The following is a 55,028-nucleotide window of genomic DNA, read 5'->3' as shown; positions in this document are numbered from 1 at the left end:
TACATGATGTCGATCGACACCCCGGCTTCTAAGAAGTTCGCTGCCGACTTCAAGGCCACCTATGGCGCTGATCGGATGGTCGCTGACCCTCAGGAATCGGCTTACAACATGGTCTACCTGTGGAAAGCCGCCGTCGAAAAGGCCAACAGCTTTGAAGACGACAAGGTGCGTGAAGCTCTGATTGGCATCGAGTTTGATGCTCCTCAAGGTCCTGTGAAGGTGATGCCGAACCATCACCTCTCCCAGACCGTGCGGATCGGTCAGATCACCAAGGACGGTCAGTTCGCCATCCTCGAGGAGACCGATGGCCCCGTGTCACCGCAAGCCTGGAACCAGATCCACCCTGATTCCACCGGTTATGCCTGTGATTGGACCGATTCCTCCAAGGGCGGTAAGTACAAGCTCTGATTCGGCTTCATCTCTGTTTGATTGCTGAATTGTTTGTGGAGGAGTCCCTTTAGGGACTCCTCTTTTTGTCGTTCCACTGACTGCTTCAGTCCCGACTTCCGTGCAACTGCTTTTTGAAAGCCTGTTCAACGGTGTCGCCATCGGCTCGGTCTTGCTGATGGCTGCACTTGGACTGGCGATCGTGTTTGGCCTGATGGGTGTGATCAACCTCGCCCATGGCGAGCTCATCATGCTCGGTGCCTACACCACCTATGTGGTGCAGCTGATCTTCAAGCTGCCTGCGCTGCAACCCCTTTACAACTGCTATGTGCTCGTCGCCATTCCGCTGGCCTTTGTCGTCAGTGGTGTGGTCGGCATCCTTTTGGAACGCACCGTGATCCGTCGCCTTTATGGCAGTCCGCTGGAGACGCTGCTGGCGACCTGGGGCGTCAGTTTGATCTTGCAGCAGTTCGTGCGCAGCGTGCCGATGGCCTATGCCGCCGGTCTGATCCTGGCGCTTGTGTCTGGATTTGGTTTGCCCCTTTTGCTTCCTTCCGGCTGGTTCGCGGGAGCGCGTGCGCGGTTGATCCGATTGGGCTCCTGGGCCTTCTCCGCCTTTTTGGGTGTCTGCCTTGCTGGAGGTTTGGCCTCACAGATCGACCGGATTGCCCGTGCAGATGCTCGCAATGTTGATGTCACGGCACCGCAGTGGATGCGAGGTGGTCTGGAGATGGCCGACATGACCTTCCCAGTTCCCCGGCTGGTGATCATCGTGATGACGGTGATGGCGGTCGTTGGAGTCAGTTGGTTTTTGAATCGCAGTGTCTGGGGCATGCGCATCCGTGCCGTCACCCAGAACAGATCGATGAGCGATTGCCTCGGCATCCCAACCGAAACAGTTGATGTGCTCACATTCGGCATTGGCTCCGGTCTGGCCGGTGTGGCCGGTGTGGCGGTCTCGTTGCTCGGTTCTGTGGGCCCGAACGTCGGTGGTTCCTACATCGTCGGCTGCTTCATGGTTGTGGTTCTTGGCGGTGTGGGCAATTTGTATGGCACCGTTCTGGCGTCCTTTGCCATTGGTGTTCTCACGGACCTGATTGGTGCAGGTCGGCTGCTGTCTGTTTGGCCTGATATGCCGGCACCCTTGGCGAGTGCGGTCGAGTTCTTTGCCACGACGAGCATGGCTCAGGTGATGGTCTTTGCCCTGATCGTCGTCTTTCTGCAGTTCCGTCCCGCGGGTCTCTTCCCACAGAAGGGCCGCATGGTGGAGGCCTGAGCAATGTTCCAATCCTTACAACAACGACGCTGGCTTCTGGTCTGCCTCTGGGTGCTGATCGTTGCCGCAATCGTTGCTGCGCCAGCGATTCTTCCGGTGTTCAGGCTCAACCTTCTGGGTCGTTTTCTTTCCCTGGCGATCGTGGCCCTCGGAATCGATCTGATCTGGGGATTTACTGGTCTGCTCAGCCTCGGACAGGGCATCTTTTTCGCCCTTGGCGGCTATGCCGCGGCGATGTACCTGCAGCTCAGTAATGCCGGTGATCTGCCCAACGGCATCCCTGAGTTTTTTGGTCTTTATGGCGTCAAAGAGCTGCCGTTCTTTTGGCATCCCTTCGCGTCGCCTTGGTTCACTCTTGTGGCGATCTGGCTGATCCCCGGGGTTCTGGCTGGCGTCCTGGGTGGACTCGTGTTCCGCAATCGGATCAAAGGGGTCTACTTTTCGATCCTGACCCAGGCCGCATTGCTGGTTTTTTACAACTTCTTCAATGGGCAGCAGAAGCTGATTAACGGCACCAACGGTCTGCAGACCCCTGCGACCAAATTGTTTGGTCAGTACGTCGGCTCCGACTTGATGCAGCGTTGGTTCTTTTGGGTCACCGCTGTAGTGGTGATCCTGATCTGGGCGCTGTTGCGTTGGGTGGTGCGCGGTCGTTTCGGCGATGTCTTGATCGCGATCCGCGACGATGAGCCGCGACTGCGTTTCGCCGGCTACAACCCCACGTTGTTCAAGACGCTTGTGTTTGGACTGGCTGGGGCACTGGCCGGGATCGGCGGTGCCCTCTACACCGTTCAATCGGGAAGTGCTTCGCCCCAGTTCATGGAAGTACCCATGTCGATTGACATGGTCATTTGGGTTGCGGTTGGCGGTCGTGGAACCCTGGTCGGGGCGATTCTCGGAGCTGTGGTGATCAACTTCGCCAAGAGTCTCGTGAGTGAGGCACTGCCGGAGAGCTGGCTGTTCATTCAGGGTGGTTTGTTCATCCTTGTGGTGACGGCGCTGCCTGAAGGCGTGATTGGTTGGTTCCGCGGCGAAGGCCCTGGCAACTGGCTCAACCGTCTGGGTTATTGCCTCAACATTCTGGGGAACTGGTTGATCCGTTGGGGCAATGCGTTGATCCGTCAAAGCACTGCGTTTCCATGGCTCAACTCTCTAGGAATCAACACTCTGGGGAACTGGCTGATCGGTTGGGGTCATGCGCTCAACAGTGTTGGGATCGTGCGCCGCATTGGTACCTATCCCCGTCTCGAACTTGAAGGTCAGGTGGAGGTGCAGCCATGAGGTCAGCCCTGTTGGAATTGCGTCAGATCACCGTCAGCTTTGACGGCTTTTTGGCGCTTCGAGATCTCAACCTCAGCTTGCAGCCCGGTGAACTCCGTGCAGTGATCGGGCCGAACGGAGCCGGTAAGACCACGTTTCTTGACGTGATTACTGGCAAGACCGCGCCAACGGACGGCGACGTGGTGTTCAAAGGACGCTCACTGTTGGGACGTCCGGAGCACCGCATCGCCCGTCTGGGCATTGGTCGCAAGTTCCAGAGCCCAAGGGTGTTCGAGAAGCTGAGTGTGCAGGAGAATCTGGCCCTGGCGGTGAGTCGTCCGAAGCAGCCCTGGTCGCTGCTGTTCCAACGTCTCACAGCAGGGCAGCGGGATCAGGTGCATCACCTCATGAGCATCGTCAATTTGCAGAACCGGGCCGATTGGGCTGCGGGTTCCTTGTCCCATGGCCAGAAGCAGTGGTTGGAGATCGCGATGCTGGTCGGTCAGGATCCTGATCTGTTGCTGGTGGATGAACCGGTGGCGGGTCTCACCGATGAGGAAACGGATCTCACTGCCGATCTGCTCAAGTCGTTGGCCGGTGATCACACCGTGCTGGTGATTGAGCACGACATGGAGTTCATCCGTCGGCTTGAGAGTCCGGTGACGGTGCTGCACCAGGGCCATGTGCTCTGCGAGGGAACGATGGATCAGGTGCAGGCTGATCCACGTGTGATTGAGGTTTATCTCGGCACGTCCGAGGAGGAGAACGGATGACGACGCTTCTAGAGATCCGTGGCTTGAACACCTACTACGGCGAAAGCCACATCCTCCGGGATGTGGACCTCACTGTGAAAGCGGGTGAAATGGTCTGCCTGATCGGGCGCAACGGTGTGGGTAAAACCACATTGCTGAAGTCATTAATCGGTTTGCTGCGGCCCCGCCGTGGCGAGCTTGTCTTCAACGGCGCTGGGCTGGATCGGCAACCACCCCATTCCCGGGCACGGGCGGGAATTGGCTATGTACCCCAGGGTCGCGAGATCATCCCGCAGCTCACGGTCGAGGAGAACCTGAAGCTGGGGATGGAAGCTTTGCCTGGGGGATTGGCTCGCCATCGCCGCATCGATCCCTTCGTGTATGAACTCTTCCCGATCCTGCAAGAGTTTTTGCCTCGCAAGGGTGGGGATCTCAGCGGTGGTCAGCAGCAGCAGCTAGCCATCGCTCGGGCACTCCTGGGTCGACCAAAATTGCTGCTTCTTGATGAGCCCACGGAAGGCATTCAGCCCAACATCGTGCAGGACATTGAGGCGGCGGTGCGACGGATCATTTCTGAGACCGGGATTGGTGTGCTGCTCGTGGAGCAGCATCTCCATTTCGTGCGTCAGGCCGACCGCTATTACGCGATGCAGCGGGGGGGCATTGTCGCCAGCGGACCTACCAGTGAGTTGAGCCAGGCTGTGGTGGATCAGTTCCTGACCGTTTAAGGCTGGGCTGCTTCGCTGTAGCTTCCGCTTCCTCTTGAGTTCCCCTCCAGGTAGGTCAGAGCCTGGGGGACACCATCGCTAGGGCTGTGTGGATGGCACTTGGCAGGAGCAAGAGTGACAAACCTGCTAAGACCAACAGCTCCATCTGGCCCGAGCCGATCGTGCCTGTGACCACGGCCCGGTGAGGCTGTAGAGCCCGAGATCTCTGCGGAGTTCTAGTTCTATCGCTGCGGCGGTTTGCCTTGCCGAAAGACTGGCAAGGGTCGTCTGAATGGACCGCTGCACTAAAAACGTCGTCTGGGTCTTTCTTGCTCGTCAGCAATCGGAGTGGAGCTGCGCTTTCCAGAGCGCTGCAGCATTGACGTTGGTGTTGAGGGGCTGATCGTCCACTGCACTCACCACGCGGCAGTCGAGGCTGTTGATCAGCAGCCAGCAGTCATTCGCTTCCGGATGCGGGTCCAGGCGTTGTTCGTGGGCAAGGCCGTTCTTCAGCAGCTCTTCGCGCATCACGCCCGGCAGGCAGCCGCTGCTTAGGGGCGGTGTCAGCCACTGGCCTTGGCGTTGAACCAGCAGGTTGGCAGTGCTGGCGCAGCAGAGCTCGCCGGTGGTGCTGAGTAGTAAGCCTTCATCGGCCCCTGCGCGGATCGCTTCGCGGCGGGCCTGGATGGCCTGGCCGTAGGCGAAGGTTTTGCAATGGCTCAGGCGACTGTTGGCGTTACGCCGTTCATGGCGACTGATCCAGGTGCGCACGGTGTTGAAGGTTGGTGTATGTGGGCTGAGGCTGAACCAGAAGTGGTGCTCGCTGGGATCTGGCTCGCCAGGTGGTAGTTGGATTCCTCGTGCTCCGGCACCATCGAGGCTCCAGTTCAGACGCAGCGCGCCATCGCTGCAGCTGCGTTGAACCGCTTCTGCAATGAGAGGTCGAAGCACTTCCAGGGTTGGCGGTAGGGCCATCCCCAGGACTGTTGCTCCATCGCACCAGCGCCGGTGGTGCGCTTGGAGAAGTTGGGGCTGTCCGTTGCGTACCAATACGGTTTCAAAAACGCCATCGCCCAGCTGTAGGCCACGGTCGCTGAGAGGAAGGCTCAGTTCCGTGGGCTGCCCCCAGCGGTCATTGATCCAGGCGATGGTTTCGGTCATCCCAGAGCCTCCAGCAACGGCAGCAGTTTCCAGTCGAGCTCGTCAGCTTCCGCTTCAGGGTCAGAGTCAGCGACGATGCCGCAGCCGGCGTGCACCCGCAGCTGGTCGTCTTTGCGAAGGACGGTGCGGATGAGGATGTTGCTGTCGAAGCGGCCGTCCCAGTCGATTCGTAGCAAGGATCCGCAGTAGGGCCCTCGGCCACTGCGTTCCAGCTCGGCGATGCGTTGGCAGGCACGCAGTTTGGGTGCACCACTGATCGAGCCTCCGGGCCAGCTCGCCTCCAGCAGATCCACCCAGGTTTTGCCCTGGCGCAGTTGCCCGGTCACCACCGAGGTGAGGTGATGCACACGGGCATAGCTCTCCAGGCCGACCAGCTGGGGCACTTGCACCGAACCAGGGATGCAAACACGGCCCAGGTCGTTGCGGAGCAGGTCCACGATCATCACGTTCTCGGCTCGGTCTTTGCTGCTGCAGATCAGTTCAGCGGCATTGGCGGTATCTTTCTCCGGATTGCTATCGCGGGGGCGCGTGCCTTTGATCGGCCGGGTTTCCACCTGCCCATTAGGTAGCACCTCGAGGAAGCGTTCGGGCGAGGTGGAGAGCAAGGTTTCGCCGTTGGCGTCGCCGTCAGCCACCACGAGGCCGGCGAAGGGAGCGGGGCAGCGGGAGCGCAGTCTCTGGAAGAGATCCAGATTGGTAATTTCGGCAGTGATCGGACTGCAGGCGCAGGCTGTGAGGTTCGCTTGGAAGAGATCACCACTCGCAATTAGCTCGCGGATTCGCTCGACTCCTTTGGCGTAGTCGTTGCGGCTCGTCTCTCGCGTCCAACGGGTATTGAGTGGGGTTTGGCTTCCTTGGGCATCGGCGTTCGCTGCTGCTGTTGTGATCGTCTCACTTGTCGTCGACATGGTGACGACCAGCGCGTTCCACCATTGCTGCATCGCCTTGAGGCGTTGCGGGTTGACCCCCTCCAGCGAGACCTGTTGTTGCTGTAGATCAAAGCGCAGCACTGGGTCATGGCGTGCGATCCAGAGGCTGGCCATGGCATCGCCGCGCCAAGGCTTGGTGGCTTCGCTCCAGGCGGCGGCGTCGTAGCTGAGCCAACCGGTCCAGTGCCCCGGTGAGAGTTGGCGCAGCACATCAAAGGGATTGGAAGAGCTGTTTTCACCGGGTAGTCCCCGGCAGCAGTGCTGCTCCACCGGATCGGCACCAAGGGTGACCCAGCGGCCGCGGGAGCTGCCGTCGCCATCGAGCCAGATGAAGCCTGCTTCTCCCCACTGAGCTGTCATGGCATTGGCCACCTGGTTCGGCTCCAGCCACGGCAACGTTTGACGCGTCGCCGGTGCACCGGATTGCGACTCAGCACCTTGAGAGGCGGGATACGTCAACGGCCTGCACTGCAGAGATCGGGGCGGCCTGCAGCACGCAGGGCTTGATCGCGGATCCGGCAGCTGTCGCATACGCCGCAGGGTTGCTCGCCACCGCTGTAGCAACTCCAAGTCTGTTCAATCGGCACGTTGAGACGGAGGGCCTCCTCCACGATCCGCTGTTTGCTCCAGGTGACCAGAGGGGCCCATAGTTGAGGGCCATGGCCTTCGCGGCCCACCTTGCTGCTCAGATTGGCGAGAGTCTGAAAGGCAGCCAGGTAGTCGGGCCGGCAGTCGGGATAGCCGGAATAGTCAACGGCGTTGACACCCAGAACGATGCGATCGGCGCCGCGTGCTTCCGCCAGGCTGAGGCCGATGCTGATAAACACCGTGTTGCGACCCGGGACATAGGTGCTTGGGATCACCCCTTCCTCCACGCCTTCGGTGGGGATGGTTTGTTGTGCGTCGGTGAGGGAGGAGCCTCCCCAGCTGGCGAGGTTCACCTCAATGATGTGGTGCTCCGCTAGGCCGAGGGTGGTGACTAAGGCTGCTGCTGCCTTCAGTTCGCGTCGATGGCGTTGTCCGTAATCAAAGGAGAGGCCAATCACTCGATGGCCGGCTTCACCGGCGAGGGCCGCGGCGGTGGCGGAATCAAGGCCACCGGAGAGCAGGGCAATCACGGTTGAATCGGTCATGCTTGGCATTCTGTTGCCGCATGGGTCATGGCCAAGGGTCTGTTCAACCTGTTTTCGGCTGTTGGTGGATTGAGGTCTGGTCGATGGTCTGCAGTGCTGACGATGCTCTGTCTGGGTGCAGCAGGACCGGCGACTGCTATTCCCAGACTTGATTTGAGTGGTTACCCCGCACCTGCAGCAGGGCTTCAGCGCTGGGTGATCCAACCCTCTGGTCTTTTACCTCAGAGTTCGGATCCGTTGATTTCAGCTCACCCGATCGATTGGCGGGTGCAATTGATCATCGGCAAAGAGGTGGAGGTGGGCTGTAACAACACCTGGTTGTCTGGGCAGGCTTTGACGATGAAGCGTCTGCCCCAGGCTGCGGGTAAAGCGCTATTTGTTTTGAATGGACCTCTGGTGGTGATGAGTACCCGAAAGTTGTGTTCACCCGAGACTCCCCGCAAGCGCAGTTTCCTTACTCTGGGTAAGCAGCCTTATTTAGTGCCATTTAACGCTTCGTGGCCGATTGTGGTCGATATTCCACATGGTGCACAGCTGCGCTGGAGGGTGTGGAAGGCACATGCAATACAGTTTCAAGGGATATTGCTAGACTAGAGAGCGTTAGCGATTAATCAAAGTTCTTGCAGATAATTTAGGTCCTCAGGTGAATTTGTTAATTGATGAAATTTTCCCATCTTGATTGAAGTCAATTCCGAAGTCGGATTCAGCTTTGAGGTAGTCGGCTGAGTTGTAGTTGATAAAGGAGGCACCAGTGAATTCCCAATTGGAATTGAGTTGCCATCGGGAGAGATCACCATCGCTATTTTGATTGATGACTTGATTAGTGCCGTTGATGGAGTCGGCAGCGGCTAGAGCCCATCCTTGCCAGGTGCTTGTGGTGACTTGCCTATTGCCGATGATGATGTCGTCGAGAGCACCTGAGGCGGCATTTTTAGCGTAGAGATTTCCAGAGGAGTCTTTAACGAGATGGATGGAGCCAGCCGATTCGATGGCAGTGGTGGCGATGGTACCTGTTAGACCATCTTGATTGAAGTCAATTCCGAAGTCGGATTCAGCTTTGAGGTAGTCGGCTGAGTTGTAGTTGATAAAGGAGGCACCAGTGAATTCCCAATTGGAATTGAGTTGCCATCGGGAGAGATCACCATCGCTATTTTGATTGATGACTTGATTAGTGCCGTTGATGGAGTCGGCAGCGGCTAGAGCCCATCCTTGCCAGGTGCTTGTGGTGACTTGCCTATTGCCGATGATGATGTCGTCGAGAGCACCTGAGGCGGCATTTTTAGCGTAGAGATTTCCAGAGGAGTCTTTAACGAGATGGATGGAGCCAGAAGATTCAATTGTAATTACAGAAACATCTGCAACTTCTTGGTAATTAAAAAAGTCTTTGTGTCGATTTTTTGTCGATGTGAGCCATCCGCTTTCCGATCCAAGTCCATGGAGGCCAGGATTGACCTTATAAGGGCGAATGTTGAACTGTGACTCAGAATCGTGATAGCTAATTATTTTTATGCCATCAGCGATAGAGCCTGTTCTTCTTTTGTAATAGTCTAATTTATAGAATCCATTTAGTCCTAACTCGTTGAGGTTGGAGGTGAATGAGTCTTTTGTGTCTGTCCCTGCATAGATTTTTAGATTCGTTCTTAAGTTTCCATCAGTGTGCTCGTCGTTAATAAAGCCAGTAAAGCTGTAATAGTCGCCATTTCCATAAAAATACTTACCACTAACCTCCCAATAGTAAGATGGTAAATCTGCTTCGTAGTAGTTGTTGATAAGATCATCAGCTTGTGTTTTGCGTGAAGTCAAATATGCACTCTCAGATCCTAATCCTTTTGTTCCAGCCGTGTTGGCGTATGGAATGATAGTGGCCTTGGTCTCTGAGTCGTAATAGTCTCCGATTGAAATAGAGTCATTAGTATTGCCGGTCTTGTTATTAGAAGAGGTGATCAGGTAATAGCCTTGATTGCCGGTTTCATTGTTGGCTTGGCCAAAAGCATCGTCATCGTTGTCGCCGGCATGAATTTTCTGTCCTGCTGAAAAGGCTCCGCCGCCATACTGGCTACTAATTGTGCCCGAGAAGAAGTAGTAATCGCCGTTTCCGTAAAAGTATTTGCCTGCTACTTCTGAATAGGTGGGTAAGGCAGTGTCCTTGATGTTGATATTGTCAATGGCCCACTGATCCCAGTTGCTATTTGAATGGGTTTTCTGACGCCAGCGCAGTTGGATGCTGTCAGTAGTCAAATTTGCTGCAAGGTTTGCGGTGTGGCTGCCCCAGCTACGTGTGCTATCGCTAATGGCGTAAGTTTTTAGTTCTTTCCAGCTGCTGCCATCACTGGAATACTCCAGCACGATCTCTTCTCCAGCATCGACTTCTTCCCCGCCGTTGTAATCAGTGCCATAAACCAGATCAAAACTGATCGTGGCACCTTGATCGAGATCAATAGCCTTCGTGGTTGCGGAACGGGTCCCTGTACCCGAGAAAAACAACGAATTAGTGCGCCCTGTGAAGTTGCTGTTGACTGAGCCAAGGCTGATTGACGACCAGAAGCTTTCGGTCTTGCCTCCGTTAAAATCGTCGTTTAACCCTCCCGAAGGAGGCTTGATAGGAGTCGGTGGTGGTGAAGGTGGATTAGATGGGGGCTGACCATTGGAGGCCAAGGCAAAAGGATCGCTCTGGCCTGCCCAATTGGCCTTGACCATGTCTCCTTCTTTGACTCCACCCATCAACAGCAAACCCGCTACATGGGGGGCTGCCATCGATGTTCCACTAAGATAGGAAAGGTTTCCACCGCGGTAATACGACAGCACGCTGACGCCAGGCGCTGCCACATCCACATCGTCCCCACCGCTGGCGTCATCCCAGTTGGACCATGACGACATCTGATATTGGTTGTCAACAGCTGAGACTGTGTACACATTGGCGTGGTCACCAGCGCTAGCAGGTGAATAACCATCTGCATCCGCACCACTATTTCCTGCGGCAATCGCGAATTTGATTCCCTGATTGGCAGCATTTTTGACGGCGGAATCAAGGCCCGAACTGAAGCCTCCGCCGAGGCTCATGTTGATGACTGTCTTGGTTTTGTCGAGGCCGTTATTATTAATGATGTCGACGGCATGATTGATCGCGCTAATGATCGTGGTGTAGCTGGCACCGCCACCGCTGCTATTGAACACCTTCAGTGAGATCACCTCAGCGCCCGGGGCGACGCCGACGACACCCGTGCCGTTGGCGAGTGCTGCAATCGTTCCGGCAACATGGGTGCCATGGCCGTTGCCATCGGTGAAAGCACTCTCACCACTAATCCAGCTTTTCGACCAACTGGTATTGATATTCAGATCGCCGGTGGTATTCAGCACACCGGAATCGATCACGAAGGCATAGGTGCCATTGCCGGCATTGCCTCTTTTGGAGATGTCTTGGCCACCCCAGACGGCCTTCACCCCATAGGGGAGGACTTCACCCGTGCTGGCCGTGCCGTTGCCATATACCGGCAAAGCGGAGATGGAGCTTGTTTGTTCTTGTCTTGCTTGCTCTTCGCTCTGCTCAACTTTGTTCTCGACCCAAAAACGCTCCAGGCTCAGTTCTAGTGGCCTGTTGGTGTCAAACGTTTCTCTAGAGGGCTTTTGGACTGCAGGCAAAGAATTCTGGAAGCCTCTTGGCTCAGCTGGACTCACCTCCACGGGTGGCATCAGCGGCATCGGACGGTCAGCTTCGACACTGCCGATGCCAGGGCTTTGGCGAAGTGTTTCGGCCTGGAGCGGCGTCAGCTGAATGCTGAAGCCATTGATGGCATCAAAGTGCTGCGTTGGCCTTGCTTCGATCCCTGCTGAGTTCAGTGCGGCTGCAGAGCGTTCGCTCAGGCTGCTGCTGTCAGCTTGATCAAAGAAAACGAAGTGCTCATGCGAAGAGCCACCCTTGTTCGTTGGGCTGATCAGGTCTCCAGGAGGCTTCAGCTGCGACTGATCAAGGACGTGCTGACTTTTCTGCCGATGCCAGCGCTGGCTGAGGAGATCAAACAGGTTGTCCATGGAAGCTGCCTGGGTGGTTGTCCGGTCAGCGCTTTCTCAGCACTACCAAGTTTAGCCGTTGTTTTGGAGAGGATTCCTATGGATGCTGAAGGAATCTTGTGTATTCCTTTCCCATATGCACTTTTGGGATTTGAAGTGACATTTTGACTCGTTTAAATTTGGCTGAATGTGAAGTGAGCTCATTCATGATTCATTGTTGATTCATGTCTAACTCATAGTTTTCACTACACAGCCGGCGCAAACCTGAGTGGGTTGCGTGCATTGCCTGAGAATTGCCTGAGGGCGCTCTGAAGTTGCTTGCTCTCAGATGCTTCGCTCATCTTTCTGCCTAAGCATGCTTCTCAGCGCACTTGCAGCCACTTGTGGCTCTGAAGGCTGAGGCGCCAGTGCGCATGGCTCTGGGCATAGTGGATCGCCAATTGCTGTCCTTCCGTGCTTTGCCAGCCCGGTTGCACCAACCAGCTGGCTTGGGGTGCCTGGGCGGCGGCCACATCGGCAAAGAGCAGATCGTTGGCTTCATGCACCACCACCTTCAGTTCATGGCAGGCCGCGAGCAGTTCGGCACGAGGCGGTTGATGCCGTTTGGGGGAGAGGGTGATCCAGTCGGGTGAGCCACTGATCGGATCCACGCCGCTGGTTTCGATGTGCACAGGCAGGGTGCAGGCGGCTCTTATCGATTGGGTGAGGGCATCGAGGTTGTGGTGCAGGGGCTCACCTCCGGTGATCACCACGAAGGCAGCACCGGCTTGTGCAGCCGCGGCAGCTTCCGCAGCCAGTGTTGTCACGCTCTGCTTGGGGTGCGACTCCATCGGCCAGGAGTGTTTGGTATCGCACCAGCTGCAGCCCACAGAGCAGCCGGCGAGGCGAATAAAGAAGGCGCTTCTGCCGGCATGCATCCCTTCCCCCTGGAGCGAGTGGAAAGTTTCCACCACCGGTAGGTGGTGGCTCATGGACCGACGTTGAGCTGAGCTTGGCTTTTCTGTTGCTGACGAATTGCTTCGCTAGGGCTGCTGGGCAGGCGTTGTTGGGCTGCTTCGATCAGGCCGCGGAAGAGGGGATGGGGCCTGCCTGGTCTGGAAAGGAATTCCGGGTGGTATTGGCAGGCTGTGAAGAAGGGATGGCCTGGTAGTTCGATCAGCTCAACAAGCCGTCCATCTGGTGAGGTGCCGCTGATGCGGTAGCCCGATTCGATGAAGAGGTTGCGGTAGGCGTTGTTGAACTCGTAGCGATGGCGGTGGCGTTCATACACCACTTCATCGGCATAGAGGCGTTCCGCCATCGACCCTTCGGCGATTCGGCAGGGGTAGACACCCAGGCGCATGGTGCCACCGAGGTCCACCACGTCTTGCTGTTCGGGTAGGAGGTGGATCACTGGATGTGGACTCTCCGCATCGAGCTCGGCACTGGAGGCACCAGAGAGGCCGGCCTGATTGCGAGCCCACTCGATCACAGCTGTCTGCATGCCCAAGCAAAGGCCCAGGAAGGGCACCCTCTGCTCGCGGGCCCAGCGGATCGCGGCCACCTTGCCATCGACGCCGCGGTTGCCAAAGCCTCCTGGCACCACTACTGCATCCATGCCCTTGAGCAGAGTGTCGGCACCATCGGTTTCGATTTGCTCGGCGCAGACCCAGTGCAAATCAAGAGAGGCATCCTGCGCCAAGCAGGCATGACGCAGCGCCTCCACCACCGAGAGGTAGGCGTCGTTGAGCTGCACGTATTTGCCCACCAGGGCGACCTTCACAGTGGGACCGGGGTTGCGCAGTTTGTGCACCAGCTGGGCCCAGCCGGTCATGTCGCTCTCATGATCCTGGAGCTGCAGCACATCCAGCACTTCACGGCAGAGTCCTTCCTCTTCGAGGGTGAGGGGCACGGCATAGATGCTGTCGGCATCTAGAGATGGAATCACCGCCCGTTGCGTGACGCCACAGAAGCCGCCGATTTTGCGCTTGAGATCGTCGTTGATGTCTCGGTCGCTGCGGCACACCAGCACGTCTGGTTGGATGCCGATCGAACGCAGCTCCTTCACCGAGTGCTGGGTGGGCTTGGTTTTGAGTTCTCCGGAGGTGCCGATGTACGGCAGCAGGGTGACGTGGATGTAGGCCAGGTCATGGCGGCCCACATCGCCGCGGAATTCACGGATGGCCTCCAGGAACGGCAGCGACTCGATGTCACCCACGGTGCCACCGATCTCGGTGATCACGACATCGGCGTTGCTGTTGGCGGCCACCCGGTGGATGCGATCCCGGATTTCGCCAGTGATATGGGGGATCACCTGCACCGTGCCGCCGTTGTAGTCACCACGGCGCTCTTTGTTAATCACCGACTGATAGATCGACCCTGTGGTCACGCTGTTGAGGCGTGACATCGCCGTGTCGGTGAAGCGTTCGTAATGTCCTAGGTCGAGGTCGGTTTCGGCACCGTCTTCGGTGACGAACACCTCACCGTGTTGGAAGGGGCTCATCGTGCCCGGATCCACATTCAGATAGGGATCGAGCTTCAGGATCGAGACGCTGTACCCCCGGGCTTTGAGCAGCCGTCCGAGGCTGGCGGCCACAATCCCCTTCCCGATGCTGGAAACCACTCCACCGGTGACGAAGACGAATTTGGCCATAGCTCCCTGGGCGATTCTTCAATGTACCGAGTGCTCTCCAATGATCGAGGGCCCCAGCGCTCTTTTGAGACTTCAGCCGGTTTGATCCGACGTGATTACGTCCGTGATTGCGTCGTTCGGATCAGCTCTCCAGCAGGCTACGCAGCATCCACGCGGTTTTTTCATGGATCTGGAGCCGTTGGGTGAGCAGATCAGCACTGGGTTCGTCGCCGGCCGCATCGACCAGGGGAAACAGGCTCCGTGCTGTTCTTGCGACCGCTTCATGGCCGCTCATTAATTCCTGCACCATCGCTAGGGCTGCTGGCTGCTGCTCGGCTTCCTCAATGGAGGCCAGTGTTGCCAATGTGCTGCCGCCGTGGGGTGCGACCACACCGAGGGCACGGATCCGTTCGGCGATCACATCCAGGGCGTTCCACAGCTCGGTGTATTGCTCCATAAACATCAGATGGAGAGTGTTGAACATCGGTCCGGTCACGTTCCAGTGGAAACCATGGGTTTTGCCGTAGAGCACGTAGGTGTCAGCCAGCAGGCGCGCCAGCCCGGCGGCAATCTCTTCGCGCTGGGCTGTGGGAATACCGATGTCGATCCCAGGGGGGGTGGTCATTGCTGCAGCTCAGGATTCCAGGCCAAGGATGTATTCACGCACCTTGATGCGGCGCTGAGGCTGGCGCAGCTTGAGCAGCGCTCGGGTTTCGATCTGCCGCACCCGTTCGCGCGACAGGGCCATGCCTTCGCCGATCTCCGCCAGGGTGCGAGGAGTGTCGTCTTCCAGCCCGAAGCGGCGCCGGATCACCTCTGCCTCCCGGGCGGTCAGTTCTTCCAACAGCTCCTCAAGGTCGTTGTGCAGGGAGTCTCGGGTGAGTTGCTGCTCGGGGGTGGCATGGCCGTCTTCCAGCAGATCCCCGAGCTGGGTGTCCTGGTCCTTGCCCACTCGGGTCTCGAGCGACACCGAACGCGGCACCCGCATCAGGGTGAGGCGCACGGTTTCTTCACTCAGCCCCAGTTCGCGTGCCAGGTCGCTCATAGAGGCGATCCGTCCCTCATTGGCGGCGATCTCCTGCTGCACCTTTTTGATGCGGTTCAGCTTCTCGGTGACGTGCACCGGCAGTCGGATCGTTCGGCTCTGGGTGGCGATGGCTCGTGTGATGCCCTGGCGAATCCACCAGTAGGCGTAGGTGCTGAAGCGGAAGCCGCGGGTGGGGTCGAATTTTTCCACCGCTCGTTCCAGCCCCAGGGTGCCTTCCTGCACCAGGTCGAGCAGTTCCAGGCCTCGCTGCTGATATTTCTTGGCCACCGTCACCACCAGGCGCAGGTTGGCCTGGATCATCCGATCGCGAGCCCTGCGTCCTTCACGCAGGCGTTTCTGCAGTTCCCGGCTTTCCAGTTCGCTGTGGTCTGACCAGATGCCATAGCCCTCTCGCAGCACCGTGGTCAGTTCTTCCGGCGTGAGGCCTGCGGCTTTGGCCCATTCCTGTTTGGTTGGCCAGTGACAGATGTGATTGGCTTCCCGTTGTTGCAGTTGTTCCAGCTCAAGCAGCCGTTGAACCGGGGGGTACTCACTAGCGAGAGCTCGTTCTTCCTTCAGCAGGGTTTCTCGGTGCCGCACCTGACGAGCCAGGAGCACCTCTTCCTCATTGGTAAGCAGGTCAACCCTTCCGATGTCCTGCAGATACAGGCGCAGGAGGTCGTTGCCGCTACCAGTGCGGACGCGGGACGGACCCGTCGATCGCGAACCGGTGGCCAAAGGGCACCCCATGAACTGCCCTCAGGGTTCAGCGATCCGGCTGCAGCAGTTCGGAATGAACGGAATCTATTCCGGTTCGCTGACCGTCCTCTCAGGCGTCATCGTCCGCGTTGGGATCTACCCAGGTGCTTGCCACATGCAGGTCTTCCAGCTGTTGGTCCGCCACTTTGGCGGGAGCGGCAGTCATGAGGCAGCGTGCCTGCTGGGTTTTGGGGAAGGCGATCGTGTCGCGGATCGATTCCTCCCCGGCCAGAAGCATCACCATGCGGTCGAGCCCGAAGGCCAGGCCGCCATGCGGCGGGGCTCCCATGTCGAGCGCTTCGATCAGGAAGCCGAACTGCTCCTCGGCTTCCGCCAGGGGCAGGCCCACGGTCTGTAGCACCTGGCGTTGCAGGGAGGAGTCGTGAATACGCAGGGAGCCGCCCCCCAGCTCGAGGCCGTTGAGCACCAGGTCGTAGGCCTGGGCGCGGGCGTTTGGCAGGGTGTCGGCCCACATCGCCTCATCGCTGCCCAGATCGGTGGTGTTGGGGGCGCAGAAGGGATGGTGCAGTGCTTCGTAGCGGTTCTCGTCGCTGTTGAATTCGAACATCGGGAAATCGACCACCCAGAGGAAATTCCACTGGTCGTTCTCTTGATCGGCCTTGACCATCCCCAGTTCTCTGGCGAGGTATTGACGCACCCGGTCGAGGGCTTTGTTCACTGTGGCGGTGTCGCCAGCGCCGAAGAGCAGCAGGGTGCCGGGTTCGGCGCCGGTGCGGCTGAGCAGCTCCTTGGTCTGTTCCTCGCTGAGGTTGTCTTTGATGGCGCCGATGGTGTCGATCTCGCCACCGTCGCGGACACGGATGAAGGCCAGGCCACCGGCACCCGCCTGCTGGGCCTCGCTGAACACATCACCTCCGGGTTTGATGCGCACGTTTGAAACGGCGTCATTGCCTCCGGGCACGGCGATGCATTTCACCGATCCACCGGCCTTGACGGCACCGCTGAACACTTTGAAGCCCATGTCCTTGACGATGTCGCTCACGTTGGTGAGCTCCATGCCGTAGCGGGTGTCGGGACGGTCGGTGCCGTAGCGCTCCATGGCGTCGTGCCAGGTCATGCGGGGGAAGGGGCGTGGCAAATCGATCCCCTTCGCGGTCTTCCAGATGGTGCAGATCAGCCGCTCGTTGAGGTCCAGGATCTGCTCTTGATCCATGAAGCTCATTTCCATATCCAGCTGGGTGAATTCCGGCTGGCGGTCAGCGCGCAGGTCTTCATCGCGGAAGCAGCGCGCCACTTGGTAGTACTTCTCGAGGCCTCCCACCATCAGCAGCTGTTTGAACAGCTGAGGAGACTGGGGCAATGCGAACCATTCACCACCGCAGACGCGGCTTGGGAGGATGTAGTCGCGGGCGCCTTCAGGGGTGGACCGGGTGAGCACGGGAGTCTCGACCTCAATGAAGCCCTCGTCCTCCAGGAAGCGGCGCGCGGTCTGGATCGTTTGGGCGCGCAGGCGCAGGTTGTCGTTCATGCGCTTGCGGCGCAGATCCAGATAGCGGTGACGCAGCCTCAGTTCCTCGCGCGTGTTCTCCTCGTCGTGGATCGAGACGGGGAATGGCAGATTGCCCTTGACGCCGTTGAGCACGGTGATGGTGCTGGCCAGCACTTCCACGGCTCCAGTGGCGAGTCGTTCGTTTAGAGATTCGTCCGGTCGGGCCCGCACCTTGCCTTTCACCTGCAGCACGGTCTCGCTGCGTAGGTGCTCCGCCACGGCAAAGGCCTCAGCACCCAAGTCGGGGTCCACGGTGATCTGAACAGTGCCGCTGCGGTCGCGCAGGTCGATGAAGATCACTCCACCGTGGTCACGTCGCCGATCCACCCAGCCGCAGAGCTGCACCTGCTCATCGATTTGCTGCTTGCGCAGGTCGCCGCATCCGTTGCTGCGCATGGAAGCTGTCGGGAGGGAATGAGAAGCGAGTTTCCCACAGGACCTGCCTGGCGATTCCTTTCAGGCCGGGCGTCGATAAAACGGCCGTTTGACCACCGTGGCGGGATGTCGTTTGCCGCGGATCTCCACAGCTAGCTCTGTGCCCGGTTTGGCGAAAGCCCGTGGCACGTAGCCGAGGCCGATTCCGGCCTCCAGGGTGGGCGACCAGCCGCCGCTACTCACCTGGCCCACACGTTCCTCGCCATCGAAAATCGGGTAGTCGTGGCGGGGAATGGCCCGGCCCTCCAGGCGCAGGCCCACCAGCCGGCGGGTGCTGCCTTGCTCCACCTCTTGCTCGAGGGCCTCACGGCCGATGAAGTCCACCGGATTTTCTAGGTGCACCAGCCATCCCAGCCCCGCCTCCAGGGGGCTGGTGGTGGTGTCCATGTCTTGACCGTAAAGATGCATGGCTGCCTCTAGCCGCAGGCTGTCTCGGGCGCCGAGGCCGCAGGGTGTGACGCCTTCCCGTAGTAGTCGGTTCCAGAGCTGACGCCCTGCCTCACGAGGCAGCAGCAGTTCGAAGCCGTCTTCGCCGGTGTAGCCGGTGCGGGCCACCAGCACATCGGTCTGCAGATCTGGCAGGGTCAGCATCCGCTGTCCGAATCGGGGCAATTCCGCCAGGCTGGAGCCGCTCAGTTTTTCGAGCACGGACTGGGCGCTGGGGCCTTGCAAGGCCAAAAGCACGCCATCGCCTTTGGCATCCGTGATGGTGATGCCACTTCCGCTCAGCTGCTGCTCTAGCCAGGCCCGGTCGTTCTCGGCGCAGGCAGCATTGATCACGGCCAGCAGGGTGCTGTCGCCCATGTCATAGATGATCAGATCATCGAGGATGCCGCCGGTTTGATTGAGCAGAACCGTGTAGCAAGCCTGGCCGGGACCGATGCGATGCAGATCGGTGGGCACCAGTTTTTGCAGAGCATCCTTGGGGTTGGCACCTTCAAGCCGCACCACGCCCATATGCGAAATGTCGAACATCCCCACGTTGTGGCGCACGGCCGCGTGTTCGCTGATCAGCCCAGAGAACTGCACGGCCATGTCCCATCCCGCGAAGGGCACCATGCGACCTCCCGCTTCGCGGCAGAGGTCATGAAGAGGGGTGCGCTGAAGGTCGGTCACGGGGCGCTGCAGAGATGGGCCGAATCCTATGGACTCTGGCTGGATGGGTAGCGAGAGGGAAATGGAAGCAAAGCCGCAGATTCGAGCTGAAGCGTGGTTCGCTTTTGCAAGCGTCCTTACTGTGAGCGTCCCTCTCCCCTTGCGGTGTTGTCCGAGGCCTGCTGTCACAGCTGCCATCACTGCACGGCGTCAACCAGTGGCGCCAGTGGGCCCGTGGTGGGATGGTGCCGGTTGAGACGGCTGCCGGTGCATGCCGAACTAGCGCGTGTGGCCTGGTGTCATCACTGGACGGCTCGGCCACCGTCGCTGCCGCAGTTGCAAGAGCATGAGCAGGTGTTGCCTCCTACAGGCTTGCAGTTGGAGCTGGAGGAACGCTCCATGCCACTCGCTTGAGCTCCAGACGTGAGTTCTTATCGATTAAACACGCCTGACGCGTTGCGGAAGTGTTGTGTCCGGCACGTGTTTTTTTGTTTGGTTGCGTCAGATTGTTCGTCAAAGGAAAGTTTCGGTCGTTTTTGCTCTCCACCAGTTCACTGCCAACGCCGGTTGAGTTGTTCGCTGATCAACAGGAAGGCGATCAGCTCACCTACCCCACGGGAGCTCGGGTGTTTTGTGCGGGCGAACCCTCAGATTCGATCTATGCAGTGCAGCGCGGCATGGTGGAGCTCAGTGCTGCCGGTGAACCCGGCAAGATGCGCTACGGGCCCGGTGAGATTTTTAGCTACGAGGATCTTTCAGGCGCGCGTCTGACCCATCGCTGCGATGCATTGGCACTGACGCCTGTGGCCGTCGTGCGCTTGCCCAGGGCTCGGTTTATCGAGCTGATTCTGCGGCACCCCACCATCGTGTTGGCCTTGCTGGAGCGTCAGCACAGCCGGTTGCGGGAGCAGCGCCTCCAGGCTCGTCATTACTACTGATCACTGAATTGATCAGTTGTTGAGCAGCATCAGCAGGCTGCGGGTGACCTTGCTGGCCAGCACGCTACTGATGCCTGAGGGGTCCAGCTGGGGAGTCAACTCCACCACATCCGCGCCCGCCAGCTGATGCTCTCGGAGCACGTCAATCAGCGCGGCGAAGTGGTGCCAATAGAAGCCACCCGGTTCGGGGGTACCAGTGCCGGGCATGATCGCGGGATCAAACCAGTCGAGATCCACCGTGAGATAGAGCGGCTTGCCGCGATGGGGTTCCAGGGCTGAACGCATCGTGGCCGCCAGCTGGCGGCCGGACTGGTCGGGTTGGTGATTGATCAGGCGTTGGCTCTGTTCCAGCTCTTGGAATTCTTCGCGGGTGCCGCTGCGGATGGCGAGTTGCAGCAGCTGGCCACTGGGGAGCACGTCCAGACAGCGTCGCATCGCACAGGCATGGCTGTGGCGTGCCCCCAGCCAGCTGTCGCGCAGATCGGCATGGGCATCGAGTTGCAGCAGCACGAGCTCCGGATGGCGTTGGGCGACGGCGGCCACGGCGCCGCTGCTGATGGAGTGTTCGCCACCCAGCATCAGTGGCTTGAGGCCTAGATCGAGCACGGTGCTTGTTGCTGCTTGCACAGCCTTGACCACAGGTTCCGGGGCGCCGAAAGGAATGTCGACGGCGCCGAGGTCGACATAGGCCAGATCCTCCAGGTCTGTCTGCAGTTGCGGGCAGTAGGTCTCGAGGCCGTTGCTCACCTCCCTTATGGCCGCCGGCCCGAAGCGGGTGCCGGGTCTGAATGAGGTTGTGCCGTCGTAAGGCACGCCGAACAGGCCGATGCGGCAGCCCTGCGGATCGCGGCGCGCACCCATATAGATGGCGCCATCGCGGTCAAACAGCTGGTTGAGATCCGTCGATTGGAGCTTGCCGCTCATGAGTCGAGCTCCCTTTCCACGAAGGCGGGCACGGCGTCGAAACCGCCGTTCTGCCAGCGTGGACTCCAGATTTCACAACCACCGGCCACGGCAGCGGCCCGCTCCGGCAGTGGGTGGCGGTAGCGCGGGCCATCGGTGGCTGCAAAGGTCCAGCTCCACCATCCGCTGGGATACATGGGCACCCAGCCATAGAGCGGATCGGCGTGGCCGAACAGGTCTCTAATCAGTTTCACCGTGTCGATGTGCACGCGGCGGAAGGCCTCTGGCGATTCGCTCTGAGTGGCGAACACACCACCTGTCTTGAGAATCCGTTTGCAGTGGCTGAAGAAGGCCCGGTTGAACAGGCCCTCAGCTGGTCCCACGGGGTCGGACCCATCCACCAGCACCACGTCATAGGACGCGTCATCGGCCTCAGCGGCCCAGGCGATGCCGTCGCCCACATGCAGATGGAAGCGAGGATCCGTCCAGCAGCCTCCGCCGATGCTCGGCAGGTGTTGTTGGCTCAGTTCCACGACTCGGCCATCGATTTCCACCATGTCGAGGTGCTTCACGTTGGGATGACGCAGGCATTCCCGAGCGGTGCCGCCATCACCACCGCCGATCACCAGCACCCGTTCGATTGAGGCAGCCGAGCACAAGGCCGGATGCACCAGTGATTCGTGGTAGTGCCGTTCCTGACGTTCGGCTGTCATCCAGCAGCCGTCTAGGAGTAGCCCCTTGCCGTAGCGCTCGCTTTCGATCAGCGTGATCCGCTGGAAAGGGCTGGTCTCCTCCATCAGTTGCTTCGCTTTGAGGCCGTAGCGCACCCCATCGTGGTGTTCATCGATCCAGCCCCCTCCGGACTGGGATGCAGTGGTCATGACTGGTTGAGCCTTGCGATTGCTGTCTTCAGCTAAGGGCAGCGTCGGGTCCTGCCGCCACAATGTCGTCTGCCAATGCCGCTTGATTCCTGTTGGGCTGGTGCAGCATGGCTGTGAATGTTGCAGAGGTTGGCTGATGGGATTTGTTCAGAGCCTGCTGTCGGTGTTCCAGGACAAGCGGGAACTTCTGGATCTCAGCAGCTTCAACGATGAAGTGGCCTGGAACGTGGCGTGGACTCCGCTTGTGGGTGGAGGAACGAATTTCTGCACGCATCGGGCCACACGAACCAAAAGCCTGACGAGTTCCAGCCTCAGCTTCAAGACAACCCTCGGCGCGTACCTATTTTCTGCAGTGTTCCTTGCAGTTGGGTTGATCTCTGCGATTGCTTCTCTATCGACCGGTGGTGTGGACCCTGGCGCCTTCTCGATGTCTTTGCTGTTCCCGCTCTTGTTCGTGGCGATCGGGGCGTTTCTGATCTGGAGGATGCGCAGCAAGGAATGCTGTTTTGACCAGTTTTCAAGTCAGTTCATCCAGGGAACAACCGTTCACAACCTCAAGGAGGTTCATGCGATTCAGTTGATTCGTGAATATGTGCGTGGCAATAAGAGTTCCTATTACAGCTACGAACTCAATTTGGTTTGTCGCGACGGCAGCCGCTTGAACGTGACAGACCACGGCTCGCTCGCGGCGATTCGAGAGGATGCTCAGCTGCTTGGCAATTATCTCAATCGGCCTGTATGGGATGTGATTGATTTCCGTATCCCTGATGGCTTATCCGGTGGGGACGGCAAGTTTGAGGCTTTGAGAACGAACTTGTTTGAATGACTGGGATCATCGGAGGCCTCGAGGCATCACCAACCAGGGGTGATCTGGCGTTTCACGCCTTCATGGGTCATTTCGATTTCGGCTGCTGCCTGTTTGGCCTCATAGATGGCCCAGGTCTGCAGGCTGAAGACCACCAGAACAAGGATCTTGAGCACCAGCTGTAGTCCGCTTGGAACGACCACACACTACCGGTAGTGGCTCCCTTTGACTGTGTCGATTTATGCAAGTTGGTGGTGCTGTCTCCTACATGCTGCTGTCTCCTCGCGGCTTGCCTGGCGATGCCGGTTGCTCCGTGCCGGACACAATGGTGTTGAGCAGGGGTCAGGCGTCCGAGCTGTGAGCCGCGGCTGGGAACACACTTGCATGCGTTGACACCAGATCACATCACGATTTTGTCGATCTCAAGAGGGTTGAAGCTTGGTTAAAGGCCTAAATGATTATTTTGCTTCATCAGTGGCTGAAAAAGTGGCTGAAAAGTTGGCGCTTAAGGCGAAGAATCAGATCAAAGCGGATCCGCAGGAACAATCGAATATTCAACCTATCTAGTCAATTCAGCCCAATTTTTGCGTCTTTATTGCCTTTATGTGCATGCTTTTGGGATGGATCCTTGGGTGGTGCTCCAATGAGCAAGGCCTCCTCTTCAAGAAGGCTGGACCGTTCAAGCACCGAATGCTGACGCTAAAGCAAGACTTTTGAGGTGGAAGCCCTGTTTTCTTTCACTCGCTTCGGCAAGAACTTGGCCAGGCTTTATTTGAGCATCAAAGCTTCTGCAGCAGGCCCAGGATTGCGAGCATTGTGCTTCTTGATTCGGCAGGAGGAGTTGAATGGGCCGATGTTGCGTTTCTCTGCAGGGCAAAGCTCTTGGCCCCATTGGACGATTCGTCCAATCCCAGACTGGCTGCAGACCAATAGCTGCGCTACAAGGCCTCTGTCTGGCGTAGTCGCCCATGCCCCTTGTTCAGCGACTTGAGCAGGTCACCGACATCTCGGTCGACTTTGCCAAGTCTGGTGTTGAAACATCGCGTCTCTCTGATTTTCAGATGGAGACGATGAAAGAGACTGTTTTTGAGTTGCGTCAGGCCACTGGCGCTTATCTGGCCGTTTGCGGCAAGTATCTCTTTGAGTTAAAGGAGACTCTGCGCGGCAAGTCAAAGTCAAGCCCGCGTGAATGGACGCAATTCAAGAAATCAGGCCTAGTCCCTTTCAGCGCTAAGGAGATTCAGGACCTTGCAAACTCATGGGAAAAGTGGCTGAGCACAACTGAGTTAGATGCAGATGCTTTCAACTTGATTGGTATCAGAACACTTTCGCGTGTGGCGAATGCAGATGACAAGACAAAGAAGGTTGTTGAAGGCAAGTTGCTCGCTGGTGAACGGGTGACAGAGGCTGATGTCAAGCAGTTGACCGGATGGAAGGCAAAGCTTTCCAAGCCATCTGTGATTGGGATTGATGACCTAATTTCTCAGTTTGAGCAGGTGATTTCTAAACAGTCGATCAGTCAGCTTAGGAGTCGCTGCCTACAGCTCAAAAAAACAAATCTTGAATTAGACCAACAAATCAAAGCTCTGAAAAGTCAGCTCAAGGAGAAGGCCTGAACCATGGTTGCTATTCCTTTTAATGGCGAGCCGGAGCGAGAGCTCTCCCTGCCGTTTGTATGTCAGTGTGATTTGTGTATGAAACAAAATGTCTACTCGTTGCATCTAGCCACGATCAAGAGGCAAATCCAGCTTTTCGGCGTCGAATCAGTTAGGCGGGTGGCTTGAGAAATGAAACTCTTGATGGAGACCATGCTTGCCACTTTTAAGGTCATCGGAAAGCTTTTTTATCTGCTGCTCTCGGCGATAAGAAATTTTGTCTTTGTTTATGCCGAAATTATCAATGCATTGATCCCTAAGCCTGTAGCTAAGGGGAAAGCCCACAAATAGTATTGAATGCTTAATTCGGATCTGGTGGTTAACCCAAGGCTCAGCATCCCGCGGGCTGAGTTGTCTTGGAAATTCTTCCGTTCGTCTGGTGCAGGAGGGCAAAATGTCAATAAAGTTGAAACTGCGGTTGAATTGTCTTGGAATATCTCTCAATCAGAGGCATTAGGACCATACCGAAAGCAAAGATTGTTGGAATTTTATGTTTCAAGGATTGTTGATGGTTGCTTGCGAATCTGTGTTTCTGAAGAGAGATCTCAATTTCAGAACCGTCAGATTGCCTTGAAGCGTTTGGCGGATTTGATTAGGGAGGCGATCAAGCCACCACCACCTCAGCGTAAAGAAACACGTCCAACTCGTAGTTCTAAACGCAAAAGGGTTGACGCCAAGAAAAAGCGTGGTGAAATCAAGAAAGGCAGACAGTCTCGCTACTCTTTTGATGACTGAATACACAAGCAGGTCTTCGATCAGCAAAACAGAGTTGTACAGAGCAACGATCTATATTTTCTTGATGTCAGCTTTGATCGCCCTGTTGATCGCCTGAATTGGATCTTTCTAGGTCGTGAGTCTTCTCAGAATCATCAAAGTGTGATGCGATGCTGTAGGCCAGATGTTGACTGAGACCCGATTGAGGGTTAATTCGTATTGATATCAATACTAAGGGTGGTTTGTGCTCCTTCTTTCTTCTTGATCGAATGGTACGAACAAGTTGAATCAGCCCTCATTGTTTTGGAGGAGGAGCAGCGATTCAGGTTGTGATCCAGACTCGTCTCTAGCTTTCGTTCAGCAAAGTGGCTCGCCGAGAAGAATGATCCCTCTGGGTAACTCTTTCTGGGGCTGATGAATAATGATGGACTTCTTCTCCCCATCAGCTTGATAATGCTGCCGTATCGATAAAATAAGGGCATATGCTTCATCATTTTGAATCCTGCTAGTATCCGACGCTTTGTCTTCACTCTGATTACTGGATACCTGGCCATCTTTGGAATCCAGCATCTGCCTTATCAATTTGAGAATCAATGGTTGGTTCTCGTTCCTGTTCTCATTGTTGTTTATATTGTCACGGTGTGGCTTGATGGGCAGTTTTTCAAAGATCAATCTTCTGCGTCCGAGAGAAAAACGGCTGCCCCGAAGACAAGCAAGAAAAAAAGTTCTCCTTCAACGAAGGGCTTTGGCAGCTAAAAGATTTTTGTTGTTTCTGAAAGGTTGCCCGCCTCTGCATTGCTTTGTGCAGGCAATATTGATTTTTGACGTTTGCATCAACGTCATTTTTGTTGCTTGATGCCTGGGCGGCGTTGCCTTTGTCGCTGTTTTGTTGTGATGCATTTTTGGTTTTGATTCCTTGATCCATTAATGGAAAAGATTGGATTGTTGTTGAAGACCATTTGCTCCTCCAGTCGCTTCTGCCAGGCCTTTGGCTGCTGGTGTTAACGAGCTTTGCAATCATGCTTTATTGATCAGTCAATTCGCTCGTCAATAAGCAGCCCTGCTCCTGTTTGAATCGCTAATCATTTTGGTGCAGCAGATTGGCTGGTGAGGCGAATTCTGCAATTCCTTGAAGCTTGTGTGTTTGGGATTCCCTCAACATGGAGGATGATGTGAGTTGATGGCCTTAATCTTTACTCTGTGATCAATTTGGGCGAAAAAATTGATTGCTCTGAAAGTTTTGAGCCCTAACTAAGTCTGACGCCACGGCCTGTTGATCCACGTGCATCCCCACGTTTTGACTAGCTATGGCCATTTGGTTAAGCCAGGGTTAACGTTGAATCAAGGTAAGACGATGAAGGGGCTCTGATGGACTCCACGCCTGGACTCCACGCCAGCAATGCCACGGCACACTCTTGTCCGCCTGGTTGGCCTGATGTCTCTCGAAGAGAGAGCGCGCAACTGTCGCTCCCGCTCCGAGGCTCAGGATTGCATTCGCAAGGCTGATGCCACGAAGCGTGAGCTTTGGGGCACGACAGAGGGCTCCATGGGTGGTCATCTCTGAGAAGCACTCAGCGTTCAGCGCAGGCTTGCGCCCGAGCTGTTGGCCGATGTTCTGAGAGTGGTGCTGCGCTAGGCCATGTTGCTTCGATTCGAGATTGTTGTCTCAGCTTTGATCTCTGCTTTGGCTTTTTGCCAGAGTCCTTCCAATTGCTTGATGCTTTGGCCCTGCAGGTTGCCTCCTAGGGCTGCTTCCACCCGGGAGAAACGGTCAAGGAATCTGTGGTTCGTGCCTGCTAGGCCTGTTTCGGGATTGAGGCCGCACCAGCGCGCCACATTCACCAAAGTGAAGAGCACGTCTCCCAGCTCGTCTTGGGCATGGCTGCTGTCGCCTGAGGCGATTGCTTCCTTCAGTTCATCGAGCTCTTCCTGCACTTTCTCCCATACGCCGGCCATGTCGTCCCATTCGAAGCCGGCTTTGGCGGCTTTTTTGGAGATTGTCATGGCTGCGGCCAGAGCCGGTTGTCCCCGCACCTTGCTGGCCAGTTGATCACTTAAAGGACTTGGGGATGGCTTCTGCTTACCCGCTCGATCCGCCTGTTCTGCCGTTTTGACCGTTTCCCAGATGCGACGCACCGCTTCGCTGTTGCTGGCTTCGCCATTGGCGAACACATGGGGGTGCCGGCGAATCAGTTTGTCGCTGATGGCGTCGGCCACGCCATTCAGATTGAAGCGGTTGTCCTCATCGGCGATGCGGGCATGCAGCACCACCTGCAGCAGGAGGTCGCCCAGTTCCTCCCTGAGATCGACATCATCGCCGTGGCGGATTGCGTTAGCCACTTCATGGGCTTCTTCCAGCACGTAGGGCACCAGTGACTGGTGGGTTTGCTCGAGATCCCATGGGCAACCGCGATCGGGATCGCGCAAACGGGCCACCACCGCTTCCAGTTTCCGCAACGGATCAGGGTGGTTGGGAATGGCTGAGGTGTTGTCGGCCATGACGGTGGAGCACGCGATGCTTGCCGTTACCTTCTCATCGCCGCCTGCCCTGGCGGCGATGCCGGTGCCACTCCATCGGCAGGGGGTCGCCATCGAGCAGGAGATGGAGCCAGACACTGGCTTCCAGCCCCAGGACTGCTGCCATCACAGAGCCTGGGTGCTGCTGGACCAGCTGTTGCACAGTTGCGCTGAGGGTGTTGAGGTCGGGGATCCCTAGCCCCGGGATGCTGCGCAGCAGCAGCCAGGCCAGCAGGCCAACAGCGACAAGCCACAGCACTCTCAAGCTCATACCGATCAATGGCCCGTGGGAGAACAGGGACCGATGGGGAATGAGGCGGCGGTAGGGCCACCAGATCACTCTGAGTGGCCCCCATCGATGCAGGGGTTTGGAGCGGGTGTCGAGGTCTGGTGATAACCACAAGCCCCCGATCAGGAAGCACAGTCCAGCGATGCATCCAGCCGGAATCCCCAGAACGGGCATGACCACCAACCCGAACGGAATACAGGCCAGGGCCGTGGCGCGGTCATGGTCACGGCCTTTGGCCACGGCGCTCAGGCAAAATGATCACAACGGGCGATTAGCTCAGCGGTAGAGCACCTCCCTTACAAGGAGATTGTCACTGGTTCGATCCCAGTATCGCCCACTTTCACTCGTCAGAATGGGCGAGACCATGCCAAAGAGGCCTGCGCTGATGCAGCTGCCAGCCCCTCGTTCTGTCGCTCTTCAGGCTGACGATCTCCGGGCCAAAGACCTCTGCTTCGCCTACGACGGCAAACAGGCGCTCGATCATGTGAGCTTCAGCTTGGTTCCCGGCAGCCTCACGGCACTGGTGGGTGCCAATGGTGCTGGCAAGTCGACTCTGCTTCATTTGCTTCAGGGTCAGCTCATGCCCACGGCTGGCAGCGTCTGGCTTGGCGAGCAGCCGATCCGCCGCTGTCGGCCCCGGGTGGCTCTCATGCCGCAGCGGGGCCGGATCGACTGGGCTTTTCCAATCACGGTGCGGGAGATGGTGGCACTAGGTCAGGTGCAGGCTCCCCGCAGCGTCTGCTGTGATGTTGCTGCAGCGCTGCAACGTGTTGGCTTGGAGGCGTTGGCGGGTCGCCGTCTCGATGCCCTGTCCGGCGGCCAACAACAGCGCACCCTGTTGGCCCGTGCCCTGATGCAGCCTGCTCGGGTTCTCCTGCTGGATGAACCCTGTGCCGCCATTGACCCCCCGGCTCGTCAGCAGTTGCTGCGTTTGATGCGCCAGCTTGCCGATGCGGGATACAGCCTGCTCGTGAGCAGTCACGACTGGGGCGAGGCTCTGGATGTGTACGACCGTGTGCTTGTGCTCGATCGCCGGCTGCTGGCAGACGGCACTCCGGCTCAGGTGCGGGGTGCGCTCACGGCACTCACCGATATGGGGAATCACGCCTGTGGTTGATGCGATGCCTTGGTGGTTTCTGCCGTTGCTGATGGCGCTGATGGTGGGGCTGCTCTGCCCAGCGACCGGAACGTTGCTGGTGACTCAGCGCCGATTGCTGCAGAGCAATCTGATTTCCCATGCTGTGCTGCCTGGGTTGGCGGTCGCCCTGGCCCTTGGTCTTGATCCGGCCCTCGGGGGTGTGCTCAGCGGAGTGCTCGGTGCTCTTGTGGCAGAGCGATTGCAGCGGCGCGATGGTCGCAGCCACGAAGCTGTGATCAACACTGTGCTGGCCGGTTTCCTCGGCCTGGGGGTGTTGTTGATCCCCCTACTGAATCTGCGCCTTGATCTCGAGGCTGTTTTGTTCGGTGATCTTTTGGCCGTGGGCAGCAGCGATCTGTTGCGCACGCTGATCGCGGCTGCCTCACTGCTGCTGTTGGTGGTCTGCTCATACCGCAGCCTGGTTTACCTCGGTGTTGATCCCGATGGGGCCGCTGCCGTTGGCCTGCCTGTCCGCGGACTTCGTCTGGCGCTGGCCTTCGTGACGGCCCTGGTGGTGGTCAGCGCGATGGCGGCGGTGGGGGTGGTTTTGGTGATTGCCTTGCTCTGTGCGCCCGTGTTGCCTGGCCTGCATCGCGTTACCAGCCTAAGGGCAGCGATGTTGCGCTCTTCTCTGGTGGGGATGGCTCTGAGCGGTGCTGGCTTTGCTCTCGCCCTGTTTCTCAACCTGCCGCCAGGTCCGTTGATCGGTGTGGCCTGTCTGGGCCTTTTGCTGCCTGGATCAAGGATTCGCTGAGTTCCCAGAAACGTTTGCGCTGGGCGGCATCCCTGGCGGCCGCAGCCACAGGCTGACGGCTGGGATGGCCGCGGAAACCACCGAGCCCATCCGGACCGTAATGCTCACCGCTTTGGGCTGAGGGCGCCGTAGCGGCATGCAATTGGGGTAGGGCTCCCATGGCTGCGCTCTGGAAGAGCGGGTCCATCAATCGATAGGCCAGGGGTTCGATCCAGGAGCCATTGGCCGCCACCGACGTTGGTTGGAGATTGGTGCGGGCCAGCCCTGGGTGCGCCGCCAAGGAACTGACGTTGCTCGCGCCTGCCCGTAGCCGTTGATCGAGCTCCAGGGCAAACATCACGTTGGCCAGTTTGCTCTGGCTATAGGCCTGCCATCGGTCATAGCGTTGCTCGCCGTTTGGATCGTCCCAGGCGATTTGGCCGAAATACTGCGCACCAGAGCTGACGGTGACCACCCTTGGATCCCGTTGCTGTTCCATCAGCGGCAGTAGGTCGATCGTGAGGGCCATCGGCCCAAGGTGGTTGGTGGCGAGTTGCAGTTCCAGGCCCTGACGACTGAGCATCCGCGGCGGTGCCATCACTCCGGCGTTATTGATCAGAAGGTCAAGGCGCCCGTAGCGGTTGTGCATCGTCTCCACGCAGCGGCTGACGCTGGTGAGATCGGCCAGGTCAAGCGCCACTAGATCGAGGGCCCCACCCTCGTTCTCCAGCAAAAGCTGCTGTTTTGCTTCCTCACCTTTGCGCAGGTTGCGGCAGGCCATCACCACGGTGGCTCCCTTGCGCTGCAAGGCCCGTGCCGTTTCCAACCCCAGGCCACTGTTGGCCCCGGTGATCAGGGCAATACGGCCCTGCTGGTCGGGGATATCGGCAGCAGCCCAGCCCATGCAGTCGATCGAAAGCGACAGCCAGTCTGGCCAGCTGCGAGCGATGACTGCGGGGCGAAGTCAGTCTTCTGGGAACAGCAGAGCCGCGAGTTCGTCGGCATCCACGTCGTAGACCCGGGCCAAGCTGGTCTCGATCGCACTGGTGACTTCACCGGGCAGGAAGCGCATCGAGTTTAGGGCGTCTTCTGTGATCTCATCGCTCAGCAAGATGTCCTCGCTGTCGAGCTTTTCGTCGTTGATCACCGCCATCACCCAGCTCTGATAGGCGTAGACAAGATCCGAAAACTCGAGTTCGGGATCGTTCAGATCCAGGGTCATCGGATGCGTTCAGCTCTCCACAGTTTGCCTTGTGAATTGCCGACAGGCAGCCTCGTCCGCACAGGTTGGTCTCGCTCTTTCCGTCAGGATGGAGGGATGAGCACGTCTCCTTCCACGCCGCCTGAACCGGTTCGGCTGCAGGCCACGCTGTTTGATTTCGCGGTTCTTGAGTTGATCCGCCAGCACCGTGAGAGTTTTGCGCCTCTTTGGACGGTGGACAGCTGGGCCAAGTTGTTGATCTGGCTGGCCCTGAATTGCGGCTTGTCTGGGGAGCGCGACAGCTTGGAGCATTTCGCCAGTGCCCTCGGTGCACCGCTCACCAGCCGTCTGCGCAGGGTGTTTTTCGAGCGAGATCTGGGTGATCTGGAATTGCAAGTGCTAGCGGATCCGGCTGAACAGCAGGTGCTGGTGCTGCCCCAGGTGGCGGCTGATCCGGCGCTGCTGGAGATTGAGCGTGTGGCCAGGGCCCTTGAGCGGGTGGGTCTGCTGGATCGGGTGGTGCCGGATCGCAGCCGCTGGCAGCAGTTGGACGGTGTGGTGGCGATCCCGTGGCAGCACCTGGCCGTTGGATCCGACGCTGAGGAGGTTCGGGCATGACGCTGATCGGGCGCTACAGCAACGCTGGCTTCGAGGCGGTGGCCGATGGGGTGATGGCCTTTTTTGATCGTCGCAGTGATTTGCAGCGGCCTGGAGTGGCCTTTGGCCCTGGCGGTGCTGATGAACCGGCCAAGGTGTCGACCGACATCAGCCTCGTGGCGATCGATCGCAGCGATCCTGATGCCTTTGCTCTCTCGGAAGTGATTCTCAGGGGTGTGACGGCAGGGCTGGACCGCTACCTGCAGGAGCGGCCGCTGTTCCGTTCGGTTTGTCCCGATCAGGAGCTGTTCGTGATGCCGATTTTCAATCTGCAGCGCTATGCCCCTGGGGAGGGTTTCAAGCAGTGGCACTGCGACTGGACCATCAGTGATGAAGCCACTGAACCGGTGCATCGTGTGCTGGCCTGGATTCTCTACTGCGACACGGTTGCTGAGGCTGGTACTGAATTTCACTGGCAGGACCACCACGAGCCTGCGGAGCGGGGGAAGCTGGTGATCTTTCCGGCGGGGCCATCCCACATCCACCGCGGCCGCGTGAACGCCAGCTTCAGCAAGACGATCGCGACCGGTTGGATTAATGCCGGTTCCCGTGAGGCTTATCTCCGGCGCCTAGCCAAGGGCTGAGTGTCTGGCCAGTGGCAGTTCGCGCCCTAGCGATGCTTTGCGAGCATGGGCGGCTGTGTATGCACGCGTTTCGTGTCCGAGCTGGCCAAGACCTATGACCCGGTGGGCACCGAGGCCCGCTGGCAGCAGGCCTGGGAGGAGCAGGGAGCTTTTCACCCCGATCCCAAAGCGCCAGGTGAACCGTTCTCGGTGGTGATTCCGCCGCCGAACGTCACCGGCAGCTTGCACATGGGCCATGCCTTCAACACGGCTCTGATCGACACGATCGTGCGTTACCAGCGTTTGGCTGGGAAGAACGTGCTCTGCCTGCCGGGTACTGACCATGCCTCGATTGCGGTGCAGACCATCCTTGAGAAACAGCTCAAAGAGGAGGGCAAGACCCGTCACGATTTGGGGCGGGAGGCGTTCCTTGAGCGGGCCTGGGAGTGGAAGGCGGAGAGCGGCGGTCGGATTGTGGGCCAGTTGCGCCGTCTTGGTTATTCGGTCGACTGGCAACGCCAACGCTTCACCCTCGATGAGGGGCTGAGTGAGGCCGTGAAGGAGGCCTTTGTGCGGCTGCATGATCAGGGCCTGATCTACCGCGGTGAATACCTGGTGAACTGGTGCCCCGCCTCTGGTTCGGCGGTGAGTGACCTGGAGGTGGAGATGAAGGAGGTGGATGGTCACCTCTGGCATTTCCGCTATCCATTGACGAGTGGTGAAGGCCATTTGGAGGTGGCCACCACCCGGCCCGAGACGATGCTTGGTGATACCGCGGTGGCGGTGAATCCCACCGACGACCGTTATGCCCATTTGGTCGGTCAGACCCTCACGCTTCCTTTCGTGGGTCGAGAGATCCCGATCGTGGCGGACGACCATGTTGAGAAGGACTTCGGCACCGGCTGCGTCAAGGTGACGCCCGCGCATGATCCCAACGATTTTGCGATTGGTCAGCGCCATCGTCTGCCTCAGATCACGGTGATGCGCAAGAACGGCACCATGAATCAGGAGGCTGGGCAGTTTGAGGGCCTGGACCGTTTCGATGCTCGCAAGGCTGTGGTGGCCGGGCTTGAGCAGCTGGGTCTGCTGGTGAAGGTGGAGGATTATCGCCACAGCGTTCCCTACTCAGACCGCGGCAAAGTGCCGGTGGAGCCGCTGCTCTCCACCCAGTGGTTTGTGAAGACCGAGCCCCTCGCAGCTCGCTGCCGAGAGGCGCTGGAGAAGCAGGACCCCCGTTTCATTCCTGAACGTTGGGAGAAGGTCTATCGCGACTGGCTCACCGACATCCGCGACTGGTGCATCAGTCGCCAGCTGTGGTGGGGCCATCGCATTCCCGCTTGGTTCGTGATCAGTGAGACCAACGGCAAGTACACCGACAGCACGCCCTATGTGGTGGCGCGGAACGAAGCCGAAGCCCTGGAGAAGGCCCAAGCGAAGTACGGCGCGGCTGCGGAGCTTGAGCAGGACGAGGACGTGCTCGACACCTGGTTTTCCAGCGGTCTTTGGCCGTTTTCCACGTTGGGCTGGCCGGATGCCGACAGTGCCGACCTCCAGCGCTGGTATCCGACCAGCACGCTGGTGACGGGCTTCGACATCATCTTTTTCTGGGTGGCTCGGATGACGATGATGGCCGGTGCCTTCACCGGTGAGATGCCCTTCAAGGACGTCTACATCCACGGCCTGGTGCGGGACGAGCAGAACCGCAAAATGAGCAAGAGCGCTGGCAACGGTATCGATCCGCTGCTGCTGATCGAGCGGTATGGCACCGATGCTCTGCGCTTTGCGCTCGTTCGCGAGGTGGCCGGCGCTGGACAGGACATCCGCGTCGACTACGACCGCAAGAAGGACACGTCCGCCACGGTGGAGGCCTCTCGTAATTTCGCGAACAAGCTTTGGAACGCCACCCGTTTTGCGCTGATGAATCTTGGCGGTGAGACGCCGGCCCAACTGGGGGATCCCGATCCAGCCGCACTGCAGCTTGCAGATCGCTGGATTCTCTCCCGGCTGGCGCGGGTGAACCGCGAAACGGCTGAGCGCTACGGCAGCTATGGCCTGGGAGAAGCGGCCAAGGGTCTCTATGAGTTTGCTTGGAACGATGTCTGTGACTGGTACCTGGAGTTGAGCAAACGGCGGCTCAACCCTGGTGAGAATCCCAGCGCCGAAGCGCTTGCCGACCAGCGCACGGCTCGGCAGGTACTCGCCAAGGTGATCAGCGAGATGCATCTGATGTTGCATCCGCTGATGCCGCACCTCACCGAGGAGCTCTGGCACAGCGTCACCGCGGCATCGGAGATCACGTTTTTGGCACTTCAGGCATGGCCGGCTGTGGATGAGGCAGCGCTGGATGATGGCCTTGAGGCCTCGTTCACGGAACTGATTGGGGCGATTCGCGTGGTGCGCAACCTGCGGGCGGTGGCTGGCTTGAAGCCGTCGCAGACTGTGCCGGTGCGTTTCGTGAGTGGCCGCGGCGATCTGGCAGCGATGTTGCAGCGGGGAACGGCCGATATCACCGCCCTCACCCGGGCTGAATCGGTGCAGGTGATGACGCCAGACCAGTCGGAAGCATCACCGGTGGCGAAGGCTCTGGCTGGTGTGAGCGGTGAGCTGCAGGTGTTGCTGCCGATTGAGGGCCTGGTGGACCTTGAAGCGCTGACGGCTCGTCTGGAGAAAGACATCTCCAAGGCTGAAAAGGAAATCAAGGGTTTGGCAGGTCGCCTTGGGAATCCCAACTTCGCCGATAAGGCACCGCCGGAGGTGGTGGCTGAGTGCAAGTCCAACTTGGCGGAAGCGGAGGCTCAGGCGGATCTGGCCCGCAAACGCCTCGCTGATCTCAGCTGATCGTCTTCAGCAGAATCGATCTCTAGCCTGATGGGAGAGCTGAAGGCGACCGCTGAATTCCTCGCTGATTTCGGTTGAAGGGCTGAGCAAGACCTATCGGGTCGCCGACAAGCAACCTGGTCTCGCTGGCACCCTGCAGCATTTTTTGCGCCGTCGCCATCGTGAGGTGTCTGCGGTCAAGGGGGTGTCCTTTTCGATCGCTCCCGGTGAAATGGTGGGCTTTCTCGGCGCCAATGGTGCCGGCAAGACGACCACGCTCAAAATGCTGTGTGGCTTGATCCATCCCAGCGCCGGCGAGGTGTTGGTGGCTGGTCATCGACCCCAACGTCGCCATCCCGATTTCTTGCGACGCATCACGCTGGTGATGGGTCAGAAGCAACAGCTCATCTGGGACTTGCCGCCCATGGATTCGCTGCGGGTGAACGCAGCGGTGTATGGCATCCCTGATCGCGTTGCCCGCCGGCGGATCAACGAGCTCTCCGATTTGCTTGAGCTCGGCGAAGAGCTCACCCGTCCGGTGCGCAAGTTGTCGCTTGGGCAGCGCATGAAGGCGGAGTTGCTGGCAGCCCTGCTGCATGAGCCGGAGGTGTTGTTTCTGGATGAACCGACTTTGGGGCTGGATGTGAACGCCCAGATGCGGGTGCGTCAGTTTCTGGCGGACTACAACCGGCGCACTGGAGCCACTGTTTTGCTCACTAGCCATTACATGGCTGACATCACGGCACTGTGCCCACGGGTGATGCTCATCCACCAGGGGCAGCTGTTCCACGATGGTGCTTTGGATCGTTTGGCCAGTCGTTTGGCGCCGGAGCGCCATGTGCGGCTTGAGTTGGAACAGCCGGCTCCAGCGGAGGCCTTCGCCGCTTTGGGGCAGCTTGACCGTCTTGAAAACTGCGAGGTCAACCTCAGGGTGGACCCTGCTTTGCTCACCAGCGTGTTGGCTCAGATCCTTGCGCGCTTTGAGGTTCGGGATCTGGAAGTGAATGATCCACCGATCGATCAGCTGATCGGTGAGTTGTTCCGTCAGGGGAGTCTCTGATGAGGATCTTCGGGCTCAACTGGCGCATCATTCGGGCGCTGTTGAGCAGTCAATACGCCCACATGCTGGAGTACCGAGCCGAGATCGCCCTCTGGGCTCTCTCTGGAGTGCTGCCCTTCATCATGCTCAGCCTCTGGAGCGGCAGTGCGGCGCGGGCCGAGCTGGGGTTGGACGGAGTCGCTCTGGACCGGTATTTCCTGAGTGCTTTTCTGGTGCGCCAGTTTTCGGTGGTGTGGGTGGTTTACGCCTTTGAGGAGGATGCGCTGTTGGGAAGGTTGTCGCCATACCTGTTGCAGCCCTTGCATCCTCTCTGGCGCTATGTGGCTGCGCATCTTGGCGAACAGCTCACGCGCTTGCCCTTTGCAGCGTTGATCGCTGCGCTGTTCTTTTTGATTCAGCCCCAGGCGTTCTGGGTGCCCTCTCTCGGAGGCTTGTTACTGGCCTGGATGGCCACTTGGATGGCGTTTGCGATCGCTTTTTTGCTCCAGAGCCTGATCGCCTCTCTCTGTTTCTGGAGTGAGAAAGCCACAGCTCTGGAGCGCTTGTTGTTTCTTCCTTTCCTGTTCTTTTCAGGGCTGCTCGCTCCGCTGACGGCCTTTCCACCAGCTGTGCGGGCGTGGGTGCAGTGGACCCCCTTCCCCTATCTGATTGATTTTCCTGCTCGGGTGCTCTCGGGGGATCCGGTCAATTTGGCTGGGGGTTTTGCAGCACAGCTGGGCTGGGTGTTGCTGCTGCTGCCGTTGGTGTTGTTGCTGTGGCGGGCCGGCGTGCGGCGCTACAGCGCCATGGGGGCTTGAGATGGGGCGTTACTGGCGCACCTTGCGACGTTTCTGGGGAACGGCTTTGGCAACCCAGCTGGAGTATCAGGCGAATGCGCTGATCGAACTGTTGGCGGTGGCCTTGAGCCTGGGCGGCAGCCTGCTGCTGTTATCCCTCTTTTTTGGCCCAGGCCGTGAGCTTGGTGGATGGAGCTGGAACCAGGCCCTGATGGTGCAGGGGTTTTACACCGTGTTTGATGGCATGAGCAGTGCCTGGCTGCGGCCCAATCTCGGCTCGATCGTGACCCATGTGCGTGAGGGCACTCTGGATTTCGTGCTGCTCAAGCCGATCGACAGTCAGTTTTGGGTGTCGCTGCGGACGTTTGCTCCCGCGGGCTTGTCGGAAGTGGTTCTTGGGCTGGGCCTGGCGGGCTGGGGAGCGCACCAATCCGGTGTTGTGTTCACGCCAGCTGTGTTGGTCACTGTGCTGGTGATGTTGGTGGTTGGTGGTGTGATTCTCTATTCCCTGTGGTTCCTGATCGCAGCCACAAGCATCTGGTTCGTGAAGACCTGGAATGCCACGGAAGTACTGCGCGCTCTGTTGGCCTCGGGCCGTTATCCGATCGAGGCCTACCCCGCACCGCTGCGGCTCCTGTTCACCTTGGTGCTGCCGGTGGCGTTTCTCACCACCGTCCCGGCGGAGGTGTTGTTGGGCCGGGCCTCACTGCCGTTGTTGGCCTTAGGGATCATTTTGGCCGCTGGATTCTTCACCGCTGCACGTGGTTTCTGGATGTTTGCTTTGCGTCACTACACCTCAGCATCGAGTTAGCCGGAATGGAGCTCGTTGCTCTTTTGAAGGGAGGGTTGGCTGGGTGCTTGATGCTGGCTTCATGCTGTTTGGCTTGATCCCGTCTGATCGCCTCGATTCAGTGACTGAGTGATTGCGTTTGAATCGGAGCCCGGTGCTGGATACAACGTTGTGCAATTAAAGGCAAAATCGGCACCGCTGCGCTGAACAACGGCAGCAATATCGAGAAAGATCGATTGCTGAATATCAAGCCAGTCTTTCCATATCGTCGTTTTTGTGAAGCAGTAAACCATCATGTTGATCGACGATGCATCCCATTCGTTGAAGTTGACGAGTATTGACTGGCTTTGGTCGATATCTGGATGCTGTTGCAAGAGGCTGCGAACTTCTTGGGTGATGCCATTAATTGCTCCAAGATCTTCATAGCGAAGACTGATGTTCGCAAGAATCCTGCGGTTGTACATTTCGCCAGGATTTTGAATTGGATTGGTTGCAAATAAAGAGTTCGGAATGTAAAGAGGTCGGCGATCAAAGGTGCGAATTCGTGTGTAGTACCAGCCAATCTTTTCAACTGTTCCTTCCAGATTGTTGGCGTTGATCCAGTCGCCTTCCCTGAAGGGCCGATTAAAAAACAGCATGAAGCCAGAGAGGAAGTTCTGGCTGATCTGCTGGGTAGCAAAGGAAAAGCCGATGCCAGCGCCGCCGAGCATCGTGGCAATGGCTCCAGAGGGAACCCCAAAGTTCACCATCAGGGCTGCAGTGGCGATCACCAGTACCACAATTGTGTAAAGCCTGCTCATCACATTGATCAGCATTGACTCATCTTGCTGATCTTCGATTTGGATCCAGCGCCGCATCGATGCCGACAGCAGTACGGTCTGGCCAACATTCATCACGGCCCAGGTGATGCTGGCGATTACCAGGGTTGTGGAGATCCGGTTGACTTCAGCTTGAACCAGCAGCCCCAGCCCGAGGTCTTCATTGAGCTGATGAATGATCCAGCTCGCATACAGCGAGACCCCAAGCCCAAACAGAACAGGACGTCTGAGTGCTGCCGCGAGGTGGCTGCCCATATTGCGCCCATGGCGGCTCAATAGTTGCAGTAAGAGCCAGGCTGCCAGCAGCGCCAGGGTCCCCACCAACAGACCGGTGTTGGTCTGCAGGAACTCTAATTTGAATTTCTGGGCCGAATGGAGATCTGGAATGAGACCGAAGCGTTGCGGTCGCGAATTTAGTCCATCTCGTCTTCAGTTCTTGGCTCAAGATTCGGCTCTGCTTGCAGTTGTGGTCGCAGGCTTGTCTGGTTGCTTGGTGGCCATTCCATGGGGTACACCTGACGCTGGGGGAAGGGGATGGTGATCTCCTTTTCTTCAAAACGTTTCCAGATCGCCTGACGCAGTTCGCTACCAACGTTGAAGGACTGAAGCGGATTGGCCACCCAGAACAGCAGGCGATAGTTCACGGCGGAATCGGCGAAGTCGGTGACGAAGGCCTGGGGTGGTGGATAGCTCAGCACTTGCTGGTGGTTTGTGGCGATGGCTTCTAGCAACTCCACCACCTGCTCTGGGTCATGGTCATAGGCAGCGCCCACGTTGACGGAGTCGCGTCTTGAGGTCTCCGTGGCCGTGTATGAGATCGCCTCTTCGGTGAAGAAGTTTTGGTTGGGGATCAGTAGCTCCGCCCCATCCCGGCCGCGGCGGAGCTGGGTGGCTCGCAGCCCGAGATTGCGCACGGTGCAAGGATCACCGTTGATCATCAGGATCTCTCCGGGCCTGACCGAGCCTTCAAACAGCAACCAGATGCTGCTGATGAAATTAGAGATGATTTCTTTGATGCCGAAACCGATGCCGACCGATAAGCCGCCGGCGATGGCGATGAAGGCGTTGCCGTCGATGCCCACGTAGTAGGCCACGGCCAGAAGGCCGACGCCGATCACGCTGTAGCGGAAGATGAGCTCTAGGCCTTTGCGGTTTTGGCTCTTCACCCCGAAGACCTTTCCACTGATCCAGGCCAAGAACGATGCGGGTCTGGAGGCCACCGTGAGGATGATGTAGACGGCAACAATCGCTGTGTAGATCTTGCCCAAGCTCAGTTCAACGCCAAAAAGATTGGCGACGGGGATGCGTGAAAGGTTTTCGAGGCTGCCCATCAGCCTGATGAACGAGAGGATGGAGAGAATCACATAAACAGGCTTGAGAAACGTGCTCTCCAGCTCCTCGACCGGGAATGTGTTGTTGAAGTGCAGCAGCAGCGTTTTCAGAGGAGTGAACAGATTCCATCCGAGCCAAAGCAGGGCGAAATAGCGAATCAGACCACTGGGTTGGAGCAGCAGGGAGAAGACCAGGCTGAGTAGCAGCAGCAGCAACGGGCCGACGAGGCTCTGCAGGTTTGGATGGTTGCGCAGGGGCTCGAGGTGGCGATCCCTGAATCGATGCATGGTGATCGGCAGACCGATCACCACTACCAGCTGCAGAAGCACAGATCCCCGCTGCAGATACACCAGCCAGCTGAGCAGTTCTTCGCCGATCGCCCCCGGTGTGACCGCGCCGAGCCAAGGCAGCGCGCTCATGGCTTTGCTCCTGCTAAGGCTTGCTCCAGCGCCATGGATGCCTCCTTGGTATTGAGCGTTCCGAAGATCACGTTGTTGAGCACGTTGCCCACTTCCGTCATCCGCCGGGGATCGGAACTGATGGCACTCAGTAATGCATTGCCGTGATGGGTGCTGGGTTTGTCGGTGAGTCCGAGCTCTAATTGAGCGGGATCGAGATGGCGTTCTGTCGCCAACTGGCGCTGCACGATCGGCATCACTTTGGGATTGATGGGAAAGGAGGTGCGGTATTTCAGCGACAATGTTTTCTGAGCCCAGGGTTCAACCATGAAGGCCAGCAGTCGCAGGCTGTCGGCGCGTTGGCGAGAGCTTGAATTGCGTCCGAGCGCCCACACCTGCATACGCGTGATTGGTGTTGCTTTGCCAACCGGGCCCCTAGGCAGTGTGGTCACTCCCAGGTTCTCTTTCAGGGCTGTGCGCAGCTGAGGTAACTGGGAGCTCCAGCAGGTGATCCAGTCGAGTTGACCCTTGATCAGTTGCTCCCTCAGATCCACCTGGTTGTTGAGGAACAGCACGTTTTGCTGAAAGCTGGCGTTCTGAAGCCAGCCCAGCCAGGCGTTCAAGCGACGCTTGTTCTCAATGCTGGGACTGCCACGATCCAACATCATCTGCAGAGCTGCTGTGGCCTCGAAGCCCCCCAGGGTCCAGTACAGATCTTCCAGGTGCATGGCCAGGCCAAACACCTTGCCTTTGCCACTGGCTTTGGCCAGTGCATCGAGGCTTTCGGGCGGCTCTGGCAGTCGGCGTTTGTCGTAACAGGCGAGCTGCACATACTGGCTCACGGGTAAGCCGGCGATTTGCCCTTCCGCTGTGGTGATTCGATTTAGGGCCAGCGATGAGATCTGGGTCCGTTCTTCAGCTGACAGCGAGATCGGATCGGTGAGTTTGTTGTGCAGCAGGGCTAGGGCGGAGTTGCCGTTGGTGATGATCAGATCCGGCCCCAGTCCACTGTTCGTCTGGCGGGCGATCTCCCGTTGCAGGTTGGCTTCCGAAAAGCTGCTGGGATGGAGATGCAGGCCGGGATCAAACTCCTGCACAAGCGCCTGCACTTGCTTGATCACCCGGCGACTGCGCACCGTCTCGTCCACATTCAGGCCGCCTGGATCGGAGGTACTCCTCGCCACTCGCAGCACCCTTGGCAGGGAGGGCCCTGTTTGGCTGCAGGCACTGAGTAGGGCCGCCAGCATGCTGCTCAGGCCAATGAAGCTCCAGTGACATCGACGGGCTGCCATCGCGCTAACGATGTATTGCCTGCAGTCTTGCCATCTCGAGGCAAAGCGAGCGGAGTTGGATAGAAAGCTTGCCTTTTCCGAATCATCCACCGGTGATCGGCTGATCGGTCAGCATGGCCGCGGCATGACGCTGTGGGCTTTTGGCTGATTTCCTTTCACTGCTGACGCCCGCACTGGATGTTCTGCGCACCCCCCTCGGCGGAGTGCTGTTCATCCCGCTGTATGCCCTGTGGGTCACCCTGTTGCTGCCAGGTGTCTGGGCTTCGATGCTGGCGGGTGCGCTTTACGGCACCTGGTGGGGGAGCGTGCTGGTGTTTGTGGGTGCCTGCTTGGGAGCAGAAGCGACCTTTTTGCTTGGACGCCATTGGCTGCGGGACTGGGCCCAGAAGCGGTTAGCCAGCATCCCGAAGTTGCAGGCTGTTGAGCGTGGTGTGAGCCGTGAGGGGCTCAAGCTCGTTTTGCTCACCCGGCTCTCGCCGGCATTTCCTTTCTCTTTGCTGAATTTGGCCTATGGGCTCAGCGATGTGAGCCTGCGCGACTACAGCTTGGGTTTGCTCGGCATCCTTCCCGGAACCGTGCTGTTCTGTGCCCTGGGTGCGCTGGCTGGTGACGTGGCCCGCTTCGGTGATGTGCTGGCTGGCGAGGCCTCTCCCGGTGCTTGGGCGCTTCGGGTGGTGGGAGTCGTGGCCACGATTGCTGCAGTTTGGTTGGTGGGTCGTGCTGCTCAACGGGCCTTGCAGGCTGAGGGCACGCAGCCTTAAGCGGTTGGCAGATGCCAGTCGCGCAGCGCGGCGATCACAACAAACCAGCTCAGTCGCAGTTTGGCCAGCGTCCCCTTTCTGGCAGACAGCTCTGCGTATTTGGCTTGGCCGCAGTCAGTCTTGATCCAGGGGTGGGTTGGAGCGTGATTCATGACGCTTTGCTCGAAGTGGGGTTATAGCGAAGAATCTGTGTAGGGATCACGCTGATGTTGATCGTCACCTCTTCCAGTCCATACTCATCCTGGGCTTGATGACGGATTCTTTGTTGCATCTCATCAAGGCCGATCTGGCCCACTAGTTTTTCGGGAACATTGAGCACGATGTCAATCGTTGCAGAGTTTTCCAAGACGCGCACATTGCTATAAAGCAATTTAATTCGCTGCAGGGTATAAGCATCTTTGCCTGAATATTTACCCTGCTGGATTAGACCGGCTTTGAAGTTTGAGAATTGGCTGTTGATCTGCTGACGCACACTGAAGTCATGCAGTGATGAAGAGAGGGGGATGCAGAGCAGGCCGAGCAAGCCAAGCCAAACCAGTAGGTGCCGCCAGGCTGTTTTGACTGAGCCATAGCGCTGGAACATGAACACCGCCAGGCTGGCTACAGTAATGCCGATCAAGTTGGCGAGAAAGAGAAGCAAAGATCCTTCTGCAACTTGATTCGTGAGGCCCGTGATGGTGCCGCGACCGAACACTGCGGTGAGTTCGGATCCAAGGCTCAGACCGATGCCACAGACACATAGAGGTGGAACAAGGGCCACGGCGATTGCTACGCCGGCAATCGAGTTTGATAACCGATCACGACTAATGGTGAAGGCCCCTGCGATAGCAGCAGCAACGGCAATCACCAGATCAATCAGGTTCGGTGCGGTGCGGGCCGTCATCTCATTGTTCACCTCGCTAGCCCCAAATAACCCGGCCAGAATCCATGCGGTACCCACCACTGTGGCCACGCCGATGATGACCGTAATGGCCGAGCGTTTGATCAGACGGTCGTCCGAAACGGTGAGGCCAAAGGCCAAGCTGAGGATTGGTTCCATTAACGGCGCCACGATCATCGCGCCGATCACCACTGCGGTGCTGTTGGCGATCAGTCCGAGGGTGGCAATAACGGCTGAGCAGATCAGCAGTATGAAAAAGCCCAGGGAGGGTTTTGAGGAGGCAATTCGGGCCCGGTAAAGCTCATCGCGGGGGACTCGGCTTTCCAGGTTCAGTTGCCATTCCCCGGAGATGTTTTGCAGTACACGTCGGAGCAGGGTGCCCATCGGGTCAAGAGATTGGGTTGGATTGAGCTGGATTCAGCAGGGTCTGCAGTGCGGATTCATCAAGAATCGAGAGCCCAAGCGTTTTGGCTTTTTCCAATTTGCTTCCGGCCTCTTCTCCTGCCACCACGTAACTGGTCTTTTTGCTCACAGATCCGCTCACTTTGCCACCGGCGGCTTCGATCAGCTCCTTGGCCTGTGATCGCGTCAGGGTGGGCAGAGTTCCCGTCAGGACGAAGCTGCGACCAGTGAGATGACGGTTGGCCTTGGAGGCTTCGGTCCGGGCTCGCTCCTCATCATTGAGGGCCAAGCTGAAACCCAGACTGCGCAAGGCATCCAACAACTCCAGGTTGGCGGGATTGGAAAACCATTGCTGCAGGCTTTGGGCAATTTCAGCACCAATGCCGAACACCGCCGTGATGCTTTCGGGTGCGGAGCAAGCGGCAGTTTGGAGGGCGGCAGCGTTCGGGAAGCTGGCGCAAAGCGCTTTGGCGTTCACTTCACCCACATGGTGGATGCCAAGTCCATAGAGCTGACGTGCCCACCCCTGGTTGTGGGAGCGTTCCAGTGCATGGATCAGATTGTCAGCACTTTTCTGACCCATGCGTTCCAGGCTGCCCAGTAAGGCTGCATCCAGGCGATACAGGTCGGCGATCGATTGCACCAAACCTCTGTCCACCAGTTGTTCAATTAATTTGCTGCCGAGGCCGTCCACATCGAGTGCACCTTTGCTGACCCAGTGGCGTAGGGCACCGCGCAGGATGGCCGGACAACTGCTGTTGACGCAGCGGGTGGCGGCTTCGCCTTGCTCGCGCACCAGTTCGGACCCGCATTCAGGGCAGGTGTGTGGGAGTTCCAGGCGTTGGGCATTCTGCGGTCGGAGTTCCGGCAGCACCCGCACCACTTCGGGAATGATCTCGCCGGCCTTGCGCACCACAATCGTGTCGCCGCCATGGAGATCCAACTCCTCCAGACGGTCGGCGTTGTGCAACGTGGCACGGCTGACGCTAGTGCCAGCCAGTGGCACTGGTTCGAATTCAGCAACGGGAGTGATGACACCGGTGCGGCCCACCTGACAGGCCAGGCGGAGCAAGCGGCTGGGGGCTTCTTCGGCCGGGTATTTGAGCGCGATGGCCCAGCGGGGGGCTTTCTGGGTGAAGCCGGCTGAATCCTGGAGCCGGAGATCATTGAGCTTCACCACCACGCCATCGGTGGCGTAGTCCAACTGGCGGCGGCCGCTGTCCCAGCTGGTGAAAAATGCCTCCACGGCTCCAAGGTCAGCAAGGAGCTCTGCATTGGGATTCACCTTGAAGCCGGCATCCCTCAGCCAGTGCAGAGAATCCCACTGACTGACGGGGCGTGGCCCCTCCCAATCGTCTGGGAGGTGGAGGGTGTAGGCGAAGAAATCGAGGCGGCGGGCTGAGACCACCTTCGGATCCAACTGGCGCAGGGTGCCGGCGCAGGCGTTGCGGGGGTTGGCAAACAGGGCTTCGCCGCGTTGCTGGCGTTCGGTGTTGATCGCGGCAAAGATGCCATCCGGAATGAAGGCTTCGCCACGCACCTCCAGCCAGGCCGGGGGCGTCTCTAGCTGCAAGCGGAGTGGTATCGATCCGATCGTGCGCACGTTGGCGGTGATCTCTTCGCCTTGCTCGCCATCGCCGCGGGTTGCTGCTTGCACCAACACGCCGTTTTCATAACTGAGAGCGAGTGCGTTGCCATCGATCTTTAGTTCTCCCACCATCGCAAGAGCTGGTGGTGGCTGATCCGGTGGGGGCTCGCGATCGAGCACCCGCAGCAGGCGGGTGTACCAGGCCCTCAGCTCTTCATTGTTGAAAGCGTTATCAAGGCTGAGCAGGCCGATGCGATGTCGCACACTGCTGAATCCCTCGGCTGGAGTCCCACCCACCCGTTGGCTGGGGCTGTCGGCTGTGACCAGGCTCGGATTCGTGGCCTCAAGATCCAGCAACTCCCTGTAGAGCCGGTCGTAGACCGGATCCTCCATCACGGGTGCATCCAGAACGTAATAGGCGTGAGCGGCGGTGTTGAGCAGGTTGCGAAGTTCCCTGGCTCGTTCCGCGGATGCTGCCGTCATCGTTCAGTGAGGTGGTCGATGTTCAGCTGTTCACCTGATTAATCCTGGCGATGCGCCAGGAGTCATCCATCTTTGTGAAGGTGAAGTCGAGGGGCAGCTCTTCGTCGTTGTCTGATTTGAGCTTCACGGTGAGGATGATGTCGCCTTCCTGCATGCGTGGACGGCCTGACTTGAGGTTGCGGAAGCGGTTCAGTTTCAGCCCCGCCAGGAAGCGGATGAACTGCTGACGATTGACATGTTGGCGATAGCTCTTGGTGGTGAGCAGATAGGCAGCATCAATCCGTCCTGCCGCCACTTGGGTGAAGAACTGCTTGATCAACGGATTGATGCCGCGGGCGCTGAGCACCAGCTTCACAGCGGTGATTGTCCAGTACAGAAGCAGGGCTCCGGCTCCGGCCAGCAAGGCCTTGCTTCCGATGTCCCGAACCAGAGCCACATCCATTGACGCTGCACGCTTGAGATTGCGAATAAGTCTGACTGACGGCTGCCCACGACGGTCAGACTGCTCGCGTTTGATCGCTGCGCTGCTTCGCTTCTGCCATGCCCCTGGAGCCGTTGTTGCCCCTCTTTCATCGGCTCAACCGGGAGCACTTCGATGGTGCGCTGGTCAATGGTGTGCAGCCTCTGCTGTCGGTGCGTTGGAGTGATGGCCGGATGTGTCGCACGGCAGGGATGTATCGGCGTGGGCCCGGTGTGGCCCCACCGCTGGGACGGGAGATCGTGTTGTCGCGACCGCTGCTGGATCCTCTGCCCCGGTCCGCCACCGAAAGCACGCTCTGTCACGAGATGATTCACGCCTGGGTGGATCTGGTGCTCAGGGTTGAGGAAAGCCATGGCCCCAACTTTCGTGCGCGCATGGCCCAGATCAACCGCACTCAGAGTCGCTTTGAGGTGAGTGTGCGGCATCGCTTTCCTGTACCGGTCAAGCCGGCTCGCTGGATGGCGATCTGCCCTTGTTGTGGCCGTGCGGTCCCTTACCGTCGCAGAGTCCGTAACGCGGCCTGTCGCCCTTGCTGTGAACGGCATCATGGCGGGGTCTGGCATGCCAGCTGCCTGCTGCGCTTCGAGCCGATCGTCCCGTCTGTCTCCGACGTTGATGGCTGAAATGAATCAGTTCCTTTTGGTCCTGCAGGTGTGTGGGATGTCGATCGCGTTGATTGGTTGCAGGCGTGAACGTTGGCTGGCTCGCCGGCGTCGTTAACGTCATCGGTATGGAGTCCAGACGCCAGCCCTATCCGCGCCAGTCAAGGCCGCGCCGTGATGATCAGCTCGATCGCCGGCTGGATCAGTGGCTCGAGACCGGTCGGCAACTTGTTGATGGTGTGGCAGGCACCCGTCCTGGTCGCCGTAGTGGAGTGGCTGGGCGTGCCGGTCGCTCCTCTGGGGCCAGCCTCGACGCTGTCGGTCGCTGGGTGGGAGACAAGATTGATTGGCTGCTTGATGAAGAGGATGACTGGCGTGAGCCCTGGGAGCCAGAGCCGGCGGCTCGAACCGTTCGCGACCGTTCCTCCGCTCGTGTCGATGCCATCGCTGGGGACAGCCGTGCCGTCAGCACTGGCGGTAAACGGCGTCTGCAGGCGATTTCCAGGCGTCAGCCCCCTCTCATCGCTGCTGCGAATGAGCCTGCAGCTGTGACGCCGCCCGGTGCGACGACCTCATCCGTTTCGTCGGGCCGGCCTGTTCACAACAGTGACGATGCCTGGCCCGATGATGACAGCTTCCGCGTGGAACGCTGGCAGCGTACCCAGACAAGAGTTCAGGCTCAGCCTTCCCCGGCTGCGTCGGATGCTGTGGCTTCGCCGTCATCACCCCAGCGACCGGTGGCTGGCCGTCGTGCCTTGCCCCGCTCCAGTCGCCGGCGATCCTGAACCAGTTCAGACGCTGGTGTTCAGCGCAGCCTGAAAGCGGCAGCCCCGGCGGCTGAGCTGGGTGTTGACATCATCGACGAGTTCAGCAGGAAGATCTTGCGCCATCTGCTCAGGGGTGGTGGTGATCGAGGCTGAACCTTCGCTCAGTGCCTCCAGCAGAGCCACCCATTGCTTCACGTGTTGGGAACGGCTGATGCGTTTGTAACCCTGGCTTTGCAGCAGGGTGGAGCAGATTTTTGTGTTCCAAACGGCATTGCGTGGTTGCAGGCTGGATCCTGTGGCTGTTGCGGCGCCTGCCTCTACCGCGGTCGTTGTCGGTCGGCCGTGGCGATCGCGCCAGCCGAGGCGATCCAGGGCCCGTCCGCAGTGGGTTGAGGAGATGCCGAACAACTGCCCCAATTCGGTGAGGCTCAGCCAGGTGGGGGTTGCCATAGGAAACGCCGAATGACTGCACCCATGATCCGGAAAGCACATTAAGGCGCAACTTGTCAAGGGCGAATCGGGACAAACCTCCCGATTTGTTTATGAAATGAGGTGAAGCGGTTGGCGAGGTGCAGGGCCGAGCCATTGTTCAAGCCGTGGGCTGAACACCTCGCGAATCACAGTCAGTTCGCGGCCTTGGCGGAAGAAGCGGTAGTGCCGACTCCAGAAGGGTCCTTGCTGCGCGAAGCCCTCCTCCAGCCATGGGCTCTGCACCAGAGCCAAGCCATCGACCTCCCGAAACAGTTCCGAACGCCCTTGGGTGAGGCTGAGCCAGATCGGCAGGTTGCGGTCGCGTAGATGCTGTTCGGCTTCGGTTTGGTTCCACCAGCTTTCTGCCCAGGCCAGGGTTTGTCCGCCGCAGTCAAGCCAGACCTGACGACGCAGGAGGGGTGGCTCCAGCTCTCTGACCTCGCGCGGCAGCTGGGATGGTTGGCTACCGGGCGATTCCGGTTCCGGTTCCATCGCCACCAGTCGCACGGCCACCGGGTGGCCGGTCAGCAGTCGCAGATGGCGTGTAGGGCTGCCATCTCCCAGCAGCATCAAGCGCCAAGGACCGGGTAGAGGGCTTGGGCCCTCGCCACGAAGTACTGCGGCCGTTGCTGCTTCCCACAGGGGTGTTGGCGAGGGAAGAAGGGTGCTGGGTTGGTTCAGAACGCTCCTCCCACGCTCAGGTTGCGAACGTCGCCATCGCGTTCAATCACGGCTCCATTGGTTTGGACCGACCGCAGCTGCCAGCCGCTGTTGCCGATCGCTTCGCCCGGGGATGCCGACAGCGAGAGTTGATCGAGTTGGAAGATGGCTGAGCCCTGGCCTCCGCCGGCATGCACGACTCCCACCAGAAGTGGTTCGGCGGGTGCCATCAGCAGCGCTGCGTCTTCCTCAGGACTGGGAATGGCGTTGGGGATGGGCAGTGTGCCCGCCAAAGGAATGGTGAGGGGTTGGAGTTCGGCGCTTGCGATGGTTGGCACAGCATCAGCGTTGGCAGCATCAGCGTTGGCAGCATTCGCGTTGGCTGCATTCGCGGGTGCTGGGGCGGTGGCAGCCTTTGATGCCTGATTCGCTTGCGTGTTCACAGGCAAGTGGCGCAGTCGCTCGATCATCTGGAGGTCGCGTTCACGGTTGAGCGCTTGTAGGGATCGCTGCCAGTTGTGGGCCAGCCAGAGGCTGCTACTCAGCCCAACCCCTGCCATCACGGTTGCGCTGATCAGCAGTCCATTACGCTTCTGCTGTTGGCGTGTTGTTCCGCTCTCGTTGCGTCGTGGTGGCTGGTCGGGATCGACCGCCACTCGCACGGCATGGAGGGTGCTGTCCGATTTCATGAACACCTGGTCCATCACCTGTTCGGCGCGCAGGTTCCAGAAGGCCCTGGATCGGGTGATGCAAGAGGCCATGGAGGATCGACCAGGGCTTCAACGCTATCGAGAGTTTGCGCTTGGGGCGAGTTGCGGATCGGTTGATTGGCTGCGTCGTTGCTGTAGCTCCAGCCATACGAGCAGGGCGGTGAGGTCGGCCTGACTCACCCCAGGGATCTGACTGGCCTGGCCGAGGGTGAGGGGTCGCACGGCCGCAAGCTTTTCCCGAGCTTCCCTGGAGAGGGTGCCGATGGCGGCGTAATCGATCGCGTCTGGCAATTTGCGTTGGCGTTGGCGTTTCACCTGATCGATTTGCTGCTGCTGGCGTTGGAGATAACCGCTGTATTTGATGTCGATCTCGGCCCCTTCCCGCACCGGCAAGGGCAGAGCAACGTCGGCCAGGCCATGGCGCACCAGATCAGCGGCATGCATCCCCGGTCGGCGCAGGAGATCTGCCAAGGTGATGGATCCTTTGATTGGGGCGCCGGTTTCCGCCTCTACAGCAGGGGCGACCGGATCGCTCACCTTGAGGCGCTGGGTCTCTAGACGTTGCTTTTCAGCCTCCATCGCCTCGAGCTTCTCTTCAAACAGTTGCCAGCGGCGGTCGTCGATGAGTCCCAGTTCTCGACCCAGGGGGGTCAGGCGCCGGTCGGCGTTATCGCCCCGAAGCACCAGCCGGTACTCACTGCGGCTGGTCAGTACCCGGTAGGGCTCGCGTAGATCTTTGCTCACCAGGTCGTCAATCATCGTGCCGATGTAACTGCCTTCGCGGGGGAAGTGCACCGCCTCCTGGCCACGGATACGGCGGGCGGCATTCAGACCTGCCACCAGGCCCTGGGCGGCAGCTTCTTCATAACCGGTGGTGCCGTTGAGCTGGCCGGCGCTGAATAACCCCCCCACCCGTTTGGTCTCCAGCGACGGCAGCAGCTGGGTGGCGGGCAGATAGTCGTAATCCACGGAGTAGGCAGGGCGCAGCATCACGCACTGCTCAAGCCCGGGCAGGCTGCGCAGCAGCTGCAGCTGGATCGGTTCAGGCAGGCCGGTGGAGAAGCCTTGCACGTAGATCTCGGGGGTATCGCGTCCTTCCGGTTCCAGAAAGATCTGGTGGCTGTCTTTGTCGGCGAAGCGCACGATCTTGTCTTCGATCGAGGGGCAGTATCGGGGCCCTTTGCTGTCGATCACGCCGCCGTAGATCGCCGTGAGATGGAGATTGTCTCTGATCAGTTGGTGGGTGGTGGCGGTGGTGCGGGTGAGATGACAGCTCATCTGCTCACCGCTGGCCCAGGCGGCGGGATCAAAGGAGAAAAAGCGGTCGGCAGCGTCACTGGGCTGCTCTTCCAGTTGATCAAGGGCGATGCTGCGCCGGTCCACACGGGCAGGGGTGCCGGTCTTGAGTCGGTCGGTGTGAAAGCCAAGCTGCTGCAGAGCTTCAGTGAGACCTTCGGCGGCCTGTTCCCCGGCCCGGCCGGCAGCCATGGACTGATGGCCCACCCAGATGCGGCCACCCAAGAAGGTGCCAGCTGTGAGCACGACGGCTTTGGCTTTGTAAACGCTGCCGAAATAGGTGCAAACCCCTGTGATCTGGGCGACTGGCCCCTGGCTGGGATCCCAGCTTTCACCGCCACCGGTGGGGTCGCCCTCAATGTTCAGACCGGTGACCATCGCCTCGCGCAGGGCCAGGTTGGGGGTGTGTTGGAGCAGCTGAAGCATCTGGCGTGAGTACTGCCGCTTGTCGGTTTGAGCGCGCAGGGCCCACACGGCAGGGCCGCGGCTGGCGTTGAGGATGCGCTTCTGGATGGCTGTGGCATCGGCGAGGCGGCCGATCACCCCTCCGAGGGCATCCACTTCATGCACCAGCTGGCTTTTGGCCGGTCCGCCCACGGCCGGATTGCAGGGTTGCCAGGCGATGCGGTCGAGATTGAGGGTGAACAGTGCCGTGTTTAGACCCAGCCGAGCTGCAGTGAGCGCCGCCTCACAGCCGGCATGCCCGCCTCCCACGACGATCACGTCGAAGACTTCAGTGGGGGCTGGACTGTTGGTCATGTCCCCATTATCGGAATTGGGGTGCCGCTTCAGTGTTGTTCTGGTGTCTCTGAGAGCTGAGTGCTTGGCAGGTGATTGCTGGTTTGGCGGCTGCGATGCAGTGTTCGTTCAGGCGTAGTGCGGGGAAGGCACCGTTGCGTTGAACAGCTGTCACCAGATCACAACGATGTCTTGCTGTTCAGCTGTTGCAATGGTGGCTGAGGCTGGCGTGAGCGATGGCAGGCGCGTGGTGTCAGGCAACGTGTGGCTGCTGTTGTGTTGGCTGGTGAGCTCAATGGCCTCATACGTGTTGCTTGTGCCGAGGCTCTGATCAGAATTGATGATTGACTTGGTCTGATGCTGGGCTTGTTCTTCAGTTTGTGATCTTGTCTTGCCGGTATCTGGTTGGATACTTTTAGTTTGATTGATACTATGGATTGCCATATTGGTGAGGAGTATGAAGGGCGATAGTGCGGTTTTAATCAGTAAAAAAACCGGCGAATTTTCTTCTCTGACCGTCTCCAATTCTAGATCAAGATTTGGATCATCGTTCGCGGCTTCACTGGTTTGATTTGAAGGGATGGCGCAGCCTTCCTGTTGACATGTGTTTAGATTTGGAAGTGTCATCATGAAAATATCGACCTGGGCTGCTGATGATTCATCTCCAATCTGAAGGCTGGTTGTTAGCTTCAGCCGTGCCTCTGCCTCCGCTTCATTGCCCCTGTTGAGATCGATCCAGACAGCTTGGGGCATATTCCAGTTGTCTGGTGTGAAATGAAGAACGCCTGCTGAAAGATTGACCGATGCATCATCAATCTGGAGCTTGACGATGGCGTCCTGTTTCGGGTTTTCTAAGAGGGAGACGAAGAGGGGAATCTGATTGGTTTTGCCCGGAGGCATCGTTTTTTGCCAATTGTGATCTGTGAATTTCGGCAGTGTTAGCCGAATGCCATTGCTGCGCTCGATTGAATCAAACCCATTGGAGAGCATGCGTTGCGTGAAGCCGCCTTCCCCGCTGTTGAATGCATTGACTGAGTTCTGATCCGAAGAGATCGAACTGATGGATGGAAGTGCGTTGATCCTGCCGAGATCATTCGAGGCGACGAGGAACGAGTCGGACGCTGTTAAAAGGCTTGAAAAGTTATCCGATCCGGTGATGCTATCAGCCATTAGAGAGCCAATTAAGTGATCAAAGCCATCACTCCAATTTTCGCTATGACTAGTTTCTGACGTTGCTGTGTCTGTGGAGTTGCTACCTGAAGAGCTACTACCTGAGGAGCTACTACCTGAGGAGCCACTCTTGGAAGAGCTTGGATTATCAGCTGCGCCAGTGATATCAATCTCAAAATTCTGAGAAGATGTCAGGCTGCCGTCGCTTACAAAAAGTGTAAAAGACTCCGTTGCTGTTTGGCCGGCGACAAGATTATTGACCGCTGTTTTTTTGGGTGTGTAGGTGTATTCACCTGTTGAGGAATTAACACTGAGCTGACCATAAGATCCTGTGAGTGAATTGCTTGCATAGCTCTTCCAATTGTTGCTACTAATACTTGCGGTGTTGCTTGAGCTGATTCCATATTCAAGTACAGCTGACTCATCAGGATCGAATGCTGTTAATTGACCTGAAAGCTTCGTGCTGGTGATTGCATTAGAGTTTGCTTGATCAAGTACTGCACCTTTGTCGATCGTATTCAGCGTCGGCGCATCATTGACCCCAGTGACCTGAATGGCCACTTCGGCAGTATCGTCATTCGTGAGGTCGGTCAGGGTGTATGTGAAATTGTCGGTCTCTCTATCGCCAGCATCTAACTTGTCGGCATTGTTAGCTGTGAAACGATAGGATCCATCGAGATTGACTAATAATGTGCCATAGGTACCTGTGAGTTCTGTTCCCACGCTGTTGAGCTGGAAATCACTACTACTGATTTCCGTTCCTGTTCGTACGCTTTTGATATAAAGCTTGTCGCCATCAACATCGGTGTCATTCTTTAGGATTCCCTGGAAATCCTCAAATAACTTTGAGGAATCTTCGTTGACATTCGATGTGTCGTTAATGGCTGTTGGTGCATCATTCACTCCGGTAATCGTGATTGTGATTTCGCCGGTGTCGATGCCTTCATCAGTGCTTTGACTGTCTGTTATTTTGTATGTGAAAGTTTCGGTTGCTGTTTCACCTTCGAGTAATTTTTTAGCTGCTGTTTCTTGCGCAATATAGCTGTATGTGCCATTCGATTCGATGGTCATCTGACCATAGGTTCCTGTTAAGGTGGCGCCTGGTAAAAATGCAACATTTGATTCCTGCTCGCTACCGCTTCGAAATGATGTGATGGAAAGAGAGTGACTCTCTGGGTCGGTGTCATTGGCTAGCAAGTTGGTGTGTGTTGACACTGTGGAGCCGGCGTTAACGCTGGCAGTGTCATTGACTGATGAGGGGGCATCATTGCGACCACCCACAATGATTTTCGATTCGATGGCTGTTGAGCTGCCATCCCCATCATTGACAACCCATTGAATGGTTCTTGCGCCGATTACAGGATCGGCATCATTGGTGTTGGTGTAGGTGACTGTTTGCAGGGCACTGATGTAATTTGCTTTTGTGGTTGAGCCACTTAGTGTTAGTACGCCTGTTGAGGAATTCCAGCTGCCAGATACTCCAAAGTTATTTGTGAATGCAAGTTGATCTTCTGTGTTGATGTAGGTGCTGTTTGAGATCGAGACCGTTGCATTTTCAATATTTTCATCGTCAATATCTCGAATGTCGAGGCTGCCGTCGATTACAATAATGTTTCCTTGCCCTTCAATGTATTTTTTCGTTTTGATCGCGTCGACAAGGAAGGGATTGTCATTAACGCCTGTAATTGTGATGGTGAGTTCTGTTGAGTCCGTTAGCTTTCCATCGCTTAGTCTGTACGAAAAAATTTCGCTCGCTGTTTCGCCATCTGCGAGTGCGTCTGAGGCTGTCTTGTTGGCGGTATAGCTGAATGATCCGTCGGTTTGCAGGGTTAGTTGCCCAAAATCGCCATCAAGGGCTGTATTGAATTGTCCAATTCGAGGTGAGCTTGCATTCAGTACACCAGCATGGAAGTTGCTGATGGCCAAGCTGTCACCATCTTCATCGGTGTCATTGTTAAGGATGAGCCCCGATGCTGCTGTGATGCTAAGTGTTTCATTTTCGTTGACTGAGCCGCTATCTGCTTCAGCAACTGGTGCATTATTGACGTCGATGACATTGATGCTTATTTTGGCTGTTGTGGATTTGGTTCCGTCTGTCGCAGAGATCTCGAGAACGTGTAGATCGCTTGTTTCGTGATCCAGTGATTTGCCTGAGGCAAGTGAAATCTTTCCCGTTGTTGCTTCAATTGTAAATAGTCCCATATCATTTCCATCGCTAATTGAATAGGTGATTTGATCACCGTCTTTGTCTGTGTCGTTGCCCGAATTGGCGTCGGCAAGATCAAGCAATTCTGTGCCACCACTGGCGCTTTCCAAAACATCTTCACTTTGATCGCTAATCGATGGTGGATTATCATTGTCTGTGGTTTTGACGGTGGTGGTTGCTGTTTCGCTGCCGGTGAATCCACCTGTATTGGATGCAGTGGCGGTGAGTGTGGTGGTGATGTCGCCATCCTCAAGGCTGTCATCGACACCGGTGACGGTGATGGTTTGGGGTGTATTCCAGTTGGCATTGGTGAATGTCAGCGTTGAGGCGCTGAGTGAGTGCTCTGTGCTGTCGGCACCGGTGATGGTGATGGTGACATTGGCCGTGGGCTGGGCATCAAGAACAACGGTGAATGTGGAGGTGCCGCCGGCTTCTGTGGTGAGGAGATTGCCTGAGCCGTCGGTGGCGCCTGTTTGGGCAATGGTG

The 55,028-nt window shown here is 58.1% G+C and carries 55 protein-coding genes and 1 tRNA gene (1 of these 56 running past the window's edge); 24 read left to right on the top strand and 32 right to left on the bottom strand.

Annotated elements, in window-relative coordinates:
- From urtA to urtE, 5 genes are all read left to right on the top strand, one after another.
- A protein-coding gene (gene urtA / locus DXY16_RS02375) for an urea ABC transporter substrate-binding protein (protein ID WP_115019144.1) crosses the window boundary here: on the top strand, positions 1 to 408 show its end. 900 nt of this gene lie to the left of the window's left edge; the window shows 408 of its 1,308 coding nt (coding positions 901-1,308); its start codon lies beyond the left edge, outside the window; the stop codon is at positions 406 to 408.
- A gap of 100 nt (positions 409 to 508) precedes the next feature.
- The gene (locus DXY16_RS02370; RefSeq protein ID WP_115119168.1) at positions 509 to 1,663 is read left to right on the top strand and encodes a branched-chain amino acid ABC transporter permease; all 1,155 of its coding nucleotides are present in this window, start codon (positions 509 to 511) and stop codon (positions 1,661 to 1,663) included.
- A gap of 3 nt (positions 1,664 to 1,666) precedes the next feature.
- A complete protein-coding gene (gene urtC, locus DXY16_RS02365; RefSeq protein ID WP_244281496.1) occupies positions 1,667 to 2,944 on the top strand; it encodes an urea ABC transporter permease subunit UrtC in 1,278 nt (425 codons plus the stop codon).
- Positions 2,941 to 3,696, top strand: a complete 756-nt coding sequence (gene urtD, locus DXY16_RS02360) for an urea ABC transporter ATP-binding protein UrtD (protein ID WP_115119167.1) — start codon at positions 2,941 to 2,943, stop codon at positions 3,694 to 3,696. The genes urtC and urtD overlap by 4 nt, the downstream gene beginning before the upstream one ends.
- The gene (urtE, locus tag DXY16_RS02355) at positions 3,693 to 4,403 is read left to right on the top strand and encodes an urea ABC transporter ATP-binding subunit UrtE (protein WP_115119166.1); all 711 of its coding nucleotides are present in this window, start codon (positions 3,693 to 3,695) and stop codon (positions 4,401 to 4,403) included. Before urtD ends, urtE begins: the two co-directional genes overlap by 4 nt.
- Before the next feature lie 315 nt (positions 4,404 to 4,718).
- Here urtE and DXY16_RS02350 read toward each other — a convergent pair whose 3' ends face one another.
- From DXY16_RS02350 to queC, 3 genes are all read right to left on the bottom strand, one after another.
- Positions 4,719 to 5,543: an aminotransferase class IV gene (locus DXY16_RS02350; protein WP_115119165.1), complete on the bottom strand. Its 825-nt coding sequence runs from the start codon at positions 5,541 to 5,543 to the stop codon at positions 4,719 to 4,721.
- A complete protein-coding gene (locus DXY16_RS02345) occupies positions 5,540 to 6,832 on the bottom strand; it encodes an anthranilate synthase component I family protein (protein WP_244281514.1) in 1,293 nt (430 codons plus the stop codon). Before DXY16_RS02345 ends, DXY16_RS02350 begins: the two co-directional genes overlap by 4 nt.
- Before the next feature lie 95 nt (positions 6,833 to 6,927).
- Positions 6,928 to 7,605: a 7-cyano-7-deazaguanine synthase QueC gene (gene queC / locus DXY16_RS02340; protein WP_115119408.1), complete on the bottom strand. Its 678-nt coding sequence runs from the start codon at positions 7,603 to 7,605 to the stop codon at positions 6,928 to 6,930.
- A gap of 102 nt (positions 7,606 to 7,707) precedes the next feature.
- On the opposite strand from queC, the gene DXY16_RS02335 reads away from it, so the two are divergent.
- Positions 7,708 to 8,199, top strand: coding sequence for an ecotin family protein (locus DXY16_RS02335; protein ID WP_244281513.1), 492 nt, complete (start codon positions 7,708 to 7,710; stop codon positions 8,197 to 8,199).
- A 45-nt stretch (positions 8,200 to 8,244) separates the two neighbouring features.
- Here DXY16_RS02335 and DXY16_RS02330 read toward each other — a convergent pair whose 3' ends face one another.
- The 7 genes from DXY16_RS02330 to gcvT form a co-directional block, all read right to left on the bottom strand.
- The gene (locus DXY16_RS02330) at positions 8,245 to 11,634 is read right to left on the bottom strand and encodes a S8 family serine peptidase (protein ID WP_115119162.1); all 3,390 of its coding nucleotides are present in this window, start codon (positions 11,632 to 11,634) and stop codon (positions 8,245 to 8,247) included.
- Positions 11,635 to 11,975: 341 nt separating this feature from the next.
- Complete coding sequence (locus DXY16_RS02325; protein ID WP_115119161.1) at positions 11,976 to 12,584, bottom strand: 7-carboxy-7-deazaguanine synthase QueE; 609 nt, start codon at positions 12,582 to 12,584, stop codon at positions 11,976 to 11,978.
- A complete protein-coding gene (locus tag DXY16_RS02320; RefSeq protein ID WP_115119160.1) occupies positions 12,581 to 14,245 on the bottom strand; it encodes a CTP synthase in 1,665 nt (554 codons plus the stop codon). Before DXY16_RS02320 ends, DXY16_RS02325 begins: the two co-directional genes overlap by 4 nt.
- 121 nt (positions 14,246 to 14,366) lie before the next feature.
- Entirely contained in the window at positions 14,367 to 14,849 is a 483-nt protein-coding gene (locus DXY16_RS02315) for a Dps family protein (protein WP_115119159.1), read from the bottom strand.
- 9 nt (positions 14,850 to 14,858) lie between these two features.
- Positions 14,859 to 16,001 carry an RNA polymerase sigma factor, RpoD/SigA family gene (locus tag DXY16_RS02310; protein ID WP_371410853.1) on the bottom strand — a complete coding sequence of 381 codons (1,143 nt, stop codon included), beginning with the start codon at positions 15,999 to 16,001 and terminating at the stop codon, positions 14,859 to 14,861.
- Between the two features lie 79 nt (positions 16,002 to 16,080).
- On the bottom strand, positions 16,081 to 17,916 hold the full coding sequence (gene aspS, locus DXY16_RS02305; protein WP_115119157.1) for an aspartate--tRNA ligase: 1,836 nt from the start codon (positions 17,914 to 17,916) through the stop codon (positions 16,081 to 16,083).
- 60 nt (positions 17,917 to 17,976) lie between these two features.
- Positions 17,977 to 19,071, bottom strand: a complete 1,095-nt coding sequence (gene gcvT, locus DXY16_RS02300; protein WP_115119156.1) for a glycine cleavage system aminomethyltransferase GcvT — start codon at positions 19,069 to 19,071, stop codon at positions 17,977 to 17,979.
- Positions 19,072 to 19,164: 93 nt separating this feature from the next.
- Here gcvT and DXY16_RS15075 point away from each other — a divergent pair, with 93 nt between their 5' ends.
- Complete coding sequence (locus DXY16_RS15075; RefSeq protein WP_244281495.1) at positions 19,165 to 19,464, top strand: hypothetical protein; 300 nt, start codon at positions 19,165 to 19,167, stop codon at positions 19,462 to 19,464.
- A 122-nt stretch (positions 19,465 to 19,586) separates the two neighbouring features.
- Complete coding sequence (locus DXY16_RS02290) at positions 19,587 to 19,988, top strand: Crp/Fnr family transcriptional regulator (protein WP_170953801.1); 402 nt, start codon at positions 19,587 to 19,589, stop codon at positions 19,986 to 19,988.
- Positions 19,989 to 20,000: 12 nt separating this feature from the next.
- On the opposite strand, the gene speB is transcribed toward DXY16_RS02290, so the two are convergent.
- Positions 20,001 to 20,912, bottom strand: a complete 912-nt coding sequence (gene speB, locus DXY16_RS02285; RefSeq protein WP_115119155.1) for an agmatinase — start codon at positions 20,910 to 20,912, stop codon at positions 20,001 to 20,003.
- Positions 20,909 to 21,772: a polyamine aminopropyltransferase gene (gene speE, locus DXY16_RS02280; RefSeq protein ID WP_115119402.1), complete on the bottom strand. Its 864-nt coding sequence runs from the start codon at positions 21,770 to 21,772 to the stop codon at positions 20,909 to 20,911. Before speE ends, speB begins: the two co-directional genes overlap by 4 nt.
- 136 nt (positions 21,773 to 21,908) lie before the next feature.
- Between speE and DXY16_RS02275 the strand changes: the two genes are divergently transcribed.
- A complete protein-coding gene (locus tag DXY16_RS02275) occupies positions 21,909 to 22,598 on the top strand; it encodes a hypothetical protein (protein WP_115119154.1) in 690 nt (229 codons plus the stop codon).
- A 26-nt stretch (positions 22,599 to 22,624) separates the two neighbouring features.
- Here DXY16_RS02275 and DXY16_RS14590 read toward each other — a convergent pair whose 3' ends face one another.
- The gene (locus DXY16_RS14590; protein WP_170953800.1) at positions 22,625 to 22,780 is read right to left on the bottom strand and encodes a hypothetical protein; all 156 of its coding nucleotides are present in this window, start codon (positions 22,778 to 22,780) and stop codon (positions 22,625 to 22,627) included.
- 765 nt (positions 22,781 to 23,545) lie between these two features.
- Here DXY16_RS14590 and DXY16_RS02270 point away from each other — a divergent pair.
- Entirely contained in the window at positions 23,546 to 24,193 is a 648-nt protein-coding gene (locus tag DXY16_RS02270) for a hypothetical protein (protein WP_115119153.1), read from the top strand.
- Positions 24,194 to 24,529: 336 nt separating this feature from the next.
- On the top strand, positions 24,530 to 24,967 hold the full coding sequence (gene arfB, locus DXY16_RS02265) for an alternative ribosome rescue aminoacyl-tRNA hydrolase ArfB (protein ID WP_115119152.1): 438 nt from the start codon (positions 24,530 to 24,532) through the stop codon (positions 24,965 to 24,967).
- Between the two features lie 336 nt (positions 24,968 to 25,303).
- On the opposite strand, the gene DXY16_RS14585 is transcribed toward arfB, so the two are convergent.
- Entirely contained in the window at positions 25,304 to 25,516 is a 213-nt protein-coding gene (locus tag DXY16_RS14585; protein WP_170953799.1) for a hypothetical protein, read from the bottom strand.
- Between the two features lie 91 nt (positions 25,517 to 25,607).
- Positions 25,608 to 25,967, bottom strand: a complete 360-nt coding sequence (locus tag DXY16_RS14580; RefSeq protein ID WP_170953798.1) for a hypothetical protein — start codon at positions 25,965 to 25,967, stop codon at positions 25,608 to 25,610.
- A 378-nt stretch (positions 25,968 to 26,345) separates the two neighbouring features.
- On the opposite strand from DXY16_RS14580, the gene DXY16_RS14575 reads away from it, so the two are divergent.
- Complete coding sequence (locus tag DXY16_RS14575; protein WP_170953797.1) at positions 26,346 to 26,510, top strand: hypothetical protein; 165 nt, start codon at positions 26,346 to 26,348, stop codon at positions 26,508 to 26,510.
- A gap of 68 nt (positions 26,511 to 26,578) precedes the next feature.
- On the opposite strand, the gene mazG is transcribed toward DXY16_RS14575, so the two are convergent.
- Both mazG and DXY16_RS02250 read right to left on the bottom strand, forming a co-directional pair.
- The gene (mazG, locus tag DXY16_RS02255) at positions 26,579 to 27,445 is read right to left on the bottom strand and encodes a nucleoside triphosphate pyrophosphohydrolase (RefSeq protein ID WP_115119150.1); all 867 of its coding nucleotides are present in this window, start codon (positions 27,443 to 27,445) and stop codon (positions 26,579 to 26,581) included.
- Between the two features lie 34 nt (positions 27,446 to 27,479).
- Positions 27,480 to 27,992 (bottom strand): metal-binding protein, encoded by a 513-nt coding sequence (locus tag DXY16_RS02250; protein ID WP_115119149.1) that lies wholly within the window; start codon positions 27,990 to 27,992, stop codon positions 27,480 to 27,482.
- A 25-nt stretch (positions 27,993 to 28,017) separates the two neighbouring features.
- On the opposite strand from DXY16_RS02250, the gene DXY16_RS02245 reads away from it, so the two are divergent.
- From DXY16_RS02245 to DXY16_RS02235, 3 genes are all read left to right on the top strand, one after another.
- A tRNA-Val gene (locus DXY16_RS02245) sits at positions 28,018 to 28,089 on the top strand.
- Between the two features lie 48 nt (positions 28,090 to 28,137).
- Positions 28,138 to 28,869 (top strand): metal ABC transporter ATP-binding protein, encoded by a 732-nt coding sequence (locus DXY16_RS02240; protein ID WP_115119400.1) that lies wholly within the window; start codon positions 28,138 to 28,140, stop codon positions 28,867 to 28,869.
- A 4-nt stretch (positions 28,870 to 28,873) separates the two neighbouring features.
- Positions 28,874 to 29,644 carry a metal ABC transporter permease gene (locus DXY16_RS02235; protein WP_115119148.1) on the top strand — a complete coding sequence of 257 codons (771 nt, stop codon included), beginning with the start codon at positions 28,874 to 28,876 and terminating at the stop codon, positions 29,642 to 29,644.
- On the opposite strand, the gene DXY16_RS02230 is transcribed toward DXY16_RS02235, so the two are convergent.
- Both DXY16_RS02230 and DXY16_RS02225 read right to left on the bottom strand, forming a co-directional pair.
- Complete coding sequence (locus DXY16_RS02230) at positions 29,571 to 30,527, bottom strand: oxidoreductase (protein WP_115119147.1); 957 nt, start codon at positions 30,525 to 30,527, stop codon at positions 29,571 to 29,573. The genes DXY16_RS02235 and DXY16_RS02230 overlap by 74 nt on opposite strands.
- Before the next feature lie 60 nt (positions 30,528 to 30,587).
- Entirely contained in the window at positions 30,588 to 30,845 is a 258-nt protein-coding gene (locus tag DXY16_RS02225; RefSeq protein WP_115019772.1) for a hypothetical protein, read from the bottom strand.
- A gap of 96 nt (positions 30,846 to 30,941) precedes the next feature.
- On the opposite strand from DXY16_RS02225, the gene DXY16_RS02220 reads away from it, so the two are divergent.
- From DXY16_RS02220 to DXY16_RS02195, 6 genes are all read left to right on the top strand, one after another.
- A complete protein-coding gene (locus DXY16_RS02220) occupies positions 30,942 to 31,442 on the top strand; it encodes a protein phosphatase (protein ID WP_115119398.1) in 501 nt (166 codons plus the stop codon).
- Positions 31,439 to 32,065 carry a 2OG-Fe(II) oxygenase gene (locus DXY16_RS02215; RefSeq protein WP_115119146.1) on the top strand — a complete coding sequence of 209 codons (627 nt, stop codon included), beginning with the start codon at positions 31,439 to 31,441 and terminating at the stop codon, positions 32,063 to 32,065. The genes DXY16_RS02220 and DXY16_RS02215 overlap by 4 nt, the downstream gene beginning before the upstream one ends.
- Positions 32,066 to 32,137: 72 nt before the next feature.
- Entirely contained in the window at positions 32,138 to 34,882 is a 2,745-nt protein-coding gene (locus tag DXY16_RS02210) for a valine--tRNA ligase (RefSeq protein WP_115119145.1), read from the top strand.
- A 64-nt stretch (positions 34,883 to 34,946) separates the two neighbouring features.
- Entirely contained in the window at positions 34,947 to 35,921 is a 975-nt protein-coding gene (locus DXY16_RS02205) for an ATP-binding cassette domain-containing protein (protein ID WP_115119144.1), read from the top strand.
- The gene (locus DXY16_RS02200; RefSeq protein WP_115119143.1) at positions 35,921 to 36,718 is read left to right on the top strand and encodes an ABC-2 family transporter protein; all 798 of its coding nucleotides are present in this window, start codon (positions 35,921 to 35,923) and stop codon (positions 36,716 to 36,718) included. The genes DXY16_RS02205 and DXY16_RS02200 overlap by 1 nt, the downstream gene beginning before the upstream one ends.
- A 1-nt stretch (position 36,719) precedes the next feature.
- A complete protein-coding gene (locus tag DXY16_RS02195; RefSeq protein WP_115119142.1) occupies positions 36,720 to 37,508 on the top strand; it encodes an ABC transporter permease in 789 nt (262 codons plus the stop codon).
- Between the two features lie 59 nt (positions 37,509 to 37,567).
- Here DXY16_RS02195 and DXY16_RS02190 read toward each other — a convergent pair whose 3' ends face one another.
- From DXY16_RS02190 to DXY16_RS02180, 3 genes are all read right to left on the bottom strand, one after another.
- Positions 37,568 to 38,380, bottom strand: coding sequence for a mechanosensitive ion channel family protein (locus tag DXY16_RS02190; protein WP_371410852.1), 813 nt, complete (start codon positions 38,378 to 38,380; stop codon positions 37,568 to 37,570).
- Between the two features lie 338 nt (positions 38,381 to 38,718).
- Positions 38,719 to 40,056, bottom strand: coding sequence for a mechanosensitive ion channel family protein (locus DXY16_RS02185; protein ID WP_115119141.1), 1,338 nt, complete (start codon positions 40,054 to 40,056; stop codon positions 38,719 to 38,721).
- Positions 40,053 to 41,327 (bottom strand): extracellular solute-binding protein, encoded by a 1,275-nt coding sequence (locus tag DXY16_RS02180; protein WP_115119140.1) that lies wholly within the window; start codon positions 41,325 to 41,327, stop codon positions 40,053 to 40,055. Before DXY16_RS02180 ends, DXY16_RS02185 begins: the two co-directional genes overlap by 4 nt.
- Positions 41,328 to 41,467: 140 nt before the next feature.
- On the opposite strand from DXY16_RS02180, the gene DXY16_RS02175 reads away from it, so the two are divergent.
- The gene (locus DXY16_RS02175) at positions 41,468 to 42,088 is read left to right on the top strand and encodes a TVP38/TMEM64 family protein (RefSeq protein WP_115119139.1); all 621 of its coding nucleotides are present in this window, start codon (positions 41,468 to 41,470) and stop codon (positions 42,086 to 42,088) included.
- Here DXY16_RS02175 and DXY16_RS14570 read toward each other — a convergent pair.
- From DXY16_RS14570 to DXY16_RS02160, 4 genes are read right to left on the bottom strand one after another with little or no spacing between them, the layout of a single operon-like run.
- Positions 42,085 to 42,240 (bottom strand): hypothetical protein, encoded by a 156-nt coding sequence (locus DXY16_RS14570; protein ID WP_170953796.1) that lies wholly within the window; start codon positions 42,238 to 42,240, stop codon positions 42,085 to 42,087. The genes DXY16_RS02175 and DXY16_RS14570 overlap by 4 nt on opposite strands.
- On the bottom strand, positions 42,237 to 43,352 hold the full coding sequence (locus DXY16_RS02170; RefSeq protein ID WP_115119138.1) for a TIGR00341 family protein: 1,116 nt from the start codon (positions 43,350 to 43,352) through the stop codon (positions 42,237 to 42,239). The genes DXY16_RS14570 and DXY16_RS02170 overlap by 4 nt, the downstream gene beginning before the upstream one ends.
- Positions 43,353 to 43,356: 4 nt before the next feature.
- On the bottom strand, positions 43,357 to 45,441 hold the full coding sequence (ligA, locus tag DXY16_RS02165; RefSeq protein WP_115119137.1) for an NAD-dependent DNA ligase LigA: 2,085 nt from the start codon (positions 45,439 to 45,441) through the stop codon (positions 43,357 to 43,359).
- A gap of 22 nt (positions 45,442 to 45,463) precedes the next feature.
- Positions 45,464 to 45,883 carry a hypothetical protein gene (locus DXY16_RS02160; RefSeq protein WP_115119136.1) on the bottom strand — a complete coding sequence of 140 codons (420 nt, stop codon included), beginning with the start codon at positions 45,881 to 45,883 and terminating at the stop codon, positions 45,464 to 45,466.
- A gap of 98 nt (positions 45,884 to 45,981) precedes the next feature.
- Here DXY16_RS02160 and DXY16_RS02155 point away from each other — a divergent pair, with 98 nt between their 5' ends.
- Both DXY16_RS02155 and DXY16_RS02150 read left to right on the top strand, forming a co-directional pair.
- On the top strand, positions 45,982 to 46,545 hold the full coding sequence (locus tag DXY16_RS02155; protein WP_115119135.1) for a SprT family zinc-dependent metalloprotease: 564 nt from the start codon (positions 45,982 to 45,984) through the stop codon (positions 46,543 to 46,545).
- A gap of 107 nt (positions 46,546 to 46,652) precedes the next feature.
- On the top strand, positions 46,653 to 47,309 hold the full coding sequence (locus DXY16_RS02150) for an RNA helicase (protein WP_115119134.1): 657 nt from the start codon (positions 46,653 to 46,655) through the stop codon (positions 47,307 to 47,309).
- Positions 47,310 to 47,315: 6 nt separating this feature from the next.
- Here the strand turns inward: DXY16_RS02150 and DXY16_RS02145 are convergent, their stop codons facing one another.
- The 6 genes from DXY16_RS02145 to DXY16_RS02125 all read right to left on the bottom strand — a co-directional run.
- Positions 47,316 to 47,741, bottom strand: coding sequence for a hypothetical protein (locus DXY16_RS02145; protein ID WP_115119133.1), 426 nt, complete (start codon positions 47,739 to 47,741; stop codon positions 47,316 to 47,318).
- Between the two features lie 90 nt (positions 47,742 to 47,831).
- The gene (locus tag DXY16_RS02140) at positions 47,832 to 48,404 is read right to left on the bottom strand and encodes a chorismate lyase (RefSeq protein WP_170953810.1); all 573 of its coding nucleotides are present in this window, start codon (positions 48,402 to 48,404) and stop codon (positions 47,832 to 47,834) included.
- 35 nt (positions 48,405 to 48,439) lie between these two features.
- Positions 48,440 to 49,183 carry a hypothetical protein gene (locus DXY16_RS02135; RefSeq protein WP_115119131.1) on the bottom strand — a complete coding sequence of 248 codons (744 nt, stop codon included), beginning with the start codon at positions 49,181 to 49,183 and terminating at the stop codon, positions 48,440 to 48,442.
- Positions 49,184 to 49,207: 24 nt separating this feature from the next.
- Positions 49,208 to 51,187, bottom strand: a complete 1,980-nt coding sequence (mnmG, locus tag DXY16_RS02130; RefSeq protein ID WP_115119130.1) for a tRNA uridine-5-carboxymethylaminomethyl(34) synthesis enzyme MnmG — start codon at positions 51,185 to 51,187, stop codon at positions 49,208 to 49,210.
- Positions 51,188 to 51,194: 7 nt separating this feature from the next.
- Positions 51,195 to 51,341 carry a hypothetical protein gene (locus tag DXY16_RS14565; RefSeq protein ID WP_170953795.1) on the bottom strand — a complete coding sequence of 49 codons (147 nt, stop codon included), beginning with the start codon at positions 51,339 to 51,341 and terminating at the stop codon, positions 51,195 to 51,197.
- On the bottom strand, positions 51,338 to 55,028 hold a 3,691-nt coding region (locus tag DXY16_RS02125), incomplete at its 5' end, for a VCBS domain-containing protein (RefSeq protein WP_137007004.1). The genes DXY16_RS02125 and DXY16_RS14565, both read right to left, overlap by 4 nt.

Source organism: Synechococcus sp. UW105 (genome assembly GCF_900473935.1).
Lineage (GTDB): Bacteria > Cyanobacteriota > Cyanobacteriia > PCC-6307 > Cyanobiaceae > Synechococcus_C.
The sequence above is the reverse complement of the archived record's forward strand: the minus strand, read 5'-3'. Positions and strand labels throughout refer to the sequence as shown.

What these genes read in the sequence shown, in the direction of transcription:
- urtC (WP_244281496.1), top strand. Translation starts at nt 1,667, where the DNA reads ATGTTCCAATCCTTACAACAACGACGCTGGCTTCTGGTCTGCCTCTGG.
- urtD (WP_115119167.1), top strand. Translation starts at nt 2,941, where the DNA reads ATGAGGTCAGCCCTGTTGGAATTGCGTCAGATCACCGTCAGCTTTGAC.
- urtE (WP_115119166.1), top strand. Translation starts at nt 3,693, where the DNA reads ATGACGACGCTTCTAGAGATCCGTGGCTTGAACACCTACTACGGCGAA.
- DXY16_RS02350 (WP_115119165.1), bottom strand. Translation starts at nt 5,543, where the DNA reads ATGACCGAAACCATCGCCTGGATCAATGACCGCTGGGGGCAGCCCACG.
- DXY16_RS02345 (WP_244281514.1), bottom strand. Translation starts at nt 6,832, where the DNA reads ATGACAGCTCAGTGGGGAGAAGCAGGCTTCATCTGGCTCGATGGCGAC.
- queC (WP_115119408.1), bottom strand. Translation starts at nt 7,605, where the DNA reads ATGACCGATTCAACCGTGATTGCCCTGCTCTCCGGTGGCCTTGATTCC.
- DXY16_RS02335 (WP_244281513.1), top strand. Translation starts at nt 7,708, where the DNA reads ATGCTCTGTCTGGGTGCAGCAGGACCGGCGACTGCTATTCCCAGACTT.
- DXY16_RS02330 (WP_115119162.1), bottom strand. Translation starts at nt 11,634, where the DNA reads ATGGACAACCTGTTTGATCTCCTCAGCCAGCGCTGGCATCGGCAGAAA.
- DXY16_RS02325 (WP_115119161.1), bottom strand. Translation starts at nt 12,584, where the DNA reads ATGAGCCACCACCTACCGGTGGTGGAAACTTTCCACTCGCTCCAGGGG.
- DXY16_RS02320 (WP_115119160.1), bottom strand. Translation starts at nt 14,245, where the DNA reads ATGGCCAAATTCGTCTTCGTCACCGGTGGAGTGGTTTCCAGCATCGGG.
- DXY16_RS02315 (WP_115119159.1), bottom strand. Translation starts at nt 14,849, where the DNA reads ATGACCACCCCCCCTGGGATCGACATCGGTATTCCCACAGCCCAGCGC.
- DXY16_RS02310 (WP_371410853.1), bottom strand. Translation starts at nt 16,001, where the DNA reads ATGGGGTGCCCTTTGGCCACCGGTTCGCGATCGACGGGTCCGTCCCGC.
- aspS (WP_115119157.1), bottom strand. Translation starts at nt 17,916, where the DNA reads ATGCGCAGCAACGGATGCGGCGACCTGCGCAAGCAGCAAATCGATGAG.
- speB (WP_115119155.1), bottom strand. Translation starts at nt 20,912, where the DNA reads ATGAGCGGCAAGCTCCAATCGACGGATCTCAACCAGCTGTTTGACCGC.
- speE (WP_115119402.1), bottom strand. Translation starts at nt 21,772, where the DNA reads ATGACCACTGCATCCCAGTCCGGAGGGGGCTGGATCGATGAACACCAC.
- DXY16_RS02275 (WP_115119154.1), top strand. Translation starts at nt 21,909, where the DNA reads ATGGGATTTGTTCAGAGCCTGCTGTCGGTGTTCCAGGACAAGCGGGAA.
- DXY16_RS02270 (WP_115119153.1), top strand. Translation starts at nt 23,546, where the DNA reads ATGCCCCTTGTTCAGCGACTTGAGCAGGTCACCGACATCTCGGTCGAC.
- arfB (WP_115119152.1), top strand. Translation starts at nt 24,530, where the DNA reads ATGCTTAATTCGGATCTGGTGGTTAACCCAAGGCTCAGCATCCCGCGG.
- DXY16_RS14585 (WP_170953799.1), bottom strand. Translation starts at nt 25,516, where the DNA reads ATGCTGGATTCCAAAGATGGCCAGGTATCCAGTAATCAGAGTGAAGAC.
- DXY16_RS14580 (WP_170953798.1), bottom strand. Translation starts at nt 25,967, where the DNA reads ATGATTGCAAAGCTCGTTAACACCAGCAGCCAAAGGCCTGGCAGAAGC.
- DXY16_RS14575 (WP_170953797.1), top strand. Translation starts at nt 26,346, where the DNA reads ATGCCACGGCACACTCTTGTCCGCCTGGTTGGCCTGATGTCTCTCGAA.
- mazG (WP_115119150.1), bottom strand. Translation starts at nt 27,445, where the DNA reads ATGGCCGACAACACCTCAGCCATTCCCAACCACCCTGATCCGTTGCGG.
- DXY16_RS02240 (WP_115119400.1), top strand. Translation starts at nt 28,138, where the DNA reads ATGCAGCTGCCAGCCCCTCGTTCTGTCGCTCTTCAGGCTGACGATCTC.
- DXY16_RS02235 (WP_115119148.1), top strand. Translation starts at nt 28,874, where the DNA reads ATGCCTTGGTGGTTTCTGCCGTTGCTGATGGCGCTGATGGTGGGGCTG.
- DXY16_RS02230 (WP_115119147.1), bottom strand. Translation starts at nt 30,527, where the DNA reads ATGGGCTGGGCTGCTGCCGATATCCCCGACCAGCAGGGCCGTATTGCC.
- DXY16_RS02225 (WP_115019772.1), bottom strand. Translation starts at nt 30,845, where the DNA reads ATGACCCTGGATCTGAACGATCCCGAACTCGAGTTTTCGGATCTTGTC.
- DXY16_RS02220 (WP_115119398.1), top strand. Translation starts at nt 30,942, where the DNA reads ATGAGCACGTCTCCTTCCACGCCGCCTGAACCGGTTCGGCTGCAGGCC.
- DXY16_RS02215 (WP_115119146.1), top strand. Translation starts at nt 31,439, where the DNA reads ATGACGCTGATCGGGCGCTACAGCAACGCTGGCTTCGAGGCGGTGGCC.
- DXY16_RS02200 (WP_115119143.1), top strand. Translation starts at nt 35,921, where the DNA reads ATGAGGATCTTCGGGCTCAACTGGCGCATCATTCGGGCGCTGTTGAGC.
- DXY16_RS02195 (WP_115119142.1), top strand. Translation starts at nt 36,720, where the DNA reads ATGGGGCGTTACTGGCGCACCTTGCGACGTTTCTGGGGAACGGCTTTG.
- DXY16_RS02190 (WP_371410852.1), bottom strand. Translation starts at nt 38,380, where the DNA reads ATGAATGTTGGCCAGACCGTACTGCTGTCGGCATCGATGCGGCGCTGG.
- DXY16_RS02185 (WP_115119141.1), bottom strand. Translation starts at nt 40,056, where the DNA reads ATGAGCGCGCTGCCTTGGCTCGGCGCGGTCACACCGGGGGCGATCGGC.
- DXY16_RS02180 (WP_115119140.1), bottom strand. Translation starts at nt 41,327, where the DNA reads ATGGCAGCCCGTCGATGTCACTGGAGCTTCATTGGCCTGAGCAGCATG.
- DXY16_RS14570 (WP_170953796.1), bottom strand. Translation starts at nt 42,240, where the DNA reads ATGAATCACGCTCCAACCCACCCCTGGATCAAGACTGACTGCGGCCAA.
- DXY16_RS02170 (WP_115119138.1), bottom strand. Translation starts at nt 43,352, where the DNA reads ATGGGCACCCTGCTCCGACGTGTACTGCAAAACATCTCCGGGGAATGG.
- ligA (WP_115119137.1), bottom strand. Translation starts at nt 45,441, where the DNA reads ATGACGGCAGCATCCGCGGAACGAGCCAGGGAACTTCGCAACCTGCTC.
- DXY16_RS02160 (WP_115119136.1), bottom strand. Translation starts at nt 45,883, where the DNA reads ATGGATGTGGCTCTGGTTCGGGACATCGGAAGCAAGGCCTTGCTGGCC.
- DXY16_RS02155 (WP_115119135.1), top strand. Translation starts at nt 45,982, where the DNA reads ATGCCCCTGGAGCCGTTGTTGCCCCTCTTTCATCGGCTCAACCGGGAG.
- DXY16_RS02150 (WP_115119134.1), top strand. Translation starts at nt 46,653, where the DNA reads ATGGAGTCCAGACGCCAGCCCTATCCGCGCCAGTCAAGGCCGCGCCGT.
- DXY16_RS02145 (WP_115119133.1), bottom strand. Translation starts at nt 47,741, where the DNA reads ATGGCAACCCCCACCTGGCTGAGCCTCACCGAATTGGGGCAGTTGTTC.
- DXY16_RS02135 (WP_115119131.1), bottom strand. Translation starts at nt 49,183, where the DNA reads ATGGCCTCTTGCATCACCCGATCCAGGGCCTTCTGGAACCTGCGCGCC.
- mnmG (WP_115119130.1), bottom strand. Translation starts at nt 51,187, where the DNA reads ATGACCAACAGTCCAGCCCCCACTGAAGTCTTCGACGTGATCGTCGTG.